At 45.1% G+C, this 57,671-nt stretch carries 53 protein-coding genes and 2 riboswitches (2 of these 55 cut by a window edge); of the genes, 15 read left to right on the forward strand and 38 right to left on the reverse strand.

The annotated features are described in order from the left end of the window. Positions 1-82: riboswitch (cyclic di-GMP riboswitch) on the reverse strand (it extends 5 nt beyond the left edge of the window). Between the two features lie 286 nt (positions 83-368). The 8 genes from ACPW7N_RS04200 to ACPW7N_RS04235 form a co-directional block, all read right to left on the reverse strand. Beyond that, positions 369-593 carry a YgaP family membrane protein gene (locus ACPW7N_RS04200; RefSeq protein ID WP_425649770.1) on the reverse strand — a complete coding sequence of 75 codons (225 nt, stop codon included), beginning with the start codon at positions 591-593 and terminating at the stop codon, positions 369-371. Further along, positions 584-3,883 (reverse strand): efflux RND transporter permease subunit, encoded by a 3,300-nt coding sequence (locus ACPW7N_RS04205; protein WP_425649771.1) that lies wholly within the window; start codon positions 3,881-3,883, stop codon positions 584-586. Before ACPW7N_RS04205 ends, ACPW7N_RS04200 begins: the two co-directional genes overlap by 10 nt. Then, on the reverse strand, positions 3,880-5,139 hold the full coding sequence (locus tag ACPW7N_RS04210; RefSeq protein WP_425649772.1) for an efflux RND transporter periplasmic adaptor subunit: 1,260 nt from the start codon (positions 5,137-5,139) through the stop codon (positions 3,880-3,882). The genes ACPW7N_RS04205 and ACPW7N_RS04210 overlap by 4 nt, the downstream gene beginning before the upstream one ends. Positions 5,140-5,180: 41 nt before the next feature. Further along, a complete protein-coding gene (locus tag ACPW7N_RS04215) occupies positions 5,181-5,519 on the reverse strand; it encodes a DsrE/DsrF/DrsH-like family protein (protein ID WP_425649773.1) in 339 nt (112 codons plus the stop codon). Between the two features lie 70 nt (positions 5,520-5,589). Continuing rightward, complete coding sequence (locus ACPW7N_RS04220) at positions 5,590-5,850, reverse strand: metal-sensitive transcriptional regulator (RefSeq protein WP_425649774.1); 261 nt, start codon at positions 5,848-5,850, stop codon at positions 5,590-5,592. Positions 5,851-5,876: 26 nt separating this feature from the next. Next, on the reverse strand, positions 5,877-6,191 hold the full coding sequence (locus ACPW7N_RS04225; protein WP_425649775.1) for a rhodanese-like domain-containing protein: 315 nt from the start codon (positions 6,189-6,191) through the stop codon (positions 5,877-5,879). A gap of 17 nt (positions 6,192-6,208) precedes the next feature. Continuing rightward, positions 6,209-6,583 carry a rhodanese-like domain-containing protein gene (locus ACPW7N_RS04230; protein WP_425649776.1) on the reverse strand — a complete coding sequence of 125 codons (375 nt, stop codon included), beginning with the start codon at positions 6,581-6,583 and terminating at the stop codon, positions 6,209-6,211. Between the two features lie 129 nt (positions 6,584-6,712). After that, a complete protein-coding gene (locus ACPW7N_RS04235; RefSeq protein WP_425649777.1) occupies positions 6,713-6,802 on the reverse strand; it encodes a YjcZ family sporulation protein in 90 nt (29 codons plus the stop codon). A gap of 211 nt (positions 6,803-7,013) precedes the next feature. Here ACPW7N_RS04235 and ACPW7N_RS04240 point away from each other — a divergent pair, with 211 nt between their 5' ends. After that, a complete protein-coding gene (locus tag ACPW7N_RS04240) occupies positions 7,014-7,754 on the forward strand; it encodes a YheC/YheD family protein (RefSeq protein WP_425649778.1) in 741 nt (246 codons plus the stop codon). 78 nt (positions 7,755-7,832) lie between these two features. Then, the gene (locus ACPW7N_RS04245) at positions 7,833-11,795 is read left to right on the forward strand and encodes an adenylate/guanylate cyclase domain-containing protein (protein WP_425649779.1); all 3,963 of its coding nucleotides are present in this window, start codon (positions 7,833-7,835) and stop codon (positions 11,793-11,795) included. Between the two features lie 24 nt (positions 11,796-11,819). Here ACPW7N_RS04245 and ACPW7N_RS04250 read toward each other — a convergent pair whose 3' ends face one another. Beyond that, a complete protein-coding gene (locus ACPW7N_RS04250; RefSeq protein WP_425649780.1) occupies positions 11,820-13,172 on the reverse strand; it encodes an MATE family efflux transporter in 1,353 nt (450 codons plus the stop codon). Positions 13,173-13,387: 215 nt separating this feature from the next. Between ACPW7N_RS04250 and ACPW7N_RS04255 the strand changes: the two genes are divergently transcribed. Continuing rightward, complete coding sequence (locus tag ACPW7N_RS04255) at positions 13,388-13,588, forward strand: hypothetical protein (protein WP_425649781.1); 201 nt, start codon at positions 13,388-13,390, stop codon at positions 13,586-13,588. A gap of 71 nt (positions 13,589-13,659) precedes the next feature. Here ACPW7N_RS04255 and ACPW7N_RS04260 read toward each other — a convergent pair whose 3' ends face one another. Continuing rightward, complete coding sequence (locus ACPW7N_RS04260) at positions 13,660-13,833, reverse strand: hypothetical protein (RefSeq protein WP_425649782.1); 174 nt, start codon at positions 13,831-13,833, stop codon at positions 13,660-13,662. A 243-nt stretch (positions 13,834-14,076) separates the two neighbouring features. Further along, positions 14,077-14,502 carry a universal stress protein gene (locus tag ACPW7N_RS04265; protein ID WP_425649783.1) on the reverse strand — a complete coding sequence of 142 codons (426 nt, stop codon included), beginning with the start codon at positions 14,500-14,502 and terminating at the stop codon, positions 14,077-14,079. A gap of 144 nt (positions 14,503-14,646) precedes the next feature. Between ACPW7N_RS04265 and ACPW7N_RS04270 the strand changes: the two genes are divergently transcribed. From ACPW7N_RS04270 to ACPW7N_RS04280, 3 genes are all read left to right on the forward strand, one after another. Then, positions 14,647-17,271 (forward strand): calcium-translocating P-type ATPase, SERCA-type, encoded by a 2,625-nt coding sequence (locus ACPW7N_RS04270; RefSeq protein ID WP_425649923.1) that lies wholly within the window; start codon positions 14,647-14,649, stop codon positions 17,269-17,271. Between the two features lie 184 nt (positions 17,272-17,455). Beyond that, entirely contained in the window at positions 17,456-18,031 is a 576-nt protein-coding gene (locus ACPW7N_RS04275) for a sigma-70 family RNA polymerase sigma factor (protein WP_425649784.1), read from the forward strand. Beyond that, positions 18,021-19,076 (forward strand): hypothetical protein, encoded by a 1,056-nt coding sequence (locus ACPW7N_RS04280; RefSeq protein ID WP_425649785.1) that lies wholly within the window; start codon positions 18,021-18,023, stop codon positions 19,074-19,076. Before ACPW7N_RS04275 ends, ACPW7N_RS04280 begins: the two co-directional genes overlap by 11 nt. Before the next feature lie 150 nt (positions 19,077-19,226). Here the strand turns inward: ACPW7N_RS04280 and ACPW7N_RS04285 are convergent, their stop codons facing one another. Continuing rightward, the gene (locus ACPW7N_RS04285) at positions 19,227-20,105 is read right to left on the reverse strand and encodes a LysR family transcriptional regulator (protein ID WP_425649786.1); all 879 of its coding nucleotides are present in this window, start codon (positions 20,103-20,105) and stop codon (positions 19,227-19,229) included. A gap of 284 nt (positions 20,106-20,389) precedes the next feature. Here ACPW7N_RS04285 and ACPW7N_RS04290 point away from each other — a divergent pair, with 284 nt between their 5' ends. After that, complete coding sequence (locus ACPW7N_RS04290) at positions 20,390-21,589, forward strand: MFS transporter (RefSeq protein WP_425649787.1); 1,200 nt, start codon at positions 20,390-20,392, stop codon at positions 21,587-21,589. A gap of 78 nt (positions 21,590-21,667) precedes the next feature. Here the strand turns inward: ACPW7N_RS04290 and ACPW7N_RS04295 are convergent, their stop codons facing one another. From ACPW7N_RS04295 to ACPW7N_RS04320, 6 genes are all read right to left on the reverse strand, one after another. Then, complete coding sequence (locus ACPW7N_RS04295; RefSeq protein WP_425649788.1) at positions 21,668-22,750, reverse strand: iron-containing alcohol dehydrogenase family protein; 1,083 nt, start codon at positions 22,748-22,750, stop codon at positions 21,668-21,670. Then, entirely contained in the window at positions 22,751-23,587 is an 837-nt protein-coding gene (locus tag ACPW7N_RS04300) for a MetQ/NlpA family ABC transporter substrate-binding protein (protein WP_425649789.1), read from the reverse strand. A gap of 103 nt (positions 23,588-23,690) precedes the next feature. Beyond that, positions 23,691-24,359 (reverse strand): methionine ABC transporter permease, encoded by a 669-nt coding sequence (locus tag ACPW7N_RS04305; protein ID WP_425649790.1) that lies wholly within the window; start codon positions 24,357-24,359, stop codon positions 23,691-23,693. Continuing rightward, positions 24,349-25,362, reverse strand: coding sequence for a methionine ABC transporter ATP-binding protein (locus tag ACPW7N_RS04310; protein ID WP_425649791.1), 1,014 nt, complete (start codon positions 25,360-25,362; stop codon positions 24,349-24,351). The genes ACPW7N_RS04305 and ACPW7N_RS04310 overlap by 11 nt, the downstream gene beginning before the upstream one ends. Before the next feature lie 75 nt (positions 25,363-25,437). Beyond that, positions 25,438-25,544, reverse strand: a riboswitch (SAM riboswitch). A 521-nt stretch (positions 25,545-26,065) separates the two neighbouring features. After that, on the reverse strand, positions 26,066-26,422 hold the full coding sequence (locus tag ACPW7N_RS04315) for an NAD(P)H-dependent oxidoreductase (RefSeq protein ID WP_425649792.1): 357 nt from the start codon (positions 26,420-26,422) through the stop codon (positions 26,066-26,068). Beyond that, positions 26,419-26,550, reverse strand: coding sequence for an NAD(P)H-dependent oxidoreductase (locus ACPW7N_RS04320; RefSeq protein ID WP_425649793.1), 132 nt, complete (start codon positions 26,548-26,550; stop codon positions 26,419-26,421). Before ACPW7N_RS04320 ends, ACPW7N_RS04315 begins: the two co-directional genes overlap by 4 nt. A 275-nt stretch (positions 26,551-26,825) precedes the next feature. Here ACPW7N_RS04320 and ACPW7N_RS04325 point away from each other — a divergent pair, with 275 nt between their 5' ends. Next, positions 26,826-27,812, forward strand: a complete 987-nt coding sequence (locus ACPW7N_RS04325; RefSeq protein ID WP_425649794.1) for a zinc-dependent alcohol dehydrogenase family protein — start codon at positions 26,826-26,828, stop codon at positions 27,810-27,812. A 499-nt stretch (positions 27,813-28,311) separates the two neighbouring features. Here ACPW7N_RS04325 and ACPW7N_RS04330 read toward each other — a convergent pair whose 3' ends face one another. The 7 genes from ACPW7N_RS04330 to ACPW7N_RS04360 form a co-directional block, all read right to left on the reverse strand. Next, positions 28,312-29,592: an MFS transporter gene (locus ACPW7N_RS04330; protein WP_425649795.1), complete on the reverse strand. Its 1,281-nt coding sequence runs from the start codon at positions 29,590-29,592 to the stop codon at positions 28,312-28,314. Between the two features lie 269 nt (positions 29,593-29,861). Beyond that, entirely contained in the window at positions 29,862-30,779 is a 918-nt protein-coding gene (locus ACPW7N_RS04335) for a DMT family transporter (protein WP_425649796.1), read from the reverse strand. A gap of 64 nt (positions 30,780-30,843) precedes the next feature. Next, the gene (locus ACPW7N_RS04340) at positions 30,844-32,226 is read right to left on the reverse strand and encodes a putrescine aminotransferase (RefSeq protein ID WP_425649797.1); all 1,383 of its coding nucleotides are present in this window, start codon (positions 32,224-32,226) and stop codon (positions 30,844-30,846) included. A 41-nt stretch (positions 32,227-32,267) separates the two neighbouring features. Then, positions 32,268-33,737 (reverse strand): aldehyde dehydrogenase family protein, encoded by a 1,470-nt coding sequence (locus ACPW7N_RS04345; protein ID WP_425649798.1) that lies wholly within the window; start codon positions 33,735-33,737, stop codon positions 32,268-32,270. Between the two features lie 253 nt (positions 33,738-33,990). Then, positions 33,991-35,415, reverse strand: a complete 1,425-nt coding sequence (locus ACPW7N_RS04350) for an aldehyde dehydrogenase family protein (RefSeq protein ID WP_425649799.1) — start codon at positions 35,413-35,415, stop codon at positions 33,991-33,993. A gap of 11 nt (positions 35,416-35,426) precedes the next feature. After that, on the reverse strand, positions 35,427-36,773 hold the full coding sequence (gabT, locus tag ACPW7N_RS04355; protein ID WP_425649800.1) for a 4-aminobutyrate--2-oxoglutarate transaminase: 1,347 nt from the start codon (positions 36,771-36,773) through the stop codon (positions 35,427-35,429). Positions 36,774-36,849: 76 nt separating this feature from the next. Continuing rightward, entirely contained in the window at positions 36,850-38,151 is a 1,302-nt protein-coding gene (locus ACPW7N_RS04360; RefSeq protein WP_425649801.1) for a Glu/Leu/Phe/Val family dehydrogenase, read from the reverse strand. A gap of 127 nt (positions 38,152-38,278) precedes the next feature. Here ACPW7N_RS04360 and ACPW7N_RS04365 point away from each other — a divergent pair, with 127 nt between their 5' ends. From ACPW7N_RS04365 to ACPW7N_RS04380, 4 genes are all read left to right on the forward strand, one after another. Further along, a complete protein-coding gene (locus tag ACPW7N_RS04365; RefSeq protein ID WP_425649802.1) occupies positions 38,279-38,572 on the forward strand; it encodes an SAV0927 family protein in 294 nt (97 codons plus the stop codon). Positions 38,573-38,884: 312 nt separating this feature from the next. Continuing rightward, the gene (locus ACPW7N_RS04370) at positions 38,885-40,255 is read left to right on the forward strand and encodes an APC family permease (RefSeq protein WP_425649803.1); all 1,371 of its coding nucleotides are present in this window, start codon (positions 38,885-38,887) and stop codon (positions 40,253-40,255) included. Positions 40,256-40,388: 133 nt separating this feature from the next. Beyond that, entirely contained in the window at positions 40,389-41,339 is a 951-nt protein-coding gene (speB, locus tag ACPW7N_RS04375) for an agmatinase (protein ID WP_425649805.1), read from the forward strand. A 152-nt stretch (positions 41,340-41,491) separates the two neighbouring features. Further along, positions 41,492-42,862 carry an APC family permease gene (locus ACPW7N_RS04380; protein WP_425649806.1) on the forward strand — a complete coding sequence of 457 codons (1,371 nt, stop codon included), beginning with the start codon at positions 41,492-41,494 and terminating at the stop codon, positions 42,860-42,862. A 90-nt stretch (positions 42,863-42,952) separates the two neighbouring features. On the opposite strand, the gene ACPW7N_RS04385 is transcribed toward ACPW7N_RS04380, so the two are convergent. Continuing rightward, positions 42,953-44,689 (reverse strand): methyl-accepting chemotaxis protein, encoded by a 1,737-nt coding sequence (locus ACPW7N_RS04385; protein WP_425649807.1) that lies wholly within the window; start codon positions 44,687-44,689, stop codon positions 42,953-42,955. A 186-nt stretch (positions 44,690-44,875) separates the two neighbouring features. Between ACPW7N_RS04385 and ACPW7N_RS04390 the strand changes: the two genes are divergently transcribed. Next, positions 44,876-45,184, forward strand: a complete 309-nt coding sequence (locus ACPW7N_RS04390; RefSeq protein WP_425649808.1) for a hypothetical protein — start codon at positions 44,876-44,878, stop codon at positions 45,182-45,184. Between the two features lie 73 nt (positions 45,185-45,257). Here the strand turns inward: ACPW7N_RS04390 and ACPW7N_RS04395 are convergent, their stop codons facing one another. The 5 genes from ACPW7N_RS04395 to ACPW7N_RS04415 all read right to left on the reverse strand — a co-directional run bounded on the left by ACPW7N_RS04395 (position 45,258) and on the right by ACPW7N_RS04415 (position 49,838). Beyond that, on the reverse strand, positions 45,258-46,028 hold the full coding sequence (locus ACPW7N_RS04395) for an ABC transporter permease (RefSeq protein WP_425649809.1): 771 nt from the start codon (positions 46,026-46,028) through the stop codon (positions 45,258-45,260). Continuing rightward, the gene (locus tag ACPW7N_RS04400; RefSeq protein WP_425649810.1) at positions 46,003-47,079 is read right to left on the reverse strand and encodes an ABC transporter substrate-binding protein; all 1,077 of its coding nucleotides are present in this window, start codon (positions 47,077-47,079) and stop codon (positions 46,003-46,005) included. The genes ACPW7N_RS04395 and ACPW7N_RS04400 overlap by 26 nt, the downstream gene beginning before the upstream one ends. A 5-nt stretch (positions 47,080-47,084) precedes the next feature. Further along, positions 47,085-47,789: an ABC transporter ATP-binding protein gene (locus tag ACPW7N_RS04405; RefSeq protein WP_425649811.1), complete on the reverse strand. Its 705-nt coding sequence runs from the start codon at positions 47,787-47,789 to the stop codon at positions 47,085-47,087. Positions 47,790-47,810: 21 nt separating this feature from the next. Further along, positions 47,811-48,596, reverse strand: a complete 786-nt coding sequence (locus tag ACPW7N_RS04410) for a class I SAM-dependent methyltransferase (protein WP_425649812.1) — start codon at positions 48,594-48,596, stop codon at positions 47,811-47,813. Between the two features lie 315 nt (positions 48,597-48,911). After that, positions 48,912-49,838, reverse strand: a complete 927-nt coding sequence (locus ACPW7N_RS04415; protein WP_425649813.1) for a GNAT family N-acetyltransferase — start codon at positions 49,836-49,838, stop codon at positions 48,912-48,914. Positions 49,839-49,988: 150 nt separating this feature from the next. Here ACPW7N_RS04415 and pdxR point away from each other — a divergent pair, with 150 nt between their 5' ends. After that, the gene (gene pdxR / locus ACPW7N_RS04420; RefSeq protein WP_425649814.1) at positions 49,989-51,440 is read left to right on the forward strand and encodes a MocR-like pyridoxine biosynthesis transcription factor PdxR; all 1,452 of its coding nucleotides are present in this window, start codon (positions 49,989-49,991) and stop codon (positions 51,438-51,440) included. 69 nt (positions 51,441-51,509) lie between these two features. Here pdxR and ACPW7N_RS04425 read toward each other — a convergent pair whose 3' ends face one another. The 5 genes from ACPW7N_RS04425 to ACPW7N_RS04445 all read right to left on the reverse strand — a co-directional run bounded on the left by ACPW7N_RS04425 (position 51,510) and on the right by ACPW7N_RS04445 (position 55,553). Beyond that, a complete protein-coding gene (locus ACPW7N_RS04425) occupies positions 51,510-52,352 on the reverse strand; it encodes a DegV family protein (RefSeq protein WP_425649815.1) in 843 nt (280 codons plus the stop codon). 187 nt (positions 52,353-52,539) lie between these two features. Next, positions 52,540-53,676, reverse strand: coding sequence for a zinc-dependent alcohol dehydrogenase (locus ACPW7N_RS04430; protein ID WP_425649816.1), 1,137 nt, complete (start codon positions 53,674-53,676; stop codon positions 52,540-52,542). A gap of 161 nt (positions 53,677-53,837) precedes the next feature. After that, positions 53,838-54,287 (reverse strand): MarR family winged helix-turn-helix transcriptional regulator, encoded by a 450-nt coding sequence (locus ACPW7N_RS04435; RefSeq protein WP_425649817.1) that lies wholly within the window; start codon positions 54,285-54,287, stop codon positions 53,838-53,840. Then, complete coding sequence (locus ACPW7N_RS04440) at positions 54,287-54,778, reverse strand: glutathione peroxidase (protein ID WP_425649818.1); 492 nt, start codon at positions 54,776-54,778, stop codon at positions 54,287-54,289. Before ACPW7N_RS04440 ends, ACPW7N_RS04435 begins: the two co-directional genes overlap by 1 nt. Before the next feature lie 172 nt (positions 54,779-54,950). Further along, positions 54,951-55,553, reverse strand: a complete 603-nt coding sequence (locus tag ACPW7N_RS04445; RefSeq protein WP_425649819.1) for a nitroreductase family protein — start codon at positions 55,551-55,553, stop codon at positions 54,951-54,953. Between the two features lie 193 nt (positions 55,554-55,746). Here ACPW7N_RS04445 and ACPW7N_RS04450 point away from each other — a divergent pair, with 193 nt between their 5' ends. Further along, on the forward strand, positions 55,747-56,655 hold the full coding sequence (locus ACPW7N_RS04450; RefSeq protein ID WP_425649820.1) for a WD40/YVTN/BNR-like repeat-containing protein: 909 nt from the start codon (positions 55,747-55,749) through the stop codon (positions 56,653-56,655). A gap of 35 nt (positions 56,656-56,690) precedes the next feature. Here ACPW7N_RS04450 and ACPW7N_RS04455 read toward each other — a convergent pair whose 3' ends face one another. Together ACPW7N_RS04455 and ACPW7N_RS04460 are read right to left on the reverse strand one after the other, a co-directional pair. Further along, entirely contained in the window at positions 56,691-57,464 is a 774-nt protein-coding gene (locus tag ACPW7N_RS04455; RefSeq protein ID WP_425649821.1) for a GNAT family N-acetyltransferase, read from the reverse strand. Positions 57,465-57,506: 42 nt separating this feature from the next. Then, positions 57,507-57,671: the end of a virulence factor gene (locus tag ACPW7N_RS04460; RefSeq protein WP_425649822.1), read on the reverse strand. It continues 966 nt past the right edge of the window; only the last 165 of its 1,131 coding nucleotides appear in the window; its start codon lies off the right edge, out of view; it ends in the stop codon at positions 57,507-57,509.

Consider the following 57,671-nt stretch of genomic DNA (forward strand, 5'->3'; position numbering starts at 1 on the left):
TAACCCGGCTGTCATTGCTCAGTAGAGCATTAGACCCGTGGCTTTGCGTCCCCACCTTTCAATGGGTTTGCCTTTATCGAAGCTGCGGATAATAAAGTAAAATAAGGAATTATGTAGAAATGCATTAATACTATAGTAGCAGAAAAGATATATTTCGACATACTTTTAGGATAAATTCATTATTTTGTCGATTTTCATTTTAATACTTTTTTATCAATAAGGATGTGACTATGTTAACACCTCCTTACTTCTTTTGGCACAATTCACACAGTAAAACAAAAAGGATCGCCCAGTAACAGCAATCCCCTGCAAGAATAAGTAATTCCCTTTTCCTATATAAAATTCACGTCAATACAAGCAAGTATCCTCTATAATCCACAAGAACTACTACCTTGTTCCTTCACCCCCAGCTTCACCAATATCTTCTCCAGCAAACAAAACCCGGTAAGCGAAGAAATAATCAGATTTACCCCTACAAAGGCAGTAAAGAGCAGCCAGTACGGACTCACCCATTGTGCTAGAGCCAGACTGAGCAAAATAAAGATTCCTGCCAATAGACGAATGATATTTCCTTTCCCGTTTGTTACAAACATTCCACCTCATCCTTTCCTCTTCCCATGCCGATCACATCGTCAGCACATTGGATATTGACATGCTTGTTTTTCAGCTTTGCTCTCTTGGTTTCGACCATCGCATAGATGATCGGTATGATGAACAGGGTTAATAATGTAGATGCGATTGTGCCAAACATCAAAGCGATGGCTAAGCCTTGGAAAATCGGGTCGAACAGGATGACCACAGCGCCTACGACAACAGCGGCGGCGGTAAGAATGATCGGCTTTGCACGAACGATTCCGGCTTCAATGACTGCCCACGTGAGCGAAGCACCTTCTTCCCGTCTCTGGATGGTGAATTCCACCAGGAGAATCGAGTTGCGGACAATAATCCCGGCGAGTGCGATCACTCCAATCATGGATGTGGCTGTGAAAAAGGCGCCAAACATCCAGTGGCCCGGGATCACGCCGATCAAGGTAAGCGGGATTGGTGACATAATGATGAGCGGTGTAATGAAGGATTGGAACCATCCTACAATCAAGAGATACATGACGACCATGGCAATCGCAAAAGCAATCCCCAAATCACGGAATACTTCATACGTAATCTGCCATTCTCCATCCCATTTCACACTGACGCCATCTTCCAGCCATGGCTGATTGATCAGATTTTGCTCAATGGTTACACCTGAAGGGGGCTTGATCTCCCCAATGCGATCCCACATTTTCGCCATTGCATAAGCAGGACTTTCCTCAAATCCCGCCACATCGGCTACAACATACGTGACGCTCTGCAAATTTTTGCGGTAAAGAGTAGGCTCCACACTGCCTTTTTCCACATGAACAATCTCTCCGAGAGAAATTTGTGTTCCCGCTTGTGTAGGAATCTGTATGCTGGTCAGCTTGTCAATTCCAGAACGATCACCTTTAGACGGTTGCACGTTAATAACGACAGGATTCAGCTCATGTGCCGGATGCAGAAGTCCAATTTGGGCGCCATCCAGCATGGTTTGTAATGTTTTTACAATGGATTGCTCATTGATTCCGTTCAGTCTCGCCTTGTCATTAATGGTAAAGCGATACTCGGTTTGTTCCGCTTCCTGGTAGGTGTCAACATCGACTACCCCTTCTGTCTCACGGAAAATCTGTTCTGCCTGCTTGGCTACCATTTGCTGTTCTTGTTTGTCATTTCCGTAGATTTCCAGGACAATGGTAGACAAAACTGGCGGCCCTGGAGGAACCTCTACGACTTTTACATTTGCCTGATAAGCACTTGCGATTTTTTGTATCTCCGGGCGAATGCGCTTGGCGATGTCGTGGCTTTGATCTTCACGCAAATGCTTATTCACCAGGTTAATCTGAATGTCTGCAACATTGTCACCTTTGCGCTGATAATAATGCCGGACCAATCCGTTGAAATTGAACGGAGAGGCAGTACCGATATACATTTCATAGTCGGTCACCTCATTGACAGAGGACACATAATCGCCAACGGCCTTCGTCGCCTTTGCTGTTTCCTCAAGTGTTGATCCCTCCGGCATATCAATGACAACCTGAATTTCGCTCTTATTGTCAAACGGCATCATTTTCATCGGGACGGCCTTGGTATAGAAGAACGAAAATGACCCAAGAAGGACGACCACAACTCCTGCCAGGAAAAGATAGCGTTTCTTGGCATCTCTGAGCATGTGCTGGATCGTAATGGCATACCATCTGGAAATGCCTTTCAGCTTTTCGTAATGGATCTCCTCGCCATTACCCGCCGGGGTATTTTTATGCTTAGATTTAGGCAAGTATCGATAGGCAAACCAGGGGGTGACCACAAAGGCTACCAGCAGCGAGAAGAACATCGCAACAGAAGCATTAATCGGAATCGGCGCCATATATGGCCCCATCAATCCACCGACAAAAGCCATCGGCATCAGCGTAGCAATGACTGTAAAGGTAGCAAGAATCGTTGGGTTCCCTACCTCATCCACCGCTAAAATCGCTGCCTGCATGGGGCTGTGCGTTCCCTTTTGTAACCAGCGATGAATGTTTTCCACGACGACGATCGCATCGTCTACGAGAATCCCAATAGCAAAAATGAGAGCGAACAATGTAACCCGGTTTAGTGTGTATCCATACATCTCGCTTAAAAACAGCGCCAGTGCCAGTGTCACAGGTACGGCAACACCTACAACGAGTGCCTCCCGCAGTCCCAAAGATACACCGATCAGTAATATGACCGATACGGTAGCGATTGCCAGGTGTTTGATCAACTCATCCGATTTCTCTTTTGCGGTTTCCCCATAATTGCGAGTTACCGTTACCTGGACTTGATCCGGGATGAGCTTCCCTTTTAAATCCTCTACCTTCTTGATCACTTGATCTGCGAGATCGACTGCATTTGTTCCCGGCTTTTTGGCGACAGCAATGGTAATCGCCGGATAGATCGATTGGTATTGTGGTGCGATTCCCTTTTCCTTTGCTTGGGGGCCCGTTCCAAACAGTACATAATTACTCACTTCGGTAGGCCCGTCAATTACCTGAGCGATGTCTTTTATATAAACAGGGCGGTTTTGATACATCCCGACTATCAGATTTTCGACCTGATCTTTTGTTGTCAGGTACATGCCGGTTTTAACCTGGCTGGTCGTGTTGTTTTGACTAAACGTGCCCGATACTAACGAGGCATTTACCTGTTGCACCGTCTCTTCAATGGCTAGTGGCGACAGATGGTTGGCTGAGAGTCTCTTCGGATCGATCTGTATCCGCAATTCCCGATCCCGTCCGCCAATTACATTGGTTTTGGAGATATTTTCGATCTTGTTTATCTCATCGTCTACCACTGTGGCAATGCGTTTCAAAGAATAATCATCCAGTTCCTCGCTCCACAAAGTCAATGACACAATCGGCACATCATCGATTGTTACCGGCTTGACGAGTGGCTGGGATGCACCTGGCGGAAGCTCATCAACATTTGACATCAGGATATTATAAAGACGTACCAGACTTTGATCCAGATCATTCCCGACTTTGAACCTTGCAATAAACATGGACATACCTGGTTTTGAAGATGAGTAAATGTATTCAATTCCGTCTATTTCCCACAGTTTCTTTTCGATGACCTTTGTTACCCGGTTTTCTACATCTTCTGCGGTTGCACCTGGAAATGGTATGTAAATATCCATCATCGGCACAGAGATTTGCGGTTCTTCCTCACGAGGTGTATTGAGGACAGCAAAGATCCCCATTAAAAGGATAGCAGCCACCAGAAGCGGAGTTAATTTTGAATTAATAAATGCCTTTGCAATTCTTCCGGCAATGCCTAGTTTTTCCCCCGTCACTTTTGTGCCACCACCTTCACTTTATCCCGGACCTTTTCAAGGGAATGGACCACAATTCGATCCCCGATTTGCAAACCGCTTAGTACCTCCACGTGTTTGTCGTCGACCGGAGCAATATTGACAAAGGTTAGGTGTACAACGTTCTTGTCATCTACAACGTACACACCCGTGAATTGAGACCAATAAAGAATGGCCGTTTGCGGCAGGATGATTCTGTCCTCCGCTTTTCCCGGGATTGTAGCCTGACCGTACATCCCGCTCGTTACCTGCAAGTCAGTCGGCAACGATACTTTCATCCGAAATTTACGACTGGCAGGGTCAATTCTCGGAGTAATTTCCAGTACGTTCCCTTTCCCTTTATATTGAACAGCATCTATGGTTACTGGCAATTGCTCTCCCACTTTTACCGTGCCGATCTTTCGTTCATCTACGTCTATTTCAAGCGAATAGGGAGCCCTTTCAATCGTAACCAATGGTACGCCGGGGGTCGCCATATCGCCAATGTCAATCATCTTTTCAGTCACGATTCCGTCAAAAGGCGAGTAAAGCACCGCTTCTTGCAGGTTTACATTGGCAGTGTTATATCCTGCTTGTGCCTGCTGATACTGAGCGCTTGCTTCTCCCTTTTTGGCTTGGGTAACAGCGAGATTCGCTTTTGCCTGTTCGTGGCCTTTGCCTGCATCCATCCAGGAACGCTCATGTGCCAAAAATTCAGTCTGGGCATTTTCATAGTCCTGTTTGCTGGCTGCTCCCGCTTCATACAGCTTCTTCATCCGCAAAAATGTCTGTTCCGCATGGTTCATCTTGATTTTCATCTGCTGCTCCATGACCGCTGCCTTTTCGACCTCCGTTTGGGCCACACGGATGGACCCATCCAGTGTTTGCAAGGCAGCACTTGCACCCGCCACTTGTGCTACTGCCTGGTCCTGATAGGTGCGTACCTGCCTTGGGTCAAGCGAGACCAGCGGATCGCCCTTTTTGACGAGACTGCCTTTTTTCACATGGACTGTGGTTACAGCCGCCATGATTTTTGCAGAAACAGCAGCCGTTTCCTCTGACACAATTGTTCCGGGGACCTGCAGCCCTTCTCCCGAATTCGTTTGTCTAACTTCCTTGATAGCCACCCCTTGTACCTCCTGTTGTTCCTCCTGTGTTGTTCCCGGCTCGATTTTCGCCCCGAATCCGCCTTCCAACAAAAACAGTCCAACGGATACCGGGAGTACAAAATACAGCAATATCTTCATGTAATTTTTCATGTTTCTCCCCCTGATCTGTCATCACAATGGTTTGTTGCCATTTACATGACGAGATTGATTCTTGCCTGTTCACAAGCAACGAGATAAGCCGGGAAGTCCGCAAAGTGCGTTCCCTCCATAAAATCTTCCACAGACAGTCCCGATTCATCGCCGTAGCTTGAGCAAGCCACTACCCTTACACCCAGCTTTTTAGCCAGTTGAACAAGCTCATACACAAACTGATCGTCCTTGTTTCGTAATACGTCTAAACCCTTGAAAAGAAAAAACAGGGTTATATCACTTCCCAGAGATGCAGCCCTTGCTGAGACCGTAATAATTTCAATTGCTTTTGCTTCATCGTCACTCACAATGGCAATTGTCGATTTCTCATGAGGAAACATGTGATCACCTCTCTCGATAATACCTATAGGGGTATATAAATTTAAAAAATGAAAAGGCATTTCTGCCCGCTTACCTGCTTTTGATCATTAATTCAATTGCTTCATTGATAATCGGAGTAATTTGTTCCATGCTTCTGTCCTCTTCACGAAGGCACTCAGCCAGGTTTTCGGCTACGATCAATGCAATCGATTTGTCTATTGCCGCCCGAGCTGCTGTAAGCTGGACAACCAGTTCCTTGCAGTCCTTTTCGTTCTCCATCATCCCAAGAATACCCCTGACTTGGCCCTCTATCCTTTTTAATCGATTTTTCAGCTTGTTGTCATATACCAACGCCTTACCTCCTTTCTTTTATAAAATTACTTCCGAACCACATCTCCCTGCCAATAGTTCATTCCACCTGCCAGATTCTTTACACTTTGGTACCCCAGATTGGCTAAAAATTGACACGCCATTCCGCTTCGGTTCCCACTTCTGCATACAAAAATAGTTTCTTCGCCTCGATTGATCTCTGCATAACGGCTCGTCAGCTCTTGTAGTGGGATATGCTTGGCACCAGGAATCATCCCTTGAGCAACTTCTTCGTGTTCACGAACGTCAACAATATTCAACTTTTCTCCCTTGCTTACCCTTTCCATCACTTCTGTTGGATAAATCGTTTGAAATTCTGACATGATCTTTTCCTCCCTATTTAGACCAAATTTTCCGTCCACCCTGAAATTCCTGTTTGCAGATGGCTGACTTGGGTAAATCCATTTTTGAGTAACATCTTCGCTGCCTGGCGACTTCTCATACCGCTTTTACAGGTGAGCACAATGGATTTGCTGCGATCAAGTTCATGCAGTCGCTGCTCCAATACACTCAGAGGTATGTTTTGAAAGTGTTTGATGTGTCCTCTTTTGTATTCAAACCCTTCCCGCACATCTATAAAGATGACATCCTTTGGTTTTTCCAATAGTTGAAAAACCTCATCCTGTTTCAAATTCTTCAGTCCTTTGATCGGCATCAGCTTGCGAATGATGAAAAGTACCAGCAGTGCCATAATCACATATTGAATCCAATCCATTGGCTACCTCCTAAAGAATACTTTCATATACCCCTACGGGTATTTTATATCTACAACACCCAATTGTCAAAACAAAAAAATAGCGCCCGAGGCTGAATCCTCGAACGCAGTAGTTCATGATCGTTTTGTTTAGTCTTCAGATGCACCAACGATAACCAACAGGATGAAAAGCACGAGAATCAATACAAAATCGTCATTGCAGCCGTTAAAGAGTCCCATTCGGTTCATTCCTTTCGTTTTGAAAATCAGTACACCAACAGCATATGTACGGGAGAAAGGAAATTCTGTAGGCGTTTTACTCATTCTTTGAAAAAAGGGACACCCGCAGGTCTCGTTTCTTCCATGATGTAGGTAAGCACACTGTCAATCATTCTCCTGCTACATATTGTTACTAGTACGACTTCAAGGATAAGGGAGAGATGAATCAGCAATGAGTTACAGTCGGGGAAAATGGACGAAATACAAGATTCTCTCTAAATCAGCCAAATTAGCAAAAACACTGCCTCCAACAAGTAAACTAAGCCTTCAAACCTTTTCGCATTTCCTTCAGAAATACAACCATGTGATCATCAAACCGACCTTTGGTTCTGGCGGCCATGGTGTTTTGCAGGTATCCAGCAAGGGAAAGGGAATCTATGAAGTTCGTCATGGTAAAAACACAACAAGACTGGACGGGAAAACAAAAGCGTATGCATTTGTCAAAGGAAAGACAAAAGGCTCTCCCCATATCATTCAGCAAAAAATCTCGTTGGCAAAAGTAAACAGCAGACCATTTGACTTACGGGTCATGGTTCAAAAAATGCGTAAAAAAAAGTGGAAAGTTACCGCCAAGTTAGCCAAAATTGCGGGCCCTGGGTATATCGTTACGAATGTCGCTCGGAGCAAAGGCAAAGCTTTACCGTTTTCCAAGGCAATAAAAAAATCAACGATCAGGAAGCCTTCTGTTAAAAAAATCGAAAAACAAATTGATACAATTGCGTTGAAAGCAGTCAAGGTGCTTCGCGCTCATTATCACTTCATCGATACGGTTGGTCTGGATATTGCTCTGGACGACAGAGGAAAAATCTGGATTATCGAGCCAAACTTTACTCCTATCAAACAACTTTTTAATCTCCTGGAAGACAAATCCTTGTATCGTCGAATTATGCACTATTACAAAAGACGCCACTGACAGCTTCCCATTAGAGTGTGATAAAATAATTCTACTATTGAAAAAAGTCTTTTCACTGAAAATGAGGTTGACTCGATCATGAACAGGTATACGGAATTTCTCGCAAGTTATATTCCTGATTTCATTTTGAAGAAGTTAAGCGATGAAAATTGGAACAGAATCGAGCCAGTAGAAGAGAACGATTCAGGAGCAATGCTGTTTGTTGATATTTCAGGCTTTACCAGCCTTTGCGAGCAGCTAACGAAAAAAGGTCCTATTGGTCTGGAAGAATTGTCGATTATTCTCAATAAATACTTTGACAAAATGATCTCTCTTATTACAGGACATGGCGGAACCGTGGTGAAATTTGCCGGGGACGCCTTGCTCGCTGTGTGGAAAGGTAATCATCCGATTGAAGGTCCAGAGCTGTTCATCAAACGCGCCGCAAAATGTGCTCTCTTATTACAGGAAGATTTGAACAATCGGGAAATCATCCCTAATTTGAGGCTTTCCTTGCGAATGTTGATTGGTGCAGGCGACTACAAAATCTCCTATGTAGGCGGCGTAAACGATTGCTGGGAACTGATCCTGACTGGCGAGACGATCGATCAGATCAATGCTTTCGGACCATACGCCCAATTAGGCAAAGTACTGCTCTCTCCACAGGCTTATCAATCCATAATGAATGACTGTGAAATAGAGAATCCCGGGGAATGGAGCTGCGGGGCTATTGTACTGAGTGTAAAAGGCGAATGGCTGCCTGATATGATCGCACCTGTAACCATCCATCCGGAATTGGAACCCGCCCTGATTCCCTATATTCCACCGTCTATTCTAGCCAGTGTACATGCAGGCCAGGCGGATTGGTCGGCTGAATTGCGCAATGTTACCGTATTATTTATCCAACTGCCCAACTTCCATAAAGATGCCTCATTAGCCAAGATGCATCAGACAATCGAGAAAATTCAAACGATCCTGCAGATTCAGGAAGGTACGATCCATAAAATCAGCCTGGATGAAAAAGGAATAGCCGTAGTTGCTGCAATGGGTCTCCCCTCTTTGACTCATGAGGATGATGCCATACGGGCGATCAAAGCTGGCTTGGAGATTCACTCCAACATATCTGGGAAAGGAATAGTCAACTCGATTGGGATTGCTACCGGGCTTGTATTTTGCGGTTCCATCGGCAATGCGATCCGTCGTGAATATACGATGATTGGTGATACCGTCAATTTGGCTGCTCGTCTGATGCAAGCGGCTGACGGGCGCATTCTTTGTGATGAGCAATCATTCCGTTTGACCAGCAGTCAGATTCATTATCAGCGTAATGAAACATTGCAGTTGAAAGGTTTTTCTGATCCTGTTCCCGTGTATCAGCCTATCCGGTTAACCAAGACATCTCAACATTATCAGCACTCTCTTGTTGGAAGAGATGCGGAAATACAAATCCTTCACAAAAAAATCAAGCACCTGCTGAATGGGACAGGTGGGACCGTATTCTTAATTGGTGAGGCAGGGATGGGAAAATCACATCTTGCTGCTGATTTCCAACGAAAGGCTGAAAACGAGCATATAAAAATCCTTTTCGGCCTGGGTGATTCCATTGAGCAGCTTACGCCTTACTTTGCATGGAGACACATCTTCCATACCCTTTTCGCTCTCGAATCCTTGCCGGAGAACCCAATCGTCCGACGTGAACATGTACTGCAAACGATACATGATCAGCTTCCATCCCTTGAGCACCTGCATCCCCTGTTAAATGTTGTCCTTCCCTTTGAATTTGCCGAGAATGAATGGACAGATCAGATGACTGGGCGTGCACGGGCAGAAAATATACAAGAGTTCTTCATCAAGCTGATTCAACGTTTGATCGGTTCTGACCCTACTGCCATCATTCTTGACGATGGGCATTGGTTGGACTCCGCCTCCTGGGCATTACTTGCTGCCATTTCCCAGCAGTTGCCCAATCTGTTGCTGCTAATTTCGATGCGCCCGGATAACCCTGAACTCCCGATGGATTACCATCACCTAATCGATCTTCCCACAACGGAAAAAATCACCCTGAAAGAACTGACTGGCAAAGAGACACTAGAATTAATTTGCAAACGCCTAGGGGTATCCAGCTTGCCAGAAGTTGTAAGCGACTTGATCCTTACCAAAGCAGAAGGCCACCCGTTTTTTAGCGAGGAATTGGCGTATGCCCTCAGGGACAGCGGATTGATTGAAATCAAGGATGGGGTATGTCACGTTTCCAAAAACGTGGAGGATTTCCAGAGGATTCACTTCCCAAACTCCCTTCAGGGAATTATTACGAGTAGAATCGATCGATTACCCGTATCAGAGCAAATCGTGTTAAAAGTCGCCAGTGTCATTGGAAGGCTGTTTACTTACACAACACTAAATGGCATACTGCCGATGCAAGCGGCTGCAAAAGAATTGTCTGAGCACCTACTCACCTTGAATGAGGTGAATTTGACACTGCTTGAAAGTCTGGAGCCCGAGCTGACTTATATTTTTAAGCACATCATCACCCATGAAGTATCTTATAATCTGATGCTTCATTCACAGCGCAGACAGCTTCATCAAGCGTTGGCTGAATGGTATGAGCGGCAATTTGCTGATTTGACATCCTATTACAGTACGCTTGCCTATCACTGGTCGAAAGCTGAAAACACGCCAAAAACAGTAGAATACCTGGAAAAATCGGGATTACTGGCTCTGCGAACAGGTTCCTATCAGGATGCGGTCAGCGTCTTTCGTCAGGTAGTAGCCTTGACTGTTGAGCACAAGAATTTCGAGACAAAAAGCGTTGCGAAATGGCATCGACTCTTGGGTGAATCCTACATGGGAATTGGCGATATGACAAATGCGACAACTTACTTAAACCAAGCCCTTTCGCTTTATAACAGACATACGGCTCAAACACCTGCAGAATTCAAAAAACATATGATCAAACAACTATTATTGCAACTCAAGCACCGCTTCTTCCCTGCCTATTTTATTGGGCGATTTGAAAAAAACAAAGAAGAATTGACCGAACAGGCACGTTGCTATTTCCGCTTATCCGAAATCTACTTTTTTATTAACAAACCAATGGACAATTTGTACAATTCGCTCCATGGATTAAATTTGGCGGAAGACGCTGGTCCTTCGCTGGAATTGGCACAAATAACCGGAAATATGTGTGTAACCGCAGGAATCATGACGATCCATCCGTTAGCTCGATCTTATAAAAAACAGGCATTGCAAGTTGCCGAAAAGGTGCAACTGCCTCCTGCGAAGGCATGGGCCTCCATGGATATTTCCCTCTATCACATTGGCATTGGCGAATGGCAAGATGCTTATGACTACGCCGTTCAGGCAATGGAAATTTATGAAAAAATGGGAGATCGAAGGTACTGGGAAGCGTCTTCCTATTTGTATGTAAAAGTTCTTGCTTATCATCATGCCGACTTCGCCAAGAGCATCGGCCATTCACTGGCAATCTATGAATCCGGAAAGCGTAGCGGCAATGCCCAGGCACAATCGTGGGGGTTATTGGGACAAGCGGAAGGGATGATTTATTCAGGCAAAATAGAGGAAGCGATCCTCCTGTTGAAGGAAGCGGAAGCGCTGATTCGCATCAATATCGGGACGACAGAAGAAATCAGGGTATACAGTCAGCTTGCCTTCTGCTATTTGAAAACAGAAGAACTGGAGCGAGCAAAAGAATATGCAGTCAAAGCGCTACAATTAATTGAACAATCCGCACCGACCACCTACTACTCCTTTGACAGCTATGCGGCTGTAGTAGAGGTATTCCTCTCTTTATGGGAAAAGGGCAAGTTGGCCGATGAGGAACTTAAAAACAATATCCAGAAATCACTTGATTGTCTTCGAGCGTTTGCCAAAATTTTTACCATCGCAAAGCCTCGACTACACTATTATTTGGGGCAGTACCACTGGTTAACAGGAAATCAGAAACAGGCACAGAAGGAATGGAATCAAAGCCTGAAGTTGGCACAAAAAATGGAAATGCCTTATGAAGTGGAAAAAGTACGTAAAAAGGCGTCAGATCACTGATCTGGCGCCTTTATTTTTTTTAGTTCACTGTGCTCTCATCATCTTCTTCTGCAATGACAATAATCGCCCGAATAAAAAGACCGCACCTGCAGCAAGTCCTGTAATCAAGCCGATCCAATAACCAAAAGCAGCAAGCGAGGTGTAATTTGCCAGGAGATATCCAGACGGCAAGCCGATCACCCAGTAGGAAATCAGAGCAACGATAAAGGTAACGGTAACATCCTTGTACCCGCGCAAGACTCCCTGGATCGGTGCAGCAATCGCATCAGACACCAGGAACAGGATGGAATATAACAAGAAGTGCTTCGTCAACTGCAATACATCCGCATCATTGGTATAGAAACCTGCCACCTGTTCAGTAAACAGTAACAAGCCAACGCCAAACATCATTGCCAGAACTAGAGCCATTCCGATCCCCAGATAGCTGTACTGTCTGGCATCCTTGTACCGTTTTGCCCCGACCTCAAAACCGACCAGAATCGTCAGTGCCATAGCAATACTCATCGGTACCATATAAATAAAGGAAGCAAAATTAATCGCCGCTTGGTGGGCTGCAATCGTCATCGTATTAAACTGGCTCATCAGCAGTGTAACGGCAGCAAAAATACTCACTTCAAAGAAAATGGAAAAACCAATCGGTACTCCCAGCTTCATGATCTCTTTCCATTCTTTGAGGGAAACCCGATAAAAACGTGAAAATACTCCCAATTCAGTGAACGGATATACCTTATGAACCACATACAAGCTGATCAGCGTAATACACCAGAATGTTGTAGCAGATGCGTATCCCGCTCCTACACCGCCGAGCCGGGGAAAACCAAAGTTGCCGAATATCAGCGCATAATTCAGGATGACGTTGATCGGTAAAGAAATCAGTGTAATCATCATCGTGATTCTCGTCATTCCAAGCGCATCCATAAAACTGCGAAGTACCGTATACATAAACATCGGAATGATCCCTATTGAAAGGGCAATTAAAAAATCCCTCGCTATTTGCCGGACTTCTGTCTCCAGACTCATCAAATCCAATATGGGATTCAGCAATAGGCCGCCGCAGATCATAATTAAGATGGCAATGGTCACTGCCAGGTATAAAGCTTGAATAACTGTATAGGGCACTTCATCCTTACGCTTGGCACCATACATTTGGGCAACCATTGGCGTGACGGCCAGCAGGATTCCGGTTAAGCCAGTTTGAATAGGAACCCACAGACTCGTCCCGATCGCCACCCCTGCAAGGTCGGTTGGACTTGCTTTTCCTGACATGACAGTGTCAAAAAAATTCATGGAAAACAAGGCCAGCTGTGATATTAGTATCGGGAGCAAAACAGAAAGAAACTGCCTTATCTTCTCCCGAAATGTAAGTGTCTCTCTCATCTCTCTACCCATCCTATCCATACAGAATAACAATCATCATACCTTTTTCTTTGCTGTTTTACTAGAAGAATGGAAAAAAAAGCACCCAGTTGGCTGACTTGAGCATCATTTTGTGTAGGACAAAATTGTGCGATTTGCAGAGGGTACTCGTCCATACTGGGGTTGTTCGAATTGAATATAATATGCCATCACTAGATGAAGGAGGTTTTTTCACTATGTCGAGTTCTATCAGAAGAACACTCGAAAACATCGGAATAGGTACGAACATTCGTATCCACTTTGATGGTCAATCCCACGAAGGAACTTTCATAGGAGTAAATAATGGTGTTGCCGCAATCAACCGCGCAGGAGTCCCCGGCCAAACTGTATTTGTTCCTATCAATAAAATCACAGCCATTGATATTCCCGTACAATAAAAAAAAACGCCCGTAAAAAAGCAGATGAGACGACCTCATCTGTTTTTCTATTGGAGCAAACAATCCATTCATTAAATTCGGACGGCAGCTACTTTTTTGGGGTTGATATAGTAGACTCTGTCTTTTTTATGGATGACCACAGTGGAGTCTTTATGAAAGCCATAAAACTTCCCCTTCACACATTTACTACCAAAGTAAACCCCGATGTGAGTTCCCTTCTTAATTCGGCTAAAGACGTACATCATCGCATTTTCCCATCCTTTCAAGGGGTTGCCCGTCCAAGAGAACAGGACAAAAGATTCATGTCATGATAGGATATGCTACTTTTACTTTTCCCGCTTGGATTGATGACATTACCAGACTTACAGCTACCCGAAGCTGACATATCTGTATCAATGAAAAAGCCGACCCCCTTATTAGGCAGATCAGCTTCTTGTTCGATTTTCGACATAATATCAGTCATTGTGTCTATTGTTTTGACATACCTATTATGGAACAATGGTAACCGGACAAGGTGTATCCTGCAGCACTCCATAACATACACTGCCCATTACAGTCCCCATGATCGCACCTAATCCACGGTATCCCAAAACGATGGATGCAGCTTCTGACTCTTTTGCTTCTTGGCAAATTTCCACTTTTGGCAGGCCCACACGTATCTTAACACGATAGGGAACTCCCGACTCCATGACAATCCTCTTCGCCTGCTCCAACGCCTCGACCGCCATCATTTGTGTATATTCTTCAATATCCATTTTACTGAAGAAGGTTTTCGTGTGCGGTGTTGAGAAGTTCGGTTGCACATTTATCAAAATGATTTCCCCATCTGTTTTTTTAGCTGTGTCAATTGCGTAATGAAGCGCTCTGATAGAGCCCTCAGACCCATCAGTAGGAACTACGATAATATTTGTCATCTCTCCACCCCTTCATATACTCTTTTTTCCATTATAATAGAAAGTAATGTTCATGAGTGTGGCAGTTTTTATGAATAATTCCAAAGGAGTGATCCTTCGATGAATCAGAATACTAGCAACCAACTCATAGAAGAAGCCTTTCATATGAAAGATTGTGATGCGGCACTCAACATCCTTCATTCCGATCGGAGTGGGCTGACAGAACAAGAAGCCGACAAACGCAAGGCCATCTATGGCAAAAATGAATTGATGGAAGGCAAGAAAAAATCGCTGTTTGAAATGATTCTGGAACAATTTAAAAATGTCATGGTCATCATTTTACTGATTGCTGCCCTCGTCTCCGGGGTTTTGCACGAGCTCACTGATTCGATCATTATTCTGGTAGTCGTGTCTATCAATGCCATTCTCGGGGTGATCCAGGAAAGAAAGGCAGAAAAATCTCTGGAAGCCTTGAAGCAAATGTCCTCCTTGCATGCAAAGGTCAAACGGGATGGTGAAGTAAAACAGATCAACTCAGAGGACCTTGTCCCTGGCGATATCGTGTTACTGGAGGCAGGCGATTATGTCCCTGCTGATATGCGGTTGTTGCAATGCTCTGGTCTGAAAGTAGAAGAAGCAGCACTCACAGGTGAGTCAGTTCCGGTAGAAAAAACAACCGAAACGTTAGACGTACTGGATCTGGTCATTGGTGATCGCAAGAATATGTCTTTTGCAGGCAGCATCGTTACATACGGCAGAGGTACTGGAATTGTCACAGCAATTGGAATGAATACAGAAATCGGCAAAATCGCCAGCCATCTCTCCACAAGCGTAAACCAGGCGACTCCCCTTCAGAAAAAACTGGCTGAAATGACCCGCTACCTCACCGTTGGGATCGTAATCATCTCTGTTATTATTTTTCTCGCAGGCATCTTGCAAGGCAGAAATTATCTGGACATGTTCCTTATTTCGATCAGCCTTGCCGTTGCTGCGATTCCCGAAGGTCTTCCTGCGGTCATAACGATTATCCTTGCTCTTGGCGTCCAGCGAATGGCCAAGAGAAACGCGATCATTCGCAAACTGTCTGCGGTTGAGACGCTGGGCAGCACAGAGATCATTTGCTCTGACAAGACAGGTACATTAACCCAAAATAAAATGACCGTGCAGGAAATATTTATTAACAAAAAAAGCTGCAAGGCAGAAGTCCTGAAGACCTTTGAAAAAAAACATGCCGAACTGTTCATGCAGTCTCTCGTCCTGTGCAATGACTCCAACGGCTCACATGCAAACAGCAAGGTAACCTTCATTGGTGACCCCACAGAAACCGCCCTGGCTTACTTTGCCATAGACAACGGATACCAAAAAGAGCAACTGGATGAATTAATTCCCCGGGTGGGTGAAATCCCGTTTGATTCTGACAGAAAGCTGATGACGACGATTCATTCATTTGGCGGTCATCTCAAAGTAATTACAAAAGGTGCGCCCGATGTCCTTTTAGAAAGATGTACAGGATATCTCCATGAGGGGACGATTGAACCGTTTACCAGTGAACACAGAAGTCTGATCCAGAGAGCCAATCAGGAAATGGCTGGCGAAGCTTTGCGGGTCCTTGCTCTGGCATATAAAGATGTAGAAGCTCTGCCTTCAGACGTAAGTTCCGAAACAGTTGAGCATGAATTCGTATTCGTCGGACTTGTTGGAATGATTGATCCTCCCCGAGAAGAAGCACGAGAGGCAGTTCGAATATGTAAAGAAGCGGGAATCCGCCCGATCATGATCACAGGGGATCATAAAGATACAGCCATCGCCATCGCCAAACAGCTACAGATCATACAAGATGAAAGTGAAGCCATCACCGGAAGCGAACTGAACAAGTTAAGTGACAAGGAATTCGAAGATCGGGTTTCCCATTTCTCTGTGTATGCCAGGGTATCTCCTGAACACAAGGTAAAGATCGTAAATACATGGAAAAAGCAGAACAAGATTATTGCCATGACAGGTGACGGTGTGAATGATGCCCCTGCCCTCAAAGCCTCTGACATCGGGATTGGCATGGGCATTACCGGTACAGATGTGGCCAAAGGCGCTTCCGATATGGTCCTGGCGGATGACAATTTTGCTACCATTGTCGTCGCTGTTGAAGAAGGGCGCAAGATATACAGCAATCTGCGGAAATCGATTCAATTCCTGCTGTCCTCCAACCTCGGCGAAATTGTCGCCATCTTTATCGGTACAATGCTTGGCTGGAACATTCTCTTGCCGATTCACATCCTGTGGGTAAACCTCGTAACCGATACGCTCCCTGCTTTGGCGATTGGGATGGAAAAAGCAGAAAAAGACATCATGAAGATGAAACCCCGCAAGTCCAGCAACAGCTTTTTTGCAGAGGGTATGGGGATCAGCATTGTTTATCAGGGCATTTTTAAGGGATTGATTACACTGTCCGCCTACATGATTGGTCAGACGTACTATTCCCATGAGGTAGCCGTAACCATGACATTTGCCACCCTGGGTCTGATCCAATTAACGCATGCACTGAATGTGCGCTCCAACACCAAATCGCTCCTATCCATCGGGGTATTTACAAATAAATACTTGAATCTGGCCATCGCCATCTCTGCATTCTTTCAACTAGTGGTGATCATTGTCCCCTATTTCAACTCCTTGTTTAAAGTGCAGCAATTAACGTGGGAACAGTGGCTGATTGTCATTGCAAGCTCGCTGTCTATTATTCCGATTGTGGAGCTGGCGAAGGTTATTTTGAACCGAAAGCAAGACAAAACTGTATAGTTGGATCTATAGTTAAAAAGCCGGGTTTTCCTACTCAAGGAATCCGGCTTTTGTTTTATTATTCTCGTAGTGGACGTAATAGCCGCCAACACTCAGCCGTTTGCAAAAAAAATAAAGAACCGAACCTTTTTTTGATAAAGAGACAATATAGTGTGTAAGCTGCTTACCCAGGAGGGCCCTCTGAATGCAAAGTGAAGATATGTATCAATTGCTCGCAAAAATGAAAGATGGTAATCAACAAGCGTTTCATACGATTTATGATGCCACCTATCAGGACGTATACCGGACAGTCTCCTTTCTGGTGGATCATCACCAGGATCGGGAAGATGTCATGAATGAGATCTATATGCAAATGTGGACCTCACTTGCTAACTACGATACGAACCGACCTTTCCACTTCTGGCTACACGGCTTGGTCATCCGTCAAGTGCAGAGATTTCGGGTCAAGAGCTGGCGGAGATTCCGAATTTTTGATCGCATCCGTGCCTTCACTCGGGAAGAGTCTCATTGGGATCAACCTACTGTGTTGATGGACGGGACGAACCAAATGATATCGCAGGCAATCCGAAAACTGACCGACAAACAGCGAATGGTGATTATCCTCCGCTTTTTTCACGACTATACTCTTGAGGAAATCGCAACATTGCTCGATATTCCGCTGGGTACTGTCAAGTCCAGATATCATGCTGGCCTCCAGGCGCTTCGAAAAAACTTAGGGAATCTCCCCCCAGAAAGGATGGAAAAGATCAATGCCTATTGAACGCAAAATCCGTGAACATCTGCACAAAGAGGCAGAAACTATGGAGTGCCCTCCGGGAATTTCCAAACGAATAGAACAATCCTATTCTCAATATTTGCAACGAAAAAGGAGCGAAATTACCATGAAAAAACGATTAATTGGTGGAATCGTTGCTGCTGCGATCTTGATTCCAACCGCAGCATTTGCGGCCCCTACCCTGATTGAAATGCTTACTAGAACACCAATGACTGCTGAACAAGTCAAGGTGGATGAGATTGGCAACGCAACACTTGAGAAGCTGTATAGCGCATTTCCCGAAACAAAATCGTTTGAGATTATCGATGCAAGCAACGTTCAGGATGTCCAAACAAGCATCATATTGCAGGAAAAAGGAGGAACCGGCAAAAAGTTTTCTCTTCATACTAACGGTAGTACGGGTGCGATTGAACATGTGATTCAAGAGAATTGGGAACCTAAGGAGAAGCCACTCATTGTTTTAACCGATCAGGAAATCAAGGCAAAAGTAGATGATCTCATTGATAAAATGTATGGCAACATCGAAGAGTACGAGTTTGCTATGGAGCAAATGGAGAACCCGGATCAAAAAACGTTTCTATTGAATTACACCAAAGAGGGATCAAAAACACCGTTCTACCAGGCATTTGTTCAGGGCAATACAATCAGTGTTTCTCTGATCGGAGGTGAGACTACACCTTCAAACGTTATAGTAGAAGGTTTTTTCTCTACCAATGGTAAGCCTGATTATACTGCTGATGCCTATCTAAATGATGCAAATCTGTTTTCTTTACTAAAAATCAGCCCAACAGAATTAAAACAAGAATTAGCAAAGGGTAAATCTGTTGTGGAGGTTGCAGCCTCTAAAAATGTCTCTAAACAACAAGTAATTGATGTCATTGCAAACACACAGGTTGATGTACAAATTCAAGATGAAAATAATAGCGATGTTACGAAAAGCAATTATTCAAAGGAACAACTGTTAAAAGCGATTGAACCAAAAGTATTACAAATTATTGAGCACAAAACTGAAACACCATGGAATAAATAACACGTTAACGCATCAAAAAGGATAAGGACTCAAAACCTCAACTCTGAAGGGCGACCCGTAAGATGGGACACTTTAACAAGGTGTCCCTCCTGCGGGTCATTTGTTTTTAAATCAAAAGTACGAATGGACAGAACAGAGATATTTAAACCATCACTTTTCCTGAAACAGCCGTAAAAATTCCTCCGCAGCTTTGGACAGATAACCGTTTTTTCTCCAGACCAGATTTGGCTGCAGCATAAACGGATTATCCTTGATGTGCACAATTCGGAAGTTGTCTACTGGGAAGAGTTGAATCACGGAGAGCGGTAAAATCGTCAGGCCAAAACCTGCTGAAACCAGGTTCAACAACGTCACGGTATCATTGCATTCACATAATAGATTCGGACGTGCAAACCTGTTTTTGTATTCTTGCATGAAAATATCGAACATGCTCCATCCATGTGGTGGCCGCAGCAGGATCAGCGGTTTGTCCGAAACTTCGTCTAGTGTGACTGCTTCAGGCAAGTCAAAGGTCCACTGCTTCGGCAATACCAATACAAACGGCCCCTTCTCCAACGGTAAAATGTTGACATTGTTCCAATCCGCAGGGCTATGCGTAATGGCGATCTCGATTTGTCGCTTTTCCAACAGGTGTTGTAAGCGGTCAGAATACCCCTCCCAGACACGAAACGTAAGTAAAGGATACATCTCGCGGATGGCTGTAATTTTACGGATCATCATCAGGGAACAGTAGATGGTGCTTCCCACTGACAAGACACCCCTGATTTCTTGGGCAATTTCCTTGACCTCCATGATCGTTTCATCAAATTGATGGACAACCGCAAGCGCCTTTTGCAAAAAGATTTCGCCTTCATGCGTAAGTGTCATGGCGTTTTTTTTACGTTCAAAAAGTACAAGTCCCAATTCTTCTTCCATTGCCTTCAATGCCTGACTGAGCGGAGGTTGCGCCATGTTGAGCCGCCTCGCTGCTGCCGTTATTTGCCCTTCCTCTGCAATAGCAATGAAATAGCGAAAATGACGGATATCCATCTACTCACCCCTTTATGGCAACTATATATAAAAAGTATATCAAAAATACATAACATATATTTTATATATGAACTCAATCCATTTACAATATAACAATACATTAGAAAACTCGGCGATTGCCAAGCCTATGGCGACAGCAGAGCCGTGCGACGCACACGATGTGCTAGTGTCGACGATGCAACATGGATGTTGCGCTTAGTCGACCACTTATGTCGATAAGATAAAATGTTATAAATTCTTATCGACCAAAACAACTGTACTGCTTAGTGGAGAGGAAAAATCTTATGGATAAGGAACAAATGTGGAGTCGTAATTTTATCAGTCTTTGTATTTGCTGTTTTTTTGTTTATATCTGCTTTTACTCGCTGTTGCCTACCCTGCCTATTTATGCAAAGGAAGCCTTTCATGTTGACAATACACAAATTGGCCTGCTGTTAACTACCTATGCCCTTGCCGCCCTGGTCTCCCGGCCATTTGCCGGAGTATGGATGGATCGCTTTGGCAAAAAACAGCTACTGTTCGTCTCAACTATTGTCTACCTTGTGGCGAGCTTTTTATATTTGGTCGTGGGTAACTTTTGGGCGCTGATCCTTTTGCGTGTGGTTCACGGCTTCTCGTTTGGGATTGCAACTTCCGTTACTGGAACGATTGCTGCCGATATTCTGCCTAAGACGAGGATGGGAGAAGGTCTCGGGTATTACGGGATGTTCATCAGCATGTCAATGGTCATCGGTCCGTTTCTCGGGCTTACGTTGATTCAATATACATCTTTTCCCGTGTTGTTCATGATTCTAACTGTCTGCTCATTGCTTAGTGTGATCTGTACCATGCTCATTCGCTTGGTACCTCAGCAAAGAACCACTCACACCTTTTCCTTGCGTCAGATTTTGGAGAAGTCCTCTATTCCGATTGCGCTTTGCGGATTTTTACTCGCCTTTGCCTACGGTGGAATCACTGCCTTTGTTTCCGTCTTTGGCAACAGTCTCGGGTTAATGGAGATCACCAACTACTTCTTTGCTGCCTTTGCCTTGTTGGTCGTACTGCCTCGCCCGTTTCTGGGCAAACTGTTTGACCGCAAAGGGGCGAACAGCATTGTTTATCCGGGAATCCTGATCTTCGTGGCGGGAGAATACATGCTTAGCCAAACTGGCTCCAGCTTCTGGTTTCTGGCAAGTGCCGCCGTTCTCGGGTTAGGTTACGGAGCATTGTTCCCTTCTTTTCAAACATTGGCTGTCCAAGCCGCTCCTGCTCATCGAAAAGGATTTGCCACCTCAACTTTTCTGTTCTTCTACGACGCGGGTATCGCTATCGGATCCTTGCTCCTTGGTCTCGTAGCTGAACGGACGAATTATCACAACATGTATTCTGTCTCGACGGCTGTCGTTACATTTACGATCGTCTTGTACTTCTTTCTTCATCATAAACGGGTTGCGAGACGGGCTGGCAAGCAAAATGCCCCTGTGATCGGGCAGTTGGATAGTTAAAAAACGTACAACTTCGAGAAGTCCCCATTAAAAAAGAGCCTCATTGGGCTCTTTTTTCTTATCTATTCTGTCTCTTTTCTAAACCCCCGAAACTCTCTCAAGCTCTTGTATTGCTAAAAATACTTGCTCTGCTGTTATCTCGCCCATGAGATGAATGGATTCGTATGGCAGAACGGTTCTCTCACAGACAGCGCGAAGAGTTGTGCTGTCCTCCAAGTGTAAGCCAACTGATTCCAAGCGAGTTGGTAGACCTAAATCCAGATAGTATGGAAGCAACTCGTCAATCGCATCCCATTTCTGCTCAATCGCCAGTTGAACCAGAATCCCGTAAGCCACCTTCTCCCCATGCAGGAATTCGTGTGTGGCAGATGCAACTGTCAATCCGTTATGAATGGCATGTGCACCGGAGATTCGGCCATACTTGTCGCCGTAGCCTCCAACCATGCCTCCAGCCACGAAGATCGTTTCGAACACACTTACCAGCGAGTGCGTGACTTGCTTGCGTTTGTAATCTTCTACTGCTTCTCTCCCCTGTTGCAGCAAGATTTGTTGACACAGCTTTGCCGCATGATAGGAAATATCGAGTACAACAGGTCGATTCTTTACTTTTTCGATCAGGACATCCGCTTCATACCACTTTGCCAACGTATCAGCAATCCCTGCGATCAGATAACGCACCGGTGCTTCCAGCAAAATACGTGGTTCCACCAATACAAGATCTGCTCCTTTGGCAAACATCGTATAGTGCGTAAAATGACCTTCTTCATTATAAAAGACGCTTAATGGAGTCCACGCTGCACAAGTAGATGCTAGTGTTGGAATGAGTACAATATCGACCCTAGCCCCATTTCCTGCTGCTTTGGCAATGTCCAGCACCTTACCGCCGCCAACACCAATCACTGCATCGTATTCTCCAGCATCTATCAAAGAAACGATTCGCTGAACCTCTGCCTCTGTACATTCTCCCTTATATCGTTCAAATGTGAATATCTCTGTTGTGTTTTTCAAGAAATACAGACTCGCAGCGTTCCAGGAACGTTCTCCGTGAACCACTAATGGTCTCGTGATCCCGTGCTTCTGGAGAAGGGACTCCAGCTCATCCAGAATCCCTTCTTCGCACACGTAGGTATTGGGTGCTCCCCTTACTTCTAAACGCTCCATTTACTTCTTCATCCAGGCTGGTTTACCGAAGCCCTGGAACTCAGCATCAATTGTTTTTTCGAAATCAGCAGATTCTACCGCTTCCTTGATATCTTTTGCAAATTGCGCTTCTACGTCTTTGGTATTCACCACGACACGGTTGCGGTAGTCGTCAGCCATATTTTCCAGCTTCAATGCATCCAGCAGGTTCATTTTTGCAGCAAGTGCGAAGTTACCTGGGACAGCAGACAAATCAACACTGTCTACGGTGCGTGGAAGCTGTGCTGCTTCAATTGGTTTGAATTGCAGGTTTTTCACGTTTTCCTGTACATCTTTCTCAGATACAGTAAGCGGATTAGCAGAAGCATCAAGCTTGATCAAACCAGCGTCTTGCAAAATCAGGAACGCACGTGCTGCATTCGTCGGGTCATTCGGAATTGCAATTGCACTGCCATCTGCCACTTCTTCAAGAGACTTGAACTTTTTGGAGTAGATGCCCATTGGAGCAGTTGGCACAGAGATCAATTCAGAGAGCTCCAGTTTATGTTCAGCCGCAAATTTCTCCAGATAGATTTTGTGTTGGAACAGGTTGGCGTTCAGATCACCTTTAGACAATGCAAGATTCGGTTGCACATAGTCGTTGAATTCTACTACATTCACGGTGTAGCCTTTCTTTTCCAAAAGCGGCTTGATCGCTTTCGTTACCATGTCGCTGTATGGGCCTGCGGTTGCTCCGATTTTTAATTCTTTCGAAGCGGTACCTCCACTAGCGGCAGGTTTTTCGCCACCACAAGCAGCAAGCAAACCAACGGATAGGATCAAAGTGAGAGATAAGAGCAATGATTGAAACTTTTTCATTTTGTGTGCCTCCTAGAATGTTGTAATTATCGTTTTCTGTGAAAAACGTCTCGACGTTTTTCATGAAGGTTGATGTGACCGCTCGCGGTCAGCAAATAAACGGTCATGACCGTTTATTTGCAACTCTGGCGATGAAGTCACCGCCATACTGAATCAACTGAACCAGACAAATCAAAATCACGACCGTCGTAATCATCACGGTGTTGTCATAGCGGTAGTAACCGAAGCGAATCGCCAAATCACCGATACCGCCTCCCCCGACAATGCCTGCCATCGCAGAATAGGCAATCAAGCTGATCGTGGTAATCGTAATCCCTTGAATGATGCCGTGACGGGCTTCCGGGATGAGTACATCCTTGATGATCATCCAGGGGGATGCCCCTACGGAAACCGCTGCTTCGATGACGCCCTTATCGATCTCTCTCAGTGACGTCTCAACCAATCGGGCGAAAAACGGAATCGCTGCCACAGAGAGCGAGACAGATGCCGCCGTGGGCCCAATCGTTGTTCCCGTAATGAGATTGGTCAGCGGAAGCAGTGCTACAAGCAGGATGATGAACGGAATGGAACGAACCATGTTCACTACAAACCCGATCACATTTTTCAAAGGAGTGTTCTCCAGGAACAACCCTCGGTCGGTGACGAAAAGAATGACACCAAGCGGAAGACCCGCAATGACAGACACTACAAGCGAGATGCCGACCATGTAAATCGTCTCAAAAAAAGCCTTGTTCAGCTCTGGAATGAGTTCGATCAGTGTCTCAAACAGCATCGTACAACACCTCCAGATGGTTCGTCCGCTGAATCAGATATTGTACAGCGCCCTCTACTTCCGCTTGCTCCCCGACCAGTTCCATGATGAAAATACCGAGTGGCGTATTCTGTATGTACTCAATTTTTCCATGCAGAATATTTCCTTTCACCTGATGCTTCTGGAATACATCAGACACAACTGATTCTTCAGCGATGGAGCCTTTGAAATGAATTTTGATGATTCTGCCTTTTCGTTGTTTGATCAGGTGATCCGGCAAGTCAAACTGCAAGATGCTGTTGATAAAGGTCTTCGTCAATGGCTTGATCGGATTGGCAAAAATCTCATATACCGGGCCCTGTTCAATGATCTGACCATCCTGCATAATCGCCATGCGGTCACAAATCTCTTTGACCACTTCCATCTCATGTGTAATGAGTACAATGGTTAGGCCGATTTCCTGATTGATCTTTTTTAAGAGAGCAAGGATGGATTGGGTTGTGCTCGGATCGAGTGCTGACGTCGCCTCATCACAGAGCAGAACAGATGGGTTGTTGGCAAGTGCCCTGGCGATTCCGACTCGCTGTTTCTGTCCACCGCTCAGTTGTGACGGATAGACATCACACTTGTCCGAAAGACCGACCATCTCTAACAGTTCCTTTACCCTCTCTTCGATTTCTTCTTTTGATTTATGTGCTGCCTTCAGGGCAAACGCCACATTTTCGAATACCGTTTTGGAGCTGACTAGATAGAAGTGCTGAAAAATCATTCCGATCTTTTGTCTCGCATTTCGGAGATCTTTTTCTGTTAATGATGTCAGTTCGATTCCATCGATCAGGATTTGTCCGGACGTAGGTTTTTCCAGAAGATTCAGGCATCGAAGCAACGAGCTTTTCCCTGCTCCACTATATCCGACGATTCCGAAGATTTCGCCTTTGTTGATTTGTAACGAAACCCGATCTACTCCTGTAACCGTTCCTTTTTTGGTGTTGTATTCTTTCACCAGCTCTTTTACTTCAATCATCTACTGCCTCCTTATGCCCGTCACCCAAAAACAAAAGCCCCTTTCATTCGAAAGAGGCATCGTTAATAAGTGAACGACTTATCTCTCAGAATGAATTTCATTCTGCAGGAAGTGGCACCGTTCCATTGCTGGAGGTTGCCGGACGTCATAGGGCCTGATCCCTCAGTCTCTCTCGATAAGAGTTTATTTAATTTTTGGATAAACAAATCATAATCCCGACTAAACTGATTGTCAATATCAATTTTATACGGTGAAGTGTTGAAAACGTTATCATTTTTGTAATAGGTAGTTTTGGTTAATATCTAGTAGTTTTAGACTAGATAATAAAGTAGTAGACTGGCGACGGCGTTAAGCTAACGGGTAGGATAGTGTAATAACTCGTGACATTATGACACTTCGTCTTTGGTAAAAATATAAAATATCCCAGAATTCGTTCTCTGGGATACAAAATTTTAGTGAAGATAGCTATTACCTGTACTCTGGTTTCAATTGGTGATGCTCATCAAAATGAGAACTTGGATGATAGGGGATAGAACGTATTTCAGAAAGATGTTTAAGACGCTTTTTGTAACCTTCCAAGTATTGAATTCTGGCTTCCTCATCTCGTGCGGGAGTCCAGGCAATAAACGGTTCAACAGGTTCAAGACCAGAAAAATAGAGGATCCCATGATTAATATGATAAAGGATCTTCTCGTGTATATCGCTATCCATTCCATATGGCGTATAGGCATTCTGTGGAGAAACCGGTGAGAGTGGACAACATCGCTTTCTTGCCTTTGAGTCCACCCGTATCATATCTTCCAACTTCATTGCCATAAACAAAACCTGAAGCAAAGACTCGATCAAACCAGCCTTTCAGTATAGCTAGGACAGAGTACCACCATAATGGGAACTGGAAGATTACAAAATCAGCCCAAAGAAGTTTTTCTTGTTCTTCTCGGATATCCTCGGCAAAGCTGTTCGTTTTTGAAGCATGCTTTTGTTCAAGCTGGTATTTTAAAAATTCCGAGTTCTCCATAATGAGAAAATCATTGCGGTCAGCAACAGCTTTGCATTTCATTTCATTGCATACAAATCAGACACTTTGACTTGATGACCATTTGCTGTCAAAACAGTAATGGCAAGATCCTTTAATGCTCCATTAAAAGACTTTGGTTCAGGATGGGCGTAGACAATAAGTGCATTCATGATCTCTAACTCCTTCAAATAGCTATTTGGGTGTTTCAGATTGAACAAAGGAGTTTCGGTATCCAAGTTTCTGTACTACTATTTTTAAATCTATCTGGGGTATTAATACACTCAACAAAACAAGGCCAGGGCCGCATAGGTTATTTTTGTTTTTTATACTGTCTACTTGACGGGGTGCGGTTCATAATATTGGTGGCCTTGCCACCTTAAAGGGCAGGTTAATTCAAGATGGTATAATTAAATAAATCTGTTTTATATTAAGGAGACTTATTATTTTGGATGCAAAATGTATTAGATTCTACGAATTCGGTAGTCCTAAAGAGGTATTAAAAATTGAATATAAAAGTATAGAACCACCAAAAGATAATGAAGTCCTTGTTCGAATGTTAGCACGTCCTATAAACCCTTCTGACTTAATTCCAATTAGAGGCGCTTATTCTCATCGTATTTCTTTACCTAATATCCCCGGTTATGAAGGAGTGGGTATTGTAGAATATGTAGGTCCTTTAGCTTCTCGAGATCTTATTGGTAAACGGGTGTTACCTTTGCGTGGGGAAGGCACATGGCAGGAATTTGTTAAGACATCAGCAGATTTTACAGTATTAATACCTGATTCAATTGATGATTTTACAGCTTCGCAAATGTATATAAATCCAATTACGGCTTGGGTGACTTGTACAGAAGTTTTAAAATTAAATCCAAATGATGTTTTATTGGTTAATGCGTGTGGTTCTTCGATTGGGCATATTTTTGCTCAATTATCAAAGGTTTTAGGATTTCGATTGATTGCAGTTACCAGAAATAATAAATATACAAAGGATTTACTTTGTCTTGGAGCATCTTATGTAATCGACACATCTAAAAATCCACTATATGAAACAGTGATGGAACTAACGAATGGAATTGGTGTCGATGCTGCAATTGATTCTGTTGGAGGTTCGTCTGGAAACGATTTGGCTTTTTGTATACACCCTAATGGCAATTTTTTAACTATTGGTCTTTTATCAGGAATACAAGTTAACTGGACAGAAATTATAAATAAGGCAAAAGTAAATGCTAATATGTTTCATTTACGGAATTGGAATGCACAAGTATCAACGGATAAATGGCAAGAAACGTTTAGTAAATTGATAACGTTGATTAACGATAAAAGATTGAGATTGATGAAGGTGGATTCTATCTACGACTTGTTGGATGTAAATGAGGCTATTGATGTTGTTGAATCTTTTAAAAACAAAGGAAAAGTTTTTTTAAAAAGCTAAACAAATTTCCTTATTTTTGTTTAACAAACGGATATCAAGAGCTTAATGAACGGTGGCTTGTTACGTTAATGGGAGTTTAGTTGAAGATTAATTACGGTCAACCCTATCACAAGTAACGGCGAAAAAATTAGGGATTCGAGTTGAGGTTGTAGGCGGCTTTGCCCAATTGCGAGATCTACTCATCGAAGCTGTTTTTATTTAATGTTACCGTGGAGACCGACTATTACCAACGATTAGGTACATTTTCGGGGTACATAAGTGTTGAAATAGAATGGCATCAAAAAGCTAATAAATGTCTAAAAATAATATTGTTTTAGACTAGAGGTATTGATCTAACAGGATTTTCAAATGAGAATTCGGCAAGTATTGAAAAATAAGTAATAGGCTATCCATAAAAAGAAAAAGCGGTGGTTTAAGACCCTGATAATAAAGTATTAGACTACCGCTGTTGTTGTTCAACTAACTCATCCCGTTGGTTTAATACTTCTTAAGGCACTCCTTAGGTCTTTATAGACACATCTTTTTCCAATGTTAATTCATGAAATGATTTCACACGTAGTTGTAAAAATGGGGTGAACAATAATGTACATACCGAAGCTAACAATCCAATGCTACCCGCAAATAAAGCGAACCGTAAACCCATTGCCCCCCCTATCATCCCTCCAATTAACGAACCAAGCGGTAAAGAACCCCACGAGATAAATCGAAATGTAGCATTCACGCGACCTTGCAGGGCATCGGGTACAATTACTTGACGTAAACTGATGGTACTAATGCTAAACATTGAGACACCTATTCCGAAAAGAAGCTGTCCGAGCATCATAATCAACGCAATACTTAATTCTGATCCTACTGCTAATGGAGCAAGCAAACCGCCACTTGCTGCTATCGTAGCGGAACCCACAATTGTTGGACCTACTCCAAAACGACATACAGCCCTTTGGGCAAGCAGAGAGCCAAATAGGTACCCTACTCCTAGCGTTCCATAAATGATGCCAAGAATGCTCGCACTGATTTTGAGTTCTCGTGATGCATATAGAACATAAACACTAAAAATAACATTCCAGGAAAGGTTAAAGACTGTTGAGCAGCGCACCACTCCCCACAGCAACGGTTTTGTGTAAACCGTATGCATCCCTTCTTTAATTTCCAGCCACATGTTTTTTTGTTTTTTCGCATCTGTCACGACTGTCTCCAACTTGCTAATCCGGGCTATGTACACAGCGGATACAAAAAAGGATACCGACGTGAACAATATTGCAAAAGGAGCGGTGATTAACTGTTCCAGCCCACCTGATAAACCCGGCCCAGCAATTTGTGCGGTAGATTTACTTGTCTCTAGTTTGCTATTCCCATCAACAAGCTGCTCCTTGCTCACAATGGAAGGCAAAAAGGATGTATAGGCAACATCAAAAAAGACAGTACAGATACCCACTATAAAGGCTACCAAATATAGAACTGTCATATTCAGGAATCCAGTTAAGGCTGTCAGCGGCACAATGAGCAGTAATGCACCCCTGAAAAAGTTAGCGGCGACAAGAATTAGTCGCCGGGGAAATCTGTCTATCCATACACCAGCGAGCAAACCGAAAATGATAAATGGCGCATACTCGGCAAAACCAAGCAACCCCATTTGTAGGGGACTGGCCCCTAAATAGAGTGCTGCGATTAATGGTATTCCTAATAATGCAACCTGAGTCCCAAACTGTGATGCAGTTTGCCCAATCCAGAGCCTGCGAAAATCTGTGTTAGTTAACAATCCTTTCACCTTGTTACTCATGTTCGTTCCCCCATTCTTCGTCACAACTAATTGCCATTTTTAGTATAGGGGAACTTACGTTTCAAGATCTTTCGAGATCTTGCGTTTTCATTATCGCAAATGTTGAATGATTGATGATCCATTTTGTTATGAAGGTCTATGCCGGTTTTTTTCGTTTATAATGCCATACAATTACTCCTCGGTTCTGCCAGTATCGTTAAAATATTTGAATTTTAATTAATTTACCCTTTTTATTAAAAAACCTATATCAATTACCGTATATTTTTCCATTATTTCACATGCACTTCTTCAGTTGATTGCTCCTGTTTATTTTCAGATGGCCGTTCCGTAAGCACTGTAATAAAAATGGCAGCGATGATCAGTACGATCCCGAAAAGAACGGTTGGGGTAAATTGTTCTCCCCACAAAATCCATGAGAACAGTACGGCAAACATCGCTTCCATCGACATGATAATTCCTACATGAATGGGTGGCGTATACTGCTGTGCCTTGATTTGAACCAGATAAGCAAGCAGCGTACCAACCAGGCAATCAAAAAAGAACGCATACCAGCCGTACCACGACAATCCCTCAGGCATTGGTTCCAACCAGCTGGCAAGCACGAGGTCTACGACACCCACTGTCATCAGTTGAAGCATGGTAAAGTCCAGCAGATGAAAGGAGTCATTTTCATTCCAGATGCGATCTACGGCGATAATATGCAACGCAAAAAACAGCGCACTGAACAGGATCAAAATATCCCCTACCGAGATTCCTGACCAGCTATTATCCCATGACAACAGCAACAATCCACAGAATGTGACGAAGCTGCCTACCATCGCCCCTTTATGCACAGCAATCTTATATATCAGATAGGCAAGGAATGGCACGAAAACTACGGTTGTTCCTGTTAAAAGACCCGCCTTGCCTGGTGTCGTGTACTCAATTCCTACAATCTGCGTGGTAAAGGCAGCACACAGGAGAAGTCCTGTGATTCCCCCCTGAATCAGCTGCTCTCTTGACAGTTTGATCAGACTGCGCCAACGAAAGGCGAAGAGAATCAATCCTGCCAGCAAGAACCTTGCTCCTGTAAAGGTTAATGGAGCAAGCTCACGCAATATATCCTTGGTCAGCACAAACGTATACCCCCAGGCGATGGCGATCAGCAGTAATGAGGTATCTGCAAGCAGTACTTGTTTTCTCCCCATCGGACATCCCCCCTTCCTAGAAACGGAAAAGAAGACTTATGCAAGTCTCCTTTTCCGGCTTCTCTTATAATTTCACTTCTGCGAGTGCTTTTCTGAACATCTCTATGACTCGATCTGCTTCTTCATACGTAATGGTGAGAGGCGGCTCTACCCGAATGGTTTTGGCATTGATCAACGTACCTGCTACCAACACCCCATTATCGAACAAGCCCTTGGACACTTCATAGCCAATTTCATCGTTGTGGAATTCTACCCCGATCAACAAGCCCATACCGCGAATTTCCATTACCTTGTCAGGGAAGTCAGCGGCCACTTCACGAAGCCCCTTCATCATGTAATTCCCCAATTCCTCGGCTCGTTGCGGGAGATTCTCTTCAATCAGCACGTTGATCGTAGCAATGGAAGCTGCGCAAGCAAGCGGATTACCGCCGAACGTCGTTGTCTGAATGAACGGATTCGGGAAGAAGGCCTTGAATACCTCTTCTGTCGCCACCACTGCACCCGCTGGCATAACCCCGCCACCAAATGCTTTTGCCAGACACATAATATCAGGAACCACATCGTAATGCTCTGCGCAGAACATTTTACCCGTACGACCCATACCGGTTTGTACCTCGTCAAAGATTAACAAGGCACCGAATTCTTTACAAAGTTCACTCACTTGCTTCAGGTAACCCTCTGGCGGCAGGTTAACCCCGCCTTCACCCTGGATTGGCTCCAGTATGACCGCTGCCACCTCTTCCCCAACTGAATGGCAAGCTTCAAATGTTTTGCGCAGCATTTCGATATCGCCGAAATGCACATGACGGAAGCCTGGGATCATCGGCAAGAACGGCTTGCGGAATACGGCTTTGGAAGTACCGGACAAGGCACCGAGACTCTTTCCATGGAATGCCTTGGTCGTAGCGATGAATGTCGTGCGGCCTGTGTGCATTTTAGCCAGCTTGATTGCCGCTTCTACTGTTTCTGTACCACTGTTGGCAAAGTATGCGTATTTGAGGTCACCCGGCGTGATGTCGGCGAGAATTTTGGCCAGCATTGCACGCAGCGGGTCCAATAAATCCTGACTGTGTAAGGCCTGACGGTTTAGCTGATTGATTACGGCTTCGACTACCTTCGGATGACGGTGCCCAACGTTGTAGATACCGAAACCGCCAAGACAATCGATGTATTCCTTGCCGTTTACATCCATGAAGCAGTTTGCTCCGGAATCTTTCCACTCAACAGCAGCGAATTGCCCATCTTTGGTTACTGATTTACGATAAGCCAGGAATCCCGGGTTGACGTGGTCACGGAAGTTGTCAACGGTCTGTCTCGTTACCCACTCCGCTTCTTCACGGTTAATGTCTTCCTTGGCAATCAGCCCCAGGACTTTGTTTGTATACTCATAGACGGAAGCGTATTTTTCTTTCAAATCCTCACGTTGTTGAACAGCTTTTCCACTCATTTTGTTTCTCTCCTTTTGGTCTTATCGTCTTGTCACAGCGCTTAGTTTTCAAACCAGCCAGTGGGCTGTACTTGCAGATTAATGTTGATTTGCTTGACTTCGGTGTACTCTTCATACCCGAACGTTCCCAGTCCTCTGCCGATCCCGCTTTGCTTGTAGCCTCCCCAAGGCGCTTCGTTATACGTGGGGTGATAGCAGTTGATCCAGGTGATCCCGGCGCGCAGTTTTTTGATAACACGAAGGGCTTTTGCCCCATCCTGTGTGAATACGCCGCCTGCTAGACCATACACGGTGTTGTTGGCAAGCTCGATTGCTTCTGCCTCGGAACTGAATTTCTGTACCGCCAGAACGGGGCCGAAAATCTCTTCCTGGACAATCCGCATCTCAGGTGTAGCATCGGCAAAGATGGTCGGCTCCACGAAAAATCCTTTACCCAATGCGCCTTGCGTGATGCGATTTCCACCACACAGGAGACGAGCGCCTTCCTGCTTGCCGTATTCGATGTATTTCAGTACCTTTTCCATATGTGCCTCGCTGACGAGCGGCCCCATCTCTGTAGCAGGGTCATTGCCAGGACCAACACGAATCTTGCTTGCTCTTTCTACCAATCTGTCGAGGAAGCGGTCGTAAATGCTCTCTTCCAGGAGAAGACGGGAGCCTGCTGAGCAAACTTGCCCCTGATTGGCAAAGATCGCAAACAACGCATAATCGACTGCTGTCTCGAAATCTGCGTCGGCAAACACAATGTTAGGAGATTTGCCGCCGAGCTCCAGAGAGATTTTTTTGATATTGCCCGTCGCCGCAGTCATGATGCTTCTGCCTGTTGCTGTACCGCCTGTGAACGAGATTTTATCTACCTGATGACTTTGGGCAATTTCGTGTCCGACAGTTGCCCCTGCACCCATGACCATATTGGCTACCCCTTTAGGGATACCGACCTCATCAATTATTTCGAATAGTTTGAGAGAAGTGACTGGAGTAATTTCGGATGGTTTGTACACAATCGTATTCCCGGCAGCCAGTGCGGGAGCGATTTTCCAGACACCCATCAAGAGCGGGTAATTCCACGGAGTGATCAAGCCGCATACGCCGACTGGTTCACGAACAACCATTGCTTGCATCGGATCTCCGACGTGGTAGGTCTGCCCATCCGGTTTGGTCACTAATCCTGCATAATAGCGGAAACAGGCAACGGCATCCGCAACATCGAATCCTGTCTCACGAAGTGGTTTTCCGTTATCCTCCGTTTCCAGCGCAGCGATTTCTTCCGCCCGCTCTTCCAATTTGTTAGCGATTGCAAAAAGGTAGGAGGCTCGCCCGGCCGCAGGCAAATCGGACCATACACCACTGTCAAATGCTTCACGGGCAACCTGAATGGCATATGCTGCATCTTCAGCGTCTCCCTCTGCCGCCTGTGCAATCACTTCACCAGTGGCCGGGTTGATGACATCTCTCGTTTTGCCGCTTCTCGAATCGATCCATTCTCCATTCACATACATTTGTAGTTTCATAAGGGTTACTGTCACTCCTCACTAACAATTGATTTGTTGCTGATACATAATTGCAAGTGCTGTGCCAAAAGTGTTCGTTCCTCAAGACAGTATTCTCGGTGCGGTACTTATCGTCTGGTCATCCAGGAATTATGCAATAATGACTAATCTATTCATTTTTGCATAACGATAGACTCTAAATGCTTGCAGCTCCCTCCATTATTGGGCAGAAAAAGAGACTGGCCGTTATTGCCAGTCTCCATTCCCCTAACATTTATGCACGATTGAATATTACCAGTTTCATTTCGGTCATTTCTTCCACGGCATACTTCAAACCTTCCCTGCCCATTCCGCTCTCCTTGACTCCGCCGTACGGCATATGATCAACACGGTAGGTAGGAATATCATTGATCAGAACACCACCGACGTGCAGCTTCTCGGCAGCATCGAGTGCTGTGTAAATATTTTCAGTGTAGACACCTGCTTGCAAGCCAAAGCGAGAGTCATTGACACACTCGATTCCCTCTTCTACTGATTTGATCTTCTGGATGATAACAATCGGAGCAAATACTTCCTGACAAGAAACCTTATGCGTAGGCTTCACATCGACCAGAACAGTTGGCATCAAAATATTGCTTCCTTCTGCTTTGCCACCGGATACAACGGATGCACCCTCCCGCTTCGCTTCCTCGATCCATGACAGGGTGCGATCCACATCTTTGGCACTGATCAACGCCGAAACATCCGTTGCTGGATCTAACGGATCGCCTATGACAAGCTTCTCTGTTTCCTCGGCGAACTTCTGGACGAACTCTTCATACACTTCCTCGTGGACATACACCCGTTGCAACGAGATGCATACCTGTCCTTGGAAGTTGAATGCTCCCGCAACGCAGCGTGGAATAATTCGTGATACATTCACACCTTTATCAATGATTACTGCAGCGTTGGAACCCAGTTCAAGTGTGACTCGCTTCAGTCCGGCTTTGCTTCTGATTGTCGTTCCAACTTCCGGGCTTCCCGTGAAGGTTACCATTTTCACCCGAGGATCACCCACAATTTTATCCCCAATCACGCTGCCCTTGCCCGTAATCACGTTTAAGGCACCAGCAGGCAAGCCCGCTTCACTTAACAGTTCTGCCAGGAAATAGGCGGAAAGAGGTGTCTGACCAGCAGGCTTCAGCACAATGGTGTTCCCACTGGCAATCGCAGGCCCTACCTTGTGAGCGACCAGATTCATCGGGAAATTGAACGGAGTGATCGCTCCGATGACTCCGATTGGCTCTCGGGTTGTATATGCCACTCTGCCTTCCCCGCCAGGTGCTGCATCAAGCGGCAGCGTTTCCCCGTGAATCCGTTTGGCTTCTTCGGCTGCAAATTTGTACGTCTGAATCGTGCGTGATACCTCGACTCTTGCGGCTTTAAGCGGTTTGGCAGCTTCCAGTGCAATGATTCGCGCCGCTTCTTCGGCTCTGCTCTCAAAAAGCCTGGCCAGCCTTTCCAGAATCGACGCACGCTGATGTGCAGGCAGTTTTGCCATGATTGCAGTTGCTTTTTGCGCAGAATCCAGCGCCAATTCTACTTCTTCTGTTGTTGCAGAAGGGATTTCGGCGATCACCTCACCTGTGTATGGTGAAGTTAAGGGGACATATTCCTTTGCTTCTACCCATTCTCCGTTAATGAACAAATGTTTCTTCATCTTTTCTCCCCCTAGTTTAGATCATGCAGAACTTCCTCAAAAATATCGAGTGCTTCCGCAAGCTGTTCATCGGAAATGGCGAGTGGTGTAAGCATGCGAATCACGTTGCCATAGATTCCTGCGGTCAAAATGATTAACCCCCGACGGTGACATTCCTGAGCGATGCGGCTTGTCAGCTCTTTGTCTGGAATTTTCGATTCTTGATCCTTGACAATTTCCAGGGCAATCATAGCCCCTAATCCGCGAACTTCACCGAGGAATGGATAGGAAGATTGCAGGCTCTCCAAACGTGAAACAATCTGCTTTCCAATGACATTCGCTCGTTCAACCAGCCCTTCTTGCTCCATCATTTCGATGACTGCGAGAGCCGCCACACATCCAAGCGGACTGCCTCCATACGTGCCTCCGATTTCTCCCGGATTAGGCGCATCCATGATTTCGCTCCTGCCAGTCACTGCACTGATTGGCAAGCCAGCTGCGATCGACTTCGACATCGTCATCAAATCAGGAACGACATCATAATGCTCCATGGCAAACATCTTGCCCGTACGTCCAAATCCCGTCTGAATTTCATCAGCGATATAGAGAATCCCGTATTTTTCACAGATTTGCTTGATCCCCTGCACAAATTTCTTGGAAGGAACGATGAAACCACCTTCCCCTTGCACCGGCTCCATAATAATAGCGGCAATCTCTTCGGCAGATGCTTCTACCAAAAAGAAGGTCTCGAGCGCATCCAACAGCTCCTGATCCAGCTTTTCAACAGGCAGCTCATCTGGCTTGCGGTAGTAATACGGGTAGGGAATTTTGTAGGTATCGGGTGCGAATGGGCCAAAACCGTCTTTGTACGGCTTTACCTTGCTCGTCAGCGACATGCCAAGCAGCGTTCTGCCATGAAAGCCTCGTTCAAATGAAATGATGCCTTTGCGTCCTGTGTATTTGCGGGCAATCTTGACTGCATTCTCGACCGCTTCCGCACCGCTGTTCAGGAAAAATGTCTTTTTCGCATGATTGCCCGGTGTGATTTCATTTAATTTCTCGGCCAGCTGTATATACGGTTCGTACATCATGACATGAAAGCAGGGATGAATGTACTTCTCTACCTGTTCCTTCAAGGCTTCCACAACTTTGGGCGGGCAATGACCTGCATTCAAGGTACCAATTGCACCCGCAAAATCAATAAACGTATTGCCATCCACATCGGTGATGAGTGCTCCTTCCCCTTTGACAGCAAAGGTTTGCATGGTGTTGAACGGCCCGCGGGGAACATTTTCGTTTTTTCTCGCCAGCAATGCCTGTGCATTCGGTCCAGGAATACTCGTGTTGATTTGCGCAAATTTTTTGACGGCACTTTTCATACCGCATTCTCCTTCCAATACTATCTTCTATCTGATAACTACATTCGTTAATTAGCAACTCCTGTGCCAAAGCAACCTAATAGGAAACCCATCCTCTCATTCTCGCTGCTTCCGCCAGTCGTTTGATCGCAGTCATATAAACGGCTTTTCGCACACTCACACGATATTGTGCAGCGGTAGAGTAAACCTTGTGAAAGCTGCTTTCCACTTTTCTTTGCAGCAGACGGTCAACTTCTTCTTCTTCCCAGTAGAAGCCCTGGTTGTTTTGCACCCATTCGAAATAGGAGACGATCACACCGCCTGCATTCGCCAGAATATCAGGAACCACCATGATGTTGCGTGCTTCCAGGATTGGTTCGGCACCAGCCGTAGTCGGGCCATTGGCTGCCTCGACGATGATTTTGCACTTGAGTCGCTCTGCATTATCACTGGTAATTTGACCTCCGAGAGCGGCTGGAATCAAAATATCGCACTCCTTCTCCAGCAGCTCCTGATTGCTGATCGTTTGGCTAAACAGATTGGTCACACAACCGAATGAATCGCGTCTGTCCATCAGTGACGGAATATCCAATCCCGCCGGATCATAAATTGCTCCATGAACATCGGAAATCCCGACGACCTTCACGCCATGCTGGTGTAAAAACTGTGCCAGATAGCTGCCCACATTGCCAAAGCCCTGGACGATGACACGCAGCTTGCTTAACTCCAAACCTTCTAATTGGCTCACGAGATTCACGATATGGAATACGCCCTTCGAAGTAGCAGTTTCCCGTCCGACTGAACCACCCAGTACAATCGGCTTGCCAGTAATGAACCCAGGAGATTCAAATTCACGGATCTCGCTGTATTCATCCATCATCCAGGCCATAATTTGCGGGTTGGTGTACACATCAGGAGCAGGAATATCCTTGGTCGGCCCCACCAATTGACTGATTGCTCTCACATAGGCCCGACTGAGTCGCTCTACCTCGCCCATACTCATCGTGCGGGGGTCGCAGATGACTCCGCCTTTTCCACCGCCATAGGGAAGCTCCGCCACACTGCATTTCAGACTCATCCAGCCTGCCAGTGCTTTCACTTCATCTGCTGATACTTCCGGGTGAAAGCGAATCCCCCCTTTAGTAGGCCCAACTGCATCTATGTGTTGTGCACGATACCCAGTAAATGTTTGTACCGTGCCATCATCCATACGTACCGGAAAACGAACTGTCAAAAAGCGGATCGGCTCCTTTAACAATTCAAATACATTCTCAGGCAATCGCAACGCATCACATGCTTCTTTCAAATGGAGCTGAAACAGTTCGAGCGGGTTCTCTTCTTCCTCTGTCTGTTTGTGCTGAAGATTGATATTTTTCATGCTTCCTGTCTGCAAAGCCATCGTAACACCTCATATTCTTTGAATTTGCCCCTCTCACAAAAGCAAGGTTTATGCCAAGCATCAGTCCCGACCGATCTGGCACTAATTCTGCAAGAGGAACCAAAAAAACAAATTGGAGGGGTTTGGAATGGGATTCGACTATTTATACGATATTTCAGAACAACCGATCACACGCTTCTTTTCGTTTGCAACCGATCATTCCCGCTACGATTTTTGCATTTTGTTTACCAACCAGTTTCAAGGTAAAAGCATGGTTATTTGTATGCAGACGTTGAAGGCCACCCTGCTGTCAGCCAATGATGTGGATCTGTCATTTAAATGGCCACAACAGCTTGGCATTGCATCCGAAGATCTCGATGTATTGAAGCGTTTTTTCAAAAATGCACTGTACTCAACCGATTCGCTGCGTCCGCAATATTAAATCATGCAAAAGTGAATAGGTTATGCAGCAGTGGATGAGAAGGAAGACAGGGGTTACGAAAGAGATAAATTATGCAATTGTGAATAGGGTATTCAAAAACGAGTAATACAACTTGCATAAACATCCTTTCACCCCTTTCTCTTCGCTGCACTCAACTGAAAAAGTAGACCAAGTTAATTTGGCACAAAATTTGCAAAATTCATACATCAGCAAGAATGTGAAAAAAGGAGATGTTGCCTTTAAGGGGTTGACAACGCTTTCAGTTTTCCTAATTTTCAAAAAATCATGTTTCATTGAAAGGGGTATGGATACATGTCATCACAAGTACAACCCATGATTTCACCTCCAAGCTTGAAAAGAAACTTGAAGTTGTCCCACATTATCATCCTGGGTCTTGGATATTTGACTCCTATGACGGTCTTTGACACATTCGGCATCGTCACAGATGAAACAGGGGGCCATGTTCCGCTTTCTTACCTGTTAGCCCTTTGTGCGATGCTATTCACAGCAGCCAGTTACGGAAAAATGGTGAAAGAATTCCCTTTTGCCGGATCAGCCTACACATATACTCGCAAATCAATCAATTCTCATCTCGGATTTATGGTCGGTTGGGTCTCCCTGCTTGACTACCTCTTCCTTCCCATGGTGAATGCCCTGTTAGCCAAAATCTATATGTCTGCGGCATTTCCGAACGTCCCCGGTTGGGCATGGATCATCGGAATTACGCTGCTCATGACCTTAGTCAACATCCGTGGTGCCCACGTAACAGCCAACTTCAATACGATCTTTGTTATTTTTCAAATCCTGGTTACCTCGTCCTTCGTCATTTTAACGATCTATCATCTGATGAACGGTGTAAACGGCGGAACCGTATTTTCTCCAACGCCATTCTTTACGCCTGATCTGGAACTGACTGCCATCTTCTCTGGTGCAGCCATCCTGTGTTTCTCCTTCCTTGGATTTGATGCAGTTACTACCTATACCGAAGAAACGATTGAACCCAAAAAGAACATACCTCGAGGAATTTTCCTGGTAGCCCTGATTGGTGGCCTTATTTTTATTACTACTTCCTACTTTGGCCAAGGACTATTCCCGAATGCTTCCTACTTTGCTGATCCCGAGTCTGCTTCAGCCGAGATCGCCTTCATTATCGGTGGGACGCTGTTCCAATCCATCTTTTTGGCTGGTGCTCTGACAGGAACCATTGCGTCCGGACTTGCTTCCCATACGAGTGCATCCAGACTTTTGTATGCGATGGGCCGGGAGCATGTTCTGCCAAACAAAATTTTTGGCTATATCCATCCACGCTACCATACACCGGTGATTAATATCGTTTTGATTGGTGTCTTCTGTCTCAGCGCCTTGTTCCTTGATTTAGAGACCGTTCTCTCGTTTATTAACTTCGGTGCCCTCACTGCTTTCACAGCAGTAAACCTGTGTGTAATCTTTCACTTTATCATCAGGAAAAAAGAACGTGGGCTAAAAGCCTACTTCAAATACTTGTTATTGCCACTGATCGGAGCAAGCTTCGTTGCATTCCTTTGGTCTAATCTCGATTCAAACTCGCTTGTTCTCGGGCTCGTCTGGGCGCTGGTCGGAATCGTCTATCTGCTTTTCTCTACCAAATTTTTTACGTATAAGCCTCCCACTATCGATTTCGAAGAAGCCATCCACGAAATATAAAAGGAAGTTCATTAGGAAGGGAATCTCTTTATGCCGAACAAACTCTTTCTCATCGCTTTCCTTCTATCCATGACCTTAGCTGTCTTGTCGGTTTGATTCAGATTAAACCAAAACAAGACAGGAGGAAAAGTAAATGAAATACCCGCTCTCTCCAGATGTGAAGCCAGAATTTTGCACAACCGGCTCTTTTATGCGATTACCTGCACAACGGGAACACGCAAAACTCGCGATCGTTGGTATGCCTTTTGATACGGCCGCCTCATTCCGTGTCGGTGCGAGATTTGCTCCACAGTCGATTCGGCAAGGCTCGATGCTGCTGTTTCCATACCATCCAATTCATCAGGTATATCCCTTCGAAGATACCAACGCCATTGATATTGGTGATGTTCCTGTTATCCCACACAACATTCATCGGAGCTATGAAAGAATCGAAAAAAACATGCTGGAGCTGATGCAAAAAGGAATCGTCCCCATCGGTTTGGGTGGTGATCATTCGATTACGCTGGCAAGCTTGCGGGCGGCAGCAAAGGTTTTCGGACCCGTTGCCATGATTCAGTTTGATTCCCACACCGACACCTGGGATACCTATTATGAAGAAAAATACTGGCATGGCTCTCCGTTCATCCGTGCCCACGAAGAAGGACTGCTACAGCCGGATAAGGTCTTTCAGCTTGGAATCCGAGGAACACTCAACCACCCGGGCGATCTCGAATCGAGTACAGAGTTGGGGTACCACGTGGTCACATCAGGTGAACTTCGCAGACGGGGGATATCTGATGTCGTCCGGGAAGTAAAAGAAACGATCGGGAATACTCCTTGTTTCCTGACATTTGATATCGACTTCGTAGACCCCGCCTATGCACCTGGGACGGGGACACCGGAAGTAGGCGGATTTACCAGTTTTGAAACCCTGGAGCTGGTTCGTTCACTCACCGACCTGAATTATATCGGCTTTGATCTTGTAGAAGTGCTCCCTTCCTATGACCCGACACAGATTACTTCTCTTTTGGCTGCTACTCTCATCCATGATTTTGCCAGCCATGTTGCACGCAAGGTAAAGCCTGCTAAATTAACATCTGAATAAGGTTCGCAGGCCATCTCCAAATTTTTTTGGGAGATGGCCGCTTTATTTGGCAAGGTTGGCATCATACTTGCTAATTGTAAGAATTGTGAATTTAGTCTAAATTTTTAGTTAAGGGGACCAACGGGTTCAACTTACAAAGGAGGAATTAAGAGATGGAGGAAAAAGCAGGACTACAAATGGAGCCTCCCGGATTAAAACGCTCATTGAAGCTGTGGCATGTCGTTGTGTTAGGGTTAGGGTATTTGACCCCGATGACCGTGTTTGACACATTCGGGATTGTTACAGAAGAAACGGGTGGACATGTCCCCCTCTCCTATATTTTGGCTCTAGTTGCTATGCTCTTTACTGCATCGAGTTATGGAAAAATGGTCAAGGAATTTCCGACAGCAGGTTCAGCTTACACCTATGCCCGGAAAACAATTAACTCCCATGTTGGCTTTATGGTCGGGTGGGTCTCCTTGATGGACTACCTCTTTTTGCCGATGATCAACGCTCTGCTCGCCAAAATCTATATGTCTGCAGCTTTTCCTCATGTTCCCGACTGGATTTGGGTCATCGGTATCACGCTTCTGATGACACTGGTCAACATTCGCGGGGCGCATATCACGGCCAATTTCAATAGCTTGCTTGTTCTGTTTCAGGTGTTGGTAACCGGCCTGTTTTTACTTCTCACGATCCAACATCTGATCAATGGTTCCAATCATGCCGAACTATTTACTGCTGCTCCCTTTTTCACTCCTGATATTGAGTTTGGAGCCATTTTATCGGGAGCTGCCATCCTCTGTTTCTCCTTTCTCGGGTTCGATGCCGTCACCACCTATACAGAAGAGACCGTCGATCCCAAGCGAACCATCCCGAGAGGTATCTTCCTCGTTGCCTTGCTTGGCGGTTCAATCTTCATCACCGTATCCTATTTTGGTCAATCACTATTTCCCAGTGCATCTCTGTTCCAGGACCCGGAAGCTGCATCTGCAGAGATTGCTTATTTCCTCGGTGGTGCCCTGTTTCAATCCATTTTCCTTGCTGGCGCACTGATGGGCACTATTGCATCCGGTCTTGCCTCGCATACCAGTGCATCACGCCTGCTTTATGCAATGGGTAAAGAAAACGTATTGCCGAAGAAGTATTTTGGCTTTGTACATAATCGTTATCATACTCCTGTCCTTAATATTATCCTTGTCGGGTTATTCAGTCTGAGTGCGCTGTTTCTTGATCTGGAGACCGCACTGTCTTTCGTTAACTTCGGGGCTCTCACCGCTTTTACAGCAGTGAATGTGTCTGTCATTGCTCACTTTATGATCCGGAAAAAAGCAAGCGGTTTCAAAGCATACATCAATTACTGTATCTCCCCTCTGATCGGTGCCAGTTTCGTCGCATTCCTGTGGACGAACTTGAACATCCACTCCTTCTATATCGGCATCACCTGGGCGATTCTTGGCTTTGGCTATTTGTTATACTCAAGCAAGCTGTTTACAAAAAAGCCGCCTACCATCGATTTCGAGGAAGCCATTCATGAGATTTAACATCGTTTGATAACTGAAACACAGGTAAAAGGTTTCGTTCAAGAGAGCTTGATCTCCCTTGGCGAAACCTTTTTCATCGTTCATGCCTGTCTATACCTTGAATTTGTCCAGGACCTCTGTCAAATCGGCTGCCAGCTTGGCGAGTGAATGGGCAGAGTTATTGATTTCATCCATAGCCGCTACCTGTTCTTCTGCTCCTGCCGCATTTTGCTCGCTCACACAGGCAATCTGCTCTGCTGCTTTCTCCAATTGCTGTACAGCTTGGACAATTTGATTGCTGCCTTCACTCAATTGATGGATAGAGGTAGAAAATTGACTGACCTTTTGATTCACTATACCTGCATCCTGTTGGATACTGCCAAAGACTTGCTGCACTCTCCTCGTCTTTTCCAGGCCCGCTTTTACTTTTTCAGTTCCTCGTTTCATAAACGATTCAGCGTTTTTCGTTTCCCTCTGGATGATTTCAATCAGTTGTGAGATTTGCTTGGCTGATTCGGATGACCGTTCAGCAAGTAATCGTACTTCTCCCGCCACCACCGCAAACCCTTTTCCGTACTCCCCTGCCCTCGCCGATTCGATGGCAGCATTGAGGGCAAGCAAATTGGTTTGACTGGCAATCTCTGTGATCACGCTGCTGATCGTGCCAATTTCATGTGAGCGGTTACCCAACGCGCTAATCATCTTTTCTGCTGATTCAACCGTATCATTCAGTTCCGTGATTTGCCCAAAAATCTCCCGTGCCATATGCATTCCTTCTAAGGAAGATTCCGCTGCCTGCTTCGTTACTTCGTTTACTTCCTTCTCGTCATCAGCGATTTGGTTGGAAACGGCCGACATTTGGACAACCCACCTTGTTATTTCCCTGATAGAGCAAAGCTGCTCTTCTTCACTCAAAGTCATATGACTGGAGGCAGTCGCTATTTGTTGTGTCACCTGATAGCACTCATCCGCATTGGATGTCAATTCTTCCGATGCAGCAGCAACCTCCGACGACGCCAGTTTGATCTTGGCAACCAGGTTTTGCAAATCAACAAGCATCCGGTGAAAGGTTTCACTCAGGACATCTATCTCATCTTTTCGCCGCTTTCGCTGGTTATTCAACGCAAAGCTGATACGCAAGTCTCCAACCAGCATTTTTTCAGCAAGCTCCTTTAATTCTCGTAAAGGCAATAAACGCTTTCGAATATACATGCTTAATGACGTCAAGGCAAGGAGTGCCATCACAACTAATAATCCAGACATGAAAGGCAAGTTATCAAGAATAACTTCTTTTTGAATGGCATTGACTTCATCTGCACCAATATCAACGCCGAGTACCCCAATGACTTTGCCGTCCTTGTTTACGATCGGAGCATATCCAGATAAATACTGTCCGTATTTGGGGTCGTCGATGAGTTCACTGCTACTAGCCTCTCCTTTGAGCACCTGGCTGATCGTGTCTGGGTCGGTTGTACTCACCGCTTCCCCAATCGGTGATGCCATTTCGGAAGCTCGAGGTTGACCATCGATCATGATGACAGAAGAATCTTGTTTAAACTGGATCGTGTAAACATATAATGCGTCCTGCTTCTCTCGATAATCATTGAGAAATTCACGCAGCTCCCAATAGGTTGCGTCTTCTTGAGGAGCCTTAAGGAAATTTTCGTATGCAGTACGATCCAATGATTGGGCGATGTGCTCGGCAGCATGAATGGCTGATCTCCCCACACTGGCCTCTACCGTCATCTGGATGCTCTTGTACGCTACTATTCCATTCACACAAGCAAACACGGCCATAACAACAGTAATAAAAAATATTACTTTTGTCGCAATACTTCTTTGTTTCACACGAACGCCCCCTGTTTCTATCGATTCCCTTTTCTGCGACTGCTTTTTAACTAGATTTCAAGCACAAACAATGCCAGAAAATTACCAATCTGAACAATTGTTTCCTGTTTTCGGTTTAAGGCGAAACGCTTGAGGGGAAAGTACGTATATTAAAACAACTTGAATAACAGGATGGGTGAGTATCGGATGGAATGGAACTTTTTATTTCGAGTAGACCATTTGAACGAAAAAGGAGAAGAGCGCAATCTGAAAGGACTGATTATTACAAAAGAGAATCAGTCACCGACACCGGAGCAAATCCAGCAGTTTTTGCAAAAAAGTGGCTTCCACGTACAGATTCATGATCCTGAAAAGCTCGTATTCCTCGATCAGAACCAACAAGATCCGGTGAAAATCACAATCGTCAGCCTAGAAAACGAAAAGCAAGAGAAAGTGGAGTCTGACAGGATACTAAAATTACTCAGTCAGCAATTTCGTAAGAATTACAATCTGTAAAATGCAGAGGTGTGGAGCAACAAAAATAACCCTCTATCAGCTAGTTGATAGAGGGACCAAAACAAATTGATTTCTACTCTTCTGTGTTCCAGCGTAGTGTCGCCTTTTTTAGCGGGTGAATCACCAGATTGTCAATCAGACTGATGAGCAAAATACTGATCAACGTCCAGGCAAATACCTTGGCTGTATCGATGTTTACCCTTGCCAACGCCAGGGAATACCCGATCCCTTCATCTGAGCCTAATAGTTCAGCCATGATGGTGATCCGTACGGCTGAGCCCGTAGCCAGGGAGATTGCTGTGAAGATCGGCACTGCCAGACCCGGAAGGATAATATGCCTGAGCGTATGAAAAGCGGAACATTTATATACTTTTGCCATTTCCAGCAGTTGACGGTCAATATTTCGCCAGCCATCCGCCGTATTCAAATAAATACTCGGAAAAACGAGGACACTTACTACAAAAATCGGAATGATCGAGCCTGTTCCGAACCAAACCATTGCCAGTACAACAACGATAATCGGCGGAATTCCCAATAGCAAGGAAAGAATCGGGCGAAACGCTTCATACACACTGGGGAAATTACCTGCAATCAAGCCGCACACAATGGCGATGACCATCCCGATCACAAAACCCGTCAGCATACGGGAAATCGATTGGATTAATTGCTGCAGCAGTTCCCCGCTCTGCATCATCTTGATAAATGCCATCAACGTCTCCAGAGGCGACGGAACCAGGATGCTTGGCAAGGACAGGGATAATGCTTGCCAGATGCCAACCAGAACCAGAATTGTGCATACAGGCGCCCAAACCTGCCGCTTACTTCTGATAGTAGAACCCTTCATCAGGCAATTTACCTCCAATGATTTCAGGAGAAATTGTTGAGAGTTCTGTAAAGAAGAATTCCAGTTCCTGTTTCGCATCTTTTGCACGAACGAACTTCAACCCTAAGCTTGGAATCAATTTTTCAATCACCTTGGCGTCCATGCCTTCCTGATACTTGGCAACCATGGTAGAAGCTTCTGCCGGTTGAGTTGTCAAATACTCTACAGACTTCTCGATCTGTTTTTGCAAAGCTTCCACGAATTCCGGATTTTTCTTGATCAGTTCGCCAGAAACCAATATCCCTGCTTGCGGAATTCGGGCTTCTTTGCCCGTTGCCTTTGCCCACTCGTTTTGCAGGTTCATCACCTTTGCCAGCTTTTTGCCTTCTTTGTTTCCTTTGATTACTGATAAGCTGGCAACATGTTCAGGCAGTACTGCGTATGTTGCTTTACCCGCAATCAGAAGCTGCATCAACTCTTGAGGTGCAGACACATATTCGATTTTCACGTCTTTGGAAGGGTCCACGTTGCTTTTCTTGAGCAAATAGCGGAACACCAGATCAGGCATATCCCCTTTAAATGGAACATGAATCGTTTTTCCTTTCAGGCTTTCCCACGTCACTTTTTCCCCATCTGGACCAATCACGTACAGATTTCCCCAAATCAGCGTGTTAATCAGCTTCACATCCATGCCCTTGTTGTACAGATTGGCTCCCACGTAAGTTGGAACGGCGGAAACTTCCGCTTGCCCGCCACTGATTCTCGCTCGCAGCTCATCAGGTGTCTTCCACGGCTTGAATGTAATTTTTTCAGTAAAATCGGTCATCTGATTTTCATCAACAACCTGATAAATCGGTGCGGCAATCGATATGCCCATCGGCGCCTGAATCGTTACGTTCGCCAACTTCTGAACTTCTTTGGCTGCCTCCTGTGCAGGCACAGTTGCTGGAGCTTGTGTCGCTTCCGGTGCTTTGGTTGGCGCTGCGCTCGGAGTCGAGCATCCTGCAAGTGCACCTGCCAGCAAAATCGACATACTCACCAAAACATTCATCACTTTGAACTTTTTAAACATACTTTCTATCCTCCTGTAAGGGTCATTTGCAACTCTTTCTTTATCCGCACGATATCCGCTTCATCTCGCTCAGACCTGTTTACAGGCAAAGGGATTTCGTTAGCAGAAGAGCATGATTTTGAGAAAATCAGTACACGATCCGCTAATCTGGCTGCTTCTTCCGGATCATGCGTAACGTAGAGCACTCCAATTCCATGCTCTTCGATGAGGCGTATCACGTCTTGTTGAAGTTCTTTTTTCAAAGAAACATCCAATGCTGAAAATGGCTCGTCCATTAATATCACTTTCGGATCGACAACCAGCGCTCTTGCGATGGAAACCCGCTGCTTCATGCCACCTGACAATTGCTTTGGATAGAAATGACTGACATGCTCCAGACCGACTTTTTGCAGGACAGCTCGTGCTTTTTCCATTTTTGCTTTCTTTTCATCCTTTTCCAAAGCAAACAAAACATTGTCGAGGATCGTTTTCCATGGAATCAATCGTGGTTCCTGAAACACATATCCGAGCTCTTCTGTATGAACAGATACCGTGCCCCCAGACTGTCGAATGAGACCGGCAGCAATATTGAGTATGGTTGTTTTGCCGCAACCAGAGGGCCCCAACAGTGCAATCACTTCGCCTTGATTCAAGGAAAACGAAAAGTTGTCGAGAACGAGATTCCCTCTGAATGATTTGGAGACGGATTCGAATCTCAGCAATGCCTCCATTGTGAAGCCCCCTTCCAATCATTATTTAATCGCAGTAAATGTAATATGGCCGTATAGATCGTCGCTGTCATCAAACGTGCGAATCAATTCAAATAAGTATTGCTGATCATCTGGAGCTTTCATCGCATTGGACAGAATCGTCATCAGTCCATCCCAGCCTTCATCGACAAGCAAGCCTTTTAGTGAAAGTAATGTCATTTTGCCTGTCTGATGATGTACTTCCTGAAAGGAAACCCGATCAAATAATAATCGCCATCCCTTTTCGGTCATCGGCTGGGCGTTGACGGCCAGTAATTTACGCAGTTCTTGCAGCCTGATCTGAATCGCTGGGTCGTCAGCATCTTTGCGAAGCAGTAAATCGTGCGTGACAAGGCGTCCACCCGGCTTTAACACACGATAATATTCCAAAATAGCTTTCTGTTTCTGTTCGTGCGGAAGCATCGATAGCATGGCTTCATTAATCACCACATCAAATGATTCATCCTCAAATGGAAGCTGTAGCGCATTGCCATTCTGAATATGAATCAGATGTTCCAGCCCGTGTTTTTTGATATTCTCTTGAGCGATTTTCACACTTGGCGGATGCAAATCAATCCCGGTTACATGGCAGCCGTATGTGGTAGCGATATGAATCGCTGTTGTCCCCATGTTGGGTGCTACTTCCAAAACCTTGCAATCGCTGGATAGCTGGCAAGCATCAAGAATTCGCTCGGTCGCTTCTTTTCCGCCTGGGCGCAATCTCGTCTTCCCAAGTGATGCCAAAAACAAATGTGTCGGTTTGCGATTCGCTGTTTGCTTTGTTTCCACAGGTATCCTCCCTTTCTACATATGTGTTATCAACATAATCACTTTAGTTGATATTGATTATCAATATCATTTATTCTAATTGATATTTATTCTCAATTATGTGATTCCTATCACCTTTGTAAAAAAGAAAATAAGCTCACTAGTAAAAAAAAGGCAGTCAAAAGACCCTAGTTGGTCTTAAGACTGCCTTTTTTCTTTACAAGGCCCCATCCACAATCTTATTCACATATCAACAACTTACACACACGTAATACACAGGTTATCCACCGTCTTTGTGAATAATGTGGAAAATTCCTTTCGATCAGCCATTATTGCTTATATCTCTTTTCGATACAGTGCAGTTTGAAACGTTGGCCTCATACCCGCACGTTCATAGAGATAATGGGCATTTGTCAAGCTGTTGGAATCTACGTTGAGCAGGATCGTTTGTTGTCCCCGTTCATAGGCAGCGTGGAACGCATGCAGGAGAAGTGCATAACCAAGCCCCTGTTTTCTCCACGGACGTTTGACTCCTAACAAATCAATAAACAACCCGTCTTCATGCAGCTTGCTCATCAGGAAGGCGGCAGGATCTTCCTTGTCCCAGACGATAAACCACAGGCTGGGGTCGTATTGATCGCCTGTTTGCTGTTGAACCCATTCATCCCGATTTTGGGATGAATAGCCCCACGAATCACGGAATGTTTCATCATACACTTCGTATAATGTTTCTTCGTCACGGTCTGGCACGAAGGTACGAATTGTCATTCCCTCAGGCAACTCAGCCAGCATGGGTTCTTCTGTCAGTTCAATTTTCATCCGTTTATACAGACGGCTAAAGGTGAAGCCCCGGCTTTCTACCAGATTTCTTGCTGCCTGATTGGTAAAGGGAATGTGGTTCATCAGTTGCTGTTCGCCTTCTAATTCACCTGCAAGCTCTGCCGCTCTAGCTTCCACCTTTGTTAGCAGCATGCTGCCAATTCCCTGATTTTTGTATTCGGGATGGACAAATACACACGTATCCATCCGTTTTGCTCCCCGCTGCTCCAGAAAGGCATAGCCAACAATTTTAGAATCCGGTGTACAAACAACCCATGCGTTCGTCTCAATCGAGAAAATTCCCCACATATACAAAAGATCTTCCAGCGTAATATCGGGAACCCCAAAATCGTCAATATCGCATAATTGAATCATGTCAGTAATCTCTTGTGCTTCTTCCATACGAGGATGTCTGATCGTCACATTTTGTAACGGTGTATTCATTTTGATTGCCCCTTTGCCGATAACTCTCCATTCTCATACACCCTATCTTACACGGTTAAAGTGTGCATGAGATCAACCATTTGCATAGTTATTAAACCAACCATTGACTATAATGGAGATAATTGCTTCGGAAAAATGAGGGATATCACCGTGATCAATATCCATTGGAGACCGGACAAATCAGCAATCACACCGGTGTACATGCAAATCAAGGAGTTCATAAAGCAGAAAATTGAGACAGGTGAATGGACAGTTGGGACAAAAATTCCTTCCCAGCGTACACTCGCCCAACTTTTTGAAGTGAATCGAAGTACAGTCGTGACCGCTTTTGAGGAACTGATTGCGGAGGGTTTATTAGAAAGCAAGAGCGGCATGGGAACAGAGGTCAAAAACAACACCTGGTCACTCTTCTCACTTTCCTCCCCGCCTGATTGGAACAGCTATGTCAAAAAAGGAACCCATCAACCGAACCTGCCTACTATTCAGGACATCCACAAGGTTGAGCCAATCCCACATATCATTCGTTTAGGTACAGGTGAGCCTTCTCCAGAGTTGTTTCCACAAGAACAACTGGCCCAAATCCTCCATCGGCTCCCCTCTAGGATTCAATCGCTTGGCTATGAAGAGGAAAAAGGCCTGTATGTGTTACGGGAGCAGATCAGCATCTATTTGCAGTCATTGGGGATCACCTCTTCTCCAGCATCGATTCTGATTGTTTCCGGAGCGTTGCAAGCACTCCAGTTGATTTCAGTAGGTCTGTTGAGACGTGGTTCAACGATTTTTCTCGAAAAGCCGTCCTACCTCAGTTCCCTTAACGTGTTTCAATCAGCTGGGATCAGCCTGTACGGGATTCCGATGGACGCTGGCGGTCTCCAAACGGCTTATATTCAACAACAGAAAAAGCGGCAGAACGCCTCCTTGCTCTATACAATTCCAACGTTTCACAATCCAACAGGCAGTGTCATGCCATTAGAACGGCGTAAAAAACTGCTGCAGGTATGTGAAGATGTTCAGCTTCCGATCATCGAAGACGATGTGTATCGAGAGTTGTGGATCGATTCCCCACCTCCCCCGCCATTAAAGGCCATGGACAAAAACGGGACCGTTCTTTATCTCGGCAGTATCTCCAAAGCGTTAAGTCCTGGGCTTCGAATCGGCTGGATCGCCGGGCCGGAACCAGTCATTAATCGTCTGGCAGATATTAAAATGCAGACAGATTATGGCTCCAGCTCACTCTCCCAGTGGGCAGTAGCTGAGTGGATGGCAAGTGGACTGTATTTTGACCATTTGGAGCAGATGCGGCAATCTCTCCGTGTGCGAAGGGATACAGCCATCCGCCTGTTAGAGAGTGAATTTACTGGAATTGCTGAATGGACAAAACCTTCTGGAGGATTTTATATCTGGCTACGCCTGCCACCTGTCATTTCACTCAGAGAACTGTTTGACCGTGCATTGGCAGAAGGAATCCTGCTCAACCCCGGCAATCTGTACGACCCCTCGGTAGCTAGTCACCTGCGTTTATCCTACGCTTACGCTTCTTTAGCCGATTTGGAAAAAGGAATGAAGAAGCTGTCGAAAATTATACAGGAGATGCACAAATAGAAAGACTCGCACCAAGGGAGTTTGTCCGCTTCCTTGGGCGAGCCTGCTCGAACACTTCTGCTCTTTCACCTATTCAAAATAATACATAAATCCGATTGCGCCTAACCCCGTATGTGTACTGATAATCGGTGTTGTTTCATCAATCTCGGTTTGGTCGAAGCCAGTCATTTCCTTAATCGCTGCCTTCACCTTCATTGCCAATTCGAGACCCTCGGCATGGGCAATACCAACCGCCTTAATCGTTTTTCCTTTCACATCTTCAGCAAACTGGTTTGCCAGAAACGTTACGACCTGCGCATGGCTTCTTACCTTTGCCACCGGATTGTAGACGCCTCCTTCCAGAGATGCGATCGGCTTGATTTTCAAAATCGAACCAATCAAGGCTCGTCCTTTCCCGATTCGCCCACCCTTTACGAGATTTTCCAGCGTATCTACGACGACAAAGAGACGGGTTTGCTGACGTACCTGATTCAACCGTGCAACGATTTCACTCATGCTTTTTCCTTCCTTGGCCATGCGTGCTGCTTCAATGACCTGAAATGACAAAGCCTTGGAAATAAACTTTGAGTCGATGACCGTCACACTCGCCTCCGACATGCCTGCTGCCATCTCAGCAGATTGCACGGTTCCACTCATGCCGCCGGTCATATGGATGGAAAGCACCTCGTATCCTTCCTGATGGAAACGATCATACAATTCAACAAAAACACCAACGGCTGGTTGTGAGCTCTTGGGTAACTCTTTGGATTGTTTCATTTTTTCGATAAACTCACTTGGCGTTATATCTACACGATCAAGATAGGTTTCACCATCAACCATCAGGCTGAGCGGAACTGCCGTAATATCATATTTGCTTAACACTTCAGGAGATAAGTCTACTGTGGAGTCTGTGACTATTTTTATCTTACTCATAGAATCATACCCTTTCGCTACGAATCATCCTATTTTTCCGAATAGAACCGTTTTGGTCAGTTTCGTTTAATTTACCAAATAACCTAAGTCCGAACAAGATCAGACTCAGGACATTTTGGTGTCAGCGGGCAAACAGGCAAAAGACCCTCTATGTCTGAATAGAGGGTTATTCACTTCAATGCCTGATTCAAGGCTTCAGAAGGACTTTTATGCACCCTTCTGATTTATTATCAAACACATGATAGCCGTGTTTTGCCTGATCCAGCGGCAAAATGTGCGTGATGATATCTCCAGGGTCTATCTTTCTATCGGCAACCAAATTGTAAAGGTAGGGTATGTAGGGAATGACCGGCGCTTGCCCCATTCGCAAGGTAATGTTTCGTGCGAAGAAGTCACCGAGCGGAAAGGCGTTATACCTCAAGCCGTACACTCCGGTTAATTGGACGGTTCCCCCTTTTCGTACAGCCTGAGACGCCATAACAACAGCTCCCATCGCACCTCCTTGCAATTTAAGACCTGTGGCGATCATTTCAATGGTTGTCATTTTGCCATCCATACCCACACAATCAATAACGACGTCGGCCCCACCCTGCGTCATCTCTTTGAGGTTATTACCGATGTTTTCGTCATCCTCGAAATTGATGGTTTCCACGTGATTATGTCGCTTGGCATGCTCCAGTCGGTAATCGATATAATCTACCGCTATCACCCGCTTGGCTCCCTTTAGCCATGCAAACTTCTGAGTGAGCAGACCAACAGGACCGCATCCAAGGACGATAACAGTGTCCCCCTCCTTCACTCCAGCAGAATCCACGCTCCAATAGGCAGTAGACAAAGCATCTCCTAGCAGTACCAGTTTCTCATCTTCCACTTCACAGTTCTCGGGTATGCGGAAGGGCGTAAAATTGCCATAGGGTACTCGCATATATTCGGCTTGTCCACCCGCATAGCCTCCAGCCGTTTCAGAATAACCAAAAAAACCACCCATTTGGCCGTGTGGATTCGAATTGTCACATTGACTTGTCAATTGCGTCTTGCAATATATACATACACCACAGGCCACGTTAAAAGGAACAATCACCCGGTCTCCTTTTTTCAGCCTGGTTACTTCCGGGCCTGCTTCCTCCACAACTCCCATTGGTTCATGGCCAATAATGTAGTCTTCAGGCAGATTGGGAATCATTCCATGAATGAGATGCAAGTCTGAGCCGCAAATGGCTGAAGTGGTTATCCGTACAATGATATCATCCGGTTTTTCGATCTTGGGGTCATGTACCTCTTTTACCTGAATATCCTTGATTCCTTGATAGGTGACGGCTTTCATTTATAAGTTGCTCCTTTTTTTTGCCTTTTTGACGTGTAATTATTTTGCCCTGTGGAGAAACAGCTATTCGAATTCAGCCAGCTTTGCATAGCTTCTGATCTCAACATAAAAAGCCCCCCTTGCTTTGATCACAAGAGGAGCTTTGACAACTTGTCTGACTGCTAGCTTTGCAGCTTTACCTGATTGATTTTATGGAGCAAGCCGTTGAACTGAGCAAGCAGGCTTTGGAATTCAGTTGGGGTTACACCACTTTTCGCAAATAACACTTCCGGGATGCAATAGGCTTCTTCTTTTAGTGCCTTCCCGTTCTCTGTCAGCCGTACATTCACTTTTCGTTCGTCATCCACAGAACGCTGGCGCTTGATCAGATCAGCAGCCTCCATTCGCTTCAACATTGGTGTCAACGTACCTGAATCAAGATACAGGCGGTCGCCAAGTTCTTTGACGCTGCATTCTTGCACATCCCATAACACAAGGAGGGCAAGGTATTGCGGATAGGTAATTCCCAGCTGATCCAGGTACGGTCGATACAAACTGGTAATTTCCCGAGAGCAGGCGTAGACCGCAAAGCAAAGCTGATTGTCTAGCTTGAGCAACTCATCCTTGTTCATTATAGGGATTCTCCAGCCAGCAGCTTCTGTATATCCACTTCAATATCGGCAGGTTCCGTACGGGCTGCATATTGCTTGACGACGTTTCCTTCTGCATTCACGAGGAACTTCACAAAATTCCACTCAATCTCACCTTTGTAGAATGGGGCAGGCACGTTCTCCACCAGATACGTAAAAAGAGGAGGTGCGTGTTCACCTTTAACATCAATTTTCGCAAAAAGCGGGAACGATACCTGATAGTTCAGCTCACAAAAGCTTTTAATTTCTTCATTGGTTCCCGGTTCCTGATTCATGAATTGGTTGCTGGGGAAACCTAGTACAACAACACCTTCATTTTGGTAGGTATCATAGATATGTTGCAGTCCTTTGTAGTGCGGGGTCAAGCCACAACCGCTTGCCGTATTCACGATCAAAGCGATTTTCCCTTTGTATTCTGCCAGCGATTTCTCTTCTCCTGTAATGGTTTGAACAGTGAAATCATAAATGGACATATGTGTTTCCTCCTTGGGTTTTATAATCAATTGTGCACAATTTAATTTTATAAAACTAATTTATGCTCTTTTTTCGATTTTGTCAACTCATATAACCATTCCAATCAATTAAAAAAAGAGCCAACCTATTCATAGGCTGACTCTTCTCTCTTGACCCGAAATCAACATTCAATTATTTAAATACTTTCACACGATCTGCCAAAGGTTGGAATGTTTTTTCGCCTGGTTCTGCTGTCGGTTTGCCAAATGGCATTTGGGCAATTAATTTCCAAGTAGCAGGGACATTCCACTCGTTGCGTACATCTTCGTCAATTAATGGATTGTAGTGTTGTAAGGATGCACCAAGGCCTTCTGCCTCCAATGCTGTCCAGATCACGAGTTGAAGCATACCTGAAGATTGGTTGGACCAGATTGGAAAATTGTCTGCATAGAGAGCAAATTGCTCCTGAAGTTGTTCAACCACTGCCTGGTCCTCAAAGTACAATACGGAACCGTATCCACTCTGGAATGATTCAATACGTTGTTCAGTAGCTGGGAACTGCTCGGCAGGCACGATTTTGCGCAATTGTTCTTTTGTATAATTCCAGAGCTTGTCATGTTGCTCTCCCAACAAAACAACTACTCTTGCACTTTGAGAGTTAAAGGATGAAGGTGTATGTTGAACAGCATGATTAACGATTTCAATAATTTTAGAATCTGAAATAACAGGATCTTTGCTAATTCCATAATAAGTGCGTCTTTTTTCAATGGCAGTTAAAAAATCTTTTGACATCATAACCAATCCTTTCGTTTTTACGATTACTTACATTATGTAAGTATCATACATTAACGTATTTGCTGTCGTCAATATATTTACTGTAATTTTTTGTGGATTATCTGAATTTCCTACACACTGATTTATTGTTTTTTGTTCGCAATATTTAGTAAACTAATCACAAATCAATCTCACTAATAGCTGGGGGCTTTTAATGTCAAAATCTGCAATTTCCATCACTATTTCTATTGTTATTGTCGCTGTTGCGCTGCTTGCAGGATACTTCTATTTCACAGGCAAAAATTACACGAATGAGGTTACTTTTGCCGACATAAACGGTGTTGGATACAGTCAGGATGGCAAGCGCCTGATCATCCCTACTGCCGACGGATTCAGGATCTATGAAAATCGAAGCTGGAGCATTCCAGATCTCCCTAAACACAACTTCATCGGCTATTCCCCGGTAGACATCGGCTTCTACAGCAGTGGACAAGCAGCACCACAGACGGGTCAGACATCAGCTCTTGGGCTGGTCAAAAGCACGGACGAAGGCAAGACGTTGCAACCGTTGGGATTTGCCGGAGAGCCGAGTTTTCAGGTCATCGGCGTTGGTTATAGCAGCCACACGATTGTTGTATTTAACGACAAACCGAGATCCTCTATGGACGTCGGGCTGTTTATAAGCAGTGACGATGCGAAGTCATGGACAAAAGCAAACGCATCCGGTCTCCAAGGGACACCTACGAGCATCGCCGTTCATCCAACGGACAAGGCAATCCTACTGGTCGGTACGGATCAAGGCTTGTACTTGTCTGACAGCACGGGAGAATCCTTCGACATGATTACGAATCCTTTTCCAATCACTTCAGTACTGTTTGAGCCAAATGGAAATCGGATATTGGTTGCAGGGAAGAACAAAGAACAAGGGGTTACGGTCTTTGAGATTGACCTGATGAATGGCGGAGCGGAGAGAGAAATTACGATTCCGAAGCTGGGAGAAGACGTGGTGCAGCACATGGCCATCAATCCGCAAAATGGGAAAGAACTGATTCTTGTAACAAACAGCAATTCGATCTTGCTTTCCTCTGATAACGGGAATACATGGACAAAGGTCAACCCTTGATGGGCTGACCTTTGTTTTGTATCGGATGGGTTTACTTAACCTATGGAGTAAACACATGGGTAAGAGTATGCCAGGCACTGGAATCCTCTCTTCTCCAATATCGGTCGGCTCATTGGGCTGGCGTCTACCATCAGGAAGCGGTAGCCTCGATCGATTGCCACCTTTGCTCTTGCCGTAATCAGTCCTTGGTAGTAGCCTTTTTGCCGATATTCTGCTACTGTTGATCCTCCCCACAGACTGCCGAATGATGTTCCCTCATGCAAGTACATCCAGGCTGCACTGACTACCTTGTCGCCTTCGTATGCGGCAAAAATAAACAAATTCTCGGGATCTTGAGCCAGATCACGCTTCAACCGCTCTCCCAATTCCGTATGAGAAGTTCCCCACACCTTGTCCTCCATTGCCATCACTTGGTCGATCTCTTCGTCTGAAGCGATTTGGCGAATATCCCCCGGAATAGCTGCACGAAGGATCGGATGGCTATCAGTCATATCTATCACCATCAGAGCTTCCGCCTCTCCGATGTCAAACCCGTGTGCTTCCAGTCTAGCTTTCAGATCATGGGGCTGGTCGTAGTCATACATCTTCCATTCAAACGATTGTCCGATCTTGCGAAAGTATTCTACCTGCTTTTTGATTTCATCATCTGCGTTTTCTTCCGTTAACCTTGAATACATGACAAATCCCTGTTCCTCTGTCTGTGAAACATGGCGAACAATACCATCCAGCTCTTCTCGCTTGAAATTTGAATACTCAATGTGAATCCGCTGCTCTCTTGTAAAAGTATCTAGCAACAGTTCTTTATCCATGCTTCATCCCCCTCACCCGAAACGATCCAATTTCCTATTTCTTTAGTCGTTGCGTCGTGTCATCTGCTGCCAAACTGTTCCGCTTGCAGCCTCGCCGCTTTCGATACGCTCCAATGCCATTTTAATTTGCAGCCTAACCTCAAATTCCGGATCATCCTGTGCCTCACGCAAAGCTGCCAAGGAAGACTCATCCCCTATTTCATATAG

It is taken from the genome of Brevibacillus nigriterrae (assembly GCF_049846925.1).
In the GTDB taxonomy this organism is placed as follows: Bacteria; Bacillota; Bacilli; order Brevibacillales; family Brevibacillaceae; genus Brevibacillus_H.

Excerpts from the sequence above, each read along its gene's own strand:
- ACPW7N_RS04300 (WP_425649789.1), bottom strand. The coding sequence starts at position 23,587 with ATGAAAAAGTTTCAATCATTGCTCTTATCTCTCACTTTGATCCTATCC.
- ACPW7N_RS04360 (WP_425649801.1), bottom strand. The coding sequence starts at position 38,151 with ATGGCTTTGCAGACAGGAAGCATGAAAAATATCAATCTTCAGCACAAA.
- ACPW7N_RS04290 (WP_425649787.1), top strand. The coding sequence starts at position 20,390 with ATGGATAAGGAACAAATGTGGAGTCGTAATTTTATCAGTCTTTGTATT.
- ACPW7N_RS04340 (WP_425649797.1), bottom strand. The coding sequence starts at position 32,226 with ATGAGTGGAAAAGCTGTTCAACAACGTGAGGATTTGAAAGAAAAATAC.
- ACPW7N_RS04405 (WP_425649811.1), bottom strand. The coding sequence starts at position 47,789 with ATGGAGGCATTGCTGAGATTCGAATCCGTCTCCAAATCATTCAGAGGG.
- ACPW7N_RS04445 (WP_425649819.1), bottom strand. The coding sequence starts at position 55,553 with ATGATGTCAAAAGATTTTTTAACTGCCATTGAAAAAAGACGCACTTAT.
- ACPW7N_RS04455 (WP_425649821.1), bottom strand. The coding sequence starts at position 57,464 with ATGGATAAAGAACTGTTGCTAGATACTTTTACAAGAGAGCAGCGGATT.
- ACPW7N_RS04435 (WP_425649817.1), bottom strand. The coding sequence starts at position 54,287 with ATGAACAAGGATGAGTTGCTCAAGCTAGACAATCAGCTTTGCTTTGCG.
- gabT (WP_425649800.1), bottom strand. The coding sequence starts at position 36,773 with ATGAAAAGTGCCGTCAAAAAATTTGCGCAAATCAACACGAGTATTCCT.
- ACPW7N_RS04390 (WP_425649808.1), top strand. The coding sequence starts at position 44,876 with ATGGAATGGAACTTTTTATTTCGAGTAGACCATTTGAACGAAAAAGGA.
- ACPW7N_RS04320 (WP_425649793.1), bottom strand. The coding sequence starts at position 26,550 with ATGAATGCACTTATTGTCTACGCCCATCCTGAACCAAAGTCTTTTAAT.
- ACPW7N_RS04225 (WP_425649775.1), bottom strand. The coding sequence starts at position 6,191 with ATGTCAGAATTTCAAACGATTTATCCAACAGAAGTGATGGAAAGGGTA.
- ACPW7N_RS04315 (WP_425649792.1), bottom strand. The coding sequence starts at position 26,422 with ATGAAATGCAAAGCTGTTGCTGACCGCAATGATTTTCTCATTATGGAG.
- ACPW7N_RS04235 (WP_425649777.1), bottom strand. The coding sequence starts at position 6,802 with ATGGGACTCTTTAACGGCTGCAATGACGATTTTGTATTGATTCTCGTG.
- speB (WP_425649805.1), top strand. The coding sequence starts at position 40,389 with ATGAAATACCCGCTCTCTCCAGATGTGAAGCCAGAATTTTGCACAACC.
- ACPW7N_RS04270 (WP_425649923.1), top strand. The coding sequence starts at position 14,647 with ATGAAAGATTGTGATGCGGCACTCAACATCCTTCATTCCGATCGGAGT.
- ACPW7N_RS04345 (WP_425649798.1), bottom strand. The coding sequence starts at position 33,737 with ATGAAACTACAAATGTATGTGAATGGAGAATGGATCGATTCGAGAAGC.
- ACPW7N_RS04380 (WP_425649806.1), top strand. The coding sequence starts at position 41,492 with ATGGAGGAAAAAGCAGGACTACAAATGGAGCCTCCCGGATTAAAACGC.
- ACPW7N_RS04295 (WP_425649788.1), bottom strand. The coding sequence starts at position 22,750 with ATGGAGCGTTTAGAAGTAAGGGGAGCACCCAATACCTACGTGTGCGAA.
- ACPW7N_RS04335 (WP_425649796.1), bottom strand. The coding sequence starts at position 30,779 with ATGGGGAGAAAACAAGTACTGCTTGCAGATACCTCATTACTGCTGATC.
- ACPW7N_RS04395 (WP_425649809.1), bottom strand. The coding sequence starts at position 46,028 with ATGAAGGGTTCTACTATCAGAAGTAAGCGGCAGGTTTGGGCGCCTGTA.
- ACPW7N_RS04350 (WP_425649799.1), bottom strand. The coding sequence starts at position 35,415 with ATGAAGAAACATTTGTTCATTAACGGAGAATGGGTAGAAGCAAAGGAA.
- ACPW7N_RS04260 (WP_425649782.1), bottom strand. The coding sequence starts at position 13,833 with ATGATGTACGTCTTTAGCCGAATTAAGAAGGGAACTCACATCGGGGTT.
- ACPW7N_RS04330 (WP_425649795.1), bottom strand. The coding sequence starts at position 29,592 with ATGAGTAACAAGGTGAAAGGATTGTTAACTAACACAGATTTTCGCAGG.
- ACPW7N_RS04310 (WP_425649791.1), bottom strand. The coding sequence starts at position 25,362 with ATGATTGAAGTAAAAGAGCTGGTGAAAGAATACAACACCAAAAAAGGA.
- ACPW7N_RS04450 (WP_425649820.1), top strand. The coding sequence starts at position 55,747 with ATGTCAAAATCTGCAATTTCCATCACTATTTCTATTGTTATTGTCGCT.
- ACPW7N_RS04415 (WP_425649813.1), bottom strand. The coding sequence starts at position 49,838 with ATGAATACACCGTTACAAAATGTGACGATCAGACATCCTCGTATGGAA.
- ACPW7N_RS04305 (WP_425649790.1), bottom strand. The coding sequence starts at position 24,359 with ATGCTGTTTGAGACACTGATCGAACTCATTCCAGAGCTGAACAAGGCT.
- ACPW7N_RS04240 (WP_425649778.1), top strand. The coding sequence starts at position 7,014 with ATGAGTTACAGTCGGGGAAAATGGACGAAATACAAGATTCTCTCTAAA.
- ACPW7N_RS04275 (WP_425649784.1), top strand. The coding sequence starts at position 17,456 with ATGCAAAGTGAAGATATGTATCAATTGCTCGCAAAAATGAAAGATGGT.
- ACPW7N_RS04230 (WP_425649776.1), bottom strand. The coding sequence starts at position 6,583 with ATGGATTGGATTCAATATGTGATTATGGCACTGCTGGTACTTTTCATC.
- ACPW7N_RS04430 (WP_425649816.1), bottom strand. The coding sequence starts at position 53,676 with ATGAAAGCCGTCACCTATCAAGGAATCAAGGATATTCAGGTAAAAGAG.
- ACPW7N_RS04280 (WP_425649785.1), top strand. The coding sequence starts at position 18,021 with ATGCCTATTGAACGCAAAATCCGTGAACATCTGCACAAAGAGGCAGAA.
- ACPW7N_RS04285 (WP_425649786.1), bottom strand. The coding sequence starts at position 20,105 with ATGGATATCCGTCATTTTCGCTATTTCATTGCTATTGCAGAGGAAGGG.
- ACPW7N_RS04210 (WP_425649772.1), bottom strand. The coding sequence starts at position 5,139 with ATGAAAAATTACATGAAGATATTGCTGTATTTTGTACTCCCGGTATCC.
- ACPW7N_RS04255 (WP_425649781.1), top strand. The coding sequence starts at position 13,388 with ATGTCGAGTTCTATCAGAAGAACACTCGAAAACATCGGAATAGGTACG.
- ACPW7N_RS04200 (WP_425649770.1), bottom strand. The coding sequence starts at position 593 with ATGTTTGTAACAAACGGGAAAGGAAATATCATTCGTCTATTGGCAGGA.
- ACPW7N_RS04245 (WP_425649779.1), top strand. The coding sequence starts at position 7,833 with ATGAACAGGTATACGGAATTTCTCGCAAGTTATATTCCTGATTTCATT.
- ACPW7N_RS04425 (WP_425649815.1), bottom strand. The coding sequence starts at position 52,352 with ATGAGTAAGATAAAAATAGTCACAGACTCCACAGTAGACTTATCTCCT.
- ACPW7N_RS04265 (WP_425649783.1), bottom strand. The coding sequence starts at position 14,502 with ATGACAAATATTATCGTAGTTCCTACTGATGGGTCTGAGGGCTCTATC.
- ACPW7N_RS04440 (WP_425649818.1), bottom strand. The coding sequence starts at position 54,778 with ATGTCCATTTATGATTTCACTGTTCAAACCATTACAGGAGAAGAGAAA.
- ACPW7N_RS04400 (WP_425649810.1), bottom strand. The coding sequence starts at position 47,079 with ATGTTTAAAAAGTTCAAAGTGATGAATGTTTTGGTGAGTATGTCGATT.
- ACPW7N_RS04250 (WP_425649780.1), bottom strand. The coding sequence starts at position 13,172 with ATGAGAGAGACACTTACATTTCGGGAGAAGATAAGGCAGTTTCTTTCT.
- ACPW7N_RS04215 (WP_425649773.1), bottom strand. The coding sequence starts at position 5,519 with ATGTTTCCTCATGAGAAATCGACAATTGCCATTGTGAGTGACGATGAA.
- ACPW7N_RS04365 (WP_425649802.1), top strand. The coding sequence starts at position 38,279 with ATGGGATTCGACTATTTATACGATATTTCAGAACAACCGATCACACGC.
- ACPW7N_RS04370 (WP_425649803.1), top strand. The coding sequence starts at position 38,885 with ATGTCATCACAAGTACAACCCATGATTTCACCTCCAAGCTTGAAAAGA.